General features: G+C 57.6%; 47 protein-coding genes and 5 pseudogenes (2 of these 52 only partly in view). 17 read left to right on the top strand and 35 right to left on the bottom strand.

Annotated features, from left to right (window positions below; genetic code table 11):
* A protein-coding gene (gene nolG, locus PZL22_RS30850; protein ID WP_127627105.1) for a nodulation protein NolG crosses the window boundary here: on the top strand, positions 1 to 2,869 show its 3' portion. 329 nt of this gene lie to the left of the window's left edge; only the last 2,869 of its 3,198 coding nucleotides appear in the window; the start codon falls outside the window, past its left edge; its stop codon occupies positions 2,867 to 2,869.
* A 6-nt stretch (positions 2,870 to 2,875) separates the two neighbouring features.
* Entirely contained in the window at positions 2,876 to 3,361 is a 486-nt protein-coding gene (nodN, locus tag PZL22_RS30845) for a nodulation protein NodN (protein ID WP_013845736.1), read from the top strand.
* A gap of 87 nt (positions 3,362 to 3,448) precedes the next feature.
* Here the strand turns inward: nodN and nifN are convergent, their stop codons facing one another.
* A complete protein-coding gene (gene nifN, locus PZL22_RS30840) occupies positions 3,449 to 4,774 on the bottom strand; it encodes a nitrogenase iron-molybdenum cofactor biosynthesis protein NifN (protein WP_010967458.1) in 1,326 nt (441 codons plus the stop codon).
* Positions 4,775 to 5,804: 1,030 nt separating this feature from the next.
* Complete coding sequence (gene nodD1 / locus PZL22_RS30835) at positions 5,805 to 6,731, bottom strand: transcriptional regulator NodD1 (protein WP_013845739.1); 927 nt, start codon at positions 6,729 to 6,731, stop codon at positions 5,805 to 5,807.
* A gap of 265 nt (positions 6,732 to 6,996) precedes the next feature.
* Here nodD1 and nodA point away from each other — a divergent pair, with 265 nt between their 5' ends.
* The 5 genes from nodA to PZL22_RS30810 all read left to right on the top strand — a co-directional run bounded on the left by nodA (position 6,997) and on the right by PZL22_RS30810 (position 11,399).
* Entirely contained in the window at positions 6,997 to 7,587 is a 591-nt protein-coding gene (gene nodA, locus PZL22_RS30830) for a nodulation N-acyltransferase NodA (protein ID WP_010967455.1), read from the top strand.
* A complete protein-coding gene (gene nodB / locus PZL22_RS30825; protein ID WP_003532851.1) occupies positions 7,584 to 8,237 on the top strand; it encodes a chitooligosaccharide deacetylase NodB in 654 nt (217 codons plus the stop codon). Before nodA ends, nodB begins: the two co-directional genes overlap by 4 nt.
* Positions 8,238 to 8,251: 14 nt before the next feature.
* On the top strand, positions 8,252 to 9,532 hold the full coding sequence (nodC, locus tag PZL22_RS30820; protein ID WP_013845740.1) for a chitooligosaccharide synthase NodC: 1,281 nt from the start codon (positions 8,252 to 8,254) through the stop codon (positions 9,530 to 9,532).
* Positions 9,533 to 9,599: 67 nt separating this feature from the next.
* A complete protein-coding gene (nodI, locus tag PZL22_RS30815) occupies positions 9,600 to 10,607 on the top strand; it encodes a nodulation factor ABC transporter ATP-binding protein NodI (protein WP_020479951.1) in 1,008 nt (335 codons plus the stop codon).
* A gap of 3 nt (positions 10,608 to 10,610) precedes the next feature.
* Complete coding sequence (locus PZL22_RS30810; protein WP_010967452.1) at positions 10,611 to 11,399, top strand: nodulation factor ABC transporter permease subunit NodJ; 789 nt, start codon at positions 10,611 to 10,613, stop codon at positions 11,397 to 11,399.
* On the opposite strand, the gene PZL22_RS30805 is transcribed toward PZL22_RS30810, so the two are convergent.
* The 7 genes and pseudogenes from PZL22_RS30805 to hsnA all read right to left on the bottom strand — a co-directional run bounded on the left by PZL22_RS30805 (position 11,396) and on the right by hsnA (position 18,920).
* On the bottom strand, positions 11,396 to 11,710 hold the full coding sequence (locus PZL22_RS30805; protein ID WP_234709297.1) for a hypothetical protein: 315 nt from the start codon (positions 11,708 to 11,710) through the stop codon (positions 11,396 to 11,398). The genes PZL22_RS30810 and PZL22_RS30805 overlap by 4 nt on opposite strands.
* A 235-nt stretch (positions 11,711 to 11,945) precedes the next feature.
* A pseudogene (locus tag PZL22_RS30800) lies at positions 11,946 to 12,728 on the bottom strand (transposase); the annotation flags it as partial.
* Positions 12,729 to 12,961: 233 nt separating this feature from the next.
* A complete protein-coding gene (gene nodQ / locus PZL22_RS30795) occupies positions 12,962 to 14,887 on the bottom strand; it encodes a bifunctional sulfate adenylyltransferase/adenylyl-sulfate kinase NodQ (RefSeq protein ID WP_013845741.1) in 1,926 nt (641 codons plus the stop codon).
* The gene (gene cysD, locus PZL22_RS30790; RefSeq protein WP_127701173.1) at positions 14,887 to 15,786 is read right to left on the bottom strand and encodes a sulfate adenylyltransferase subunit CysD; all 900 of its coding nucleotides are present in this window, start codon (positions 15,784 to 15,786) and stop codon (positions 14,887 to 14,889) included. The genes nodQ and cysD overlap by 1 nt, the downstream gene beginning before the upstream one ends.
* A gap of 412 nt (positions 15,787 to 16,198) precedes the next feature.
* Positions 16,199 to 16,936 carry a host-specificity nodulation protein HsnC gene (hsnC, locus tag PZL22_RS30785; RefSeq protein WP_013845742.1) on the bottom strand — a complete coding sequence of 246 codons (738 nt, stop codon included), beginning with the start codon at positions 16,934 to 16,936 and terminating at the stop codon, positions 16,199 to 16,201.
* 493 nt (positions 16,937 to 17,429) lie between these two features.
* The gene (hsnB, locus tag PZL22_RS30780; protein ID WP_013845744.1) at positions 17,430 to 18,638 is read right to left on the bottom strand and encodes a host-specificity nodulation protein HsnB; all 1,209 of its coding nucleotides are present in this window, start codon (positions 18,636 to 18,638) and stop codon (positions 17,430 to 17,432) included.
* Positions 18,639 to 18,920, bottom strand: coding sequence for a host-specificity nodulation protein HsnA (gene hsnA / locus PZL22_RS30775; RefSeq protein WP_003532819.1), 282 nt, complete (start codon positions 18,918 to 18,920; stop codon positions 18,639 to 18,641). It abuts the gene before it with no gap.
* A 677-nt stretch (positions 18,921 to 19,597) separates the two neighbouring features.
* On the opposite strand from hsnA, the gene hsnD reads away from it, so the two are divergent.
* On the top strand, positions 19,598 to 20,341 hold the full coding sequence (gene hsnD / locus PZL22_RS30770; protein WP_013845745.1) for a host-specificity nodulation protein HsnD: 744 nt from the start codon (positions 19,598 to 19,600) through the stop codon (positions 20,339 to 20,341).
* Positions 20,342 to 21,143: 802 nt separating this feature from the next.
* On the opposite strand, the gene syrM is transcribed toward hsnD, so the two are convergent.
* Positions 21,144 to 22,124: a nod/exo genes transcriptional regulator SyrM gene (syrM, locus tag PZL22_RS30765; RefSeq protein ID WP_013845747.1), complete on the bottom strand. Its 981-nt coding sequence runs from the start codon at positions 22,122 to 22,124 to the stop codon at positions 21,144 to 21,146.
* Between the two features lie 783 nt (positions 22,125 to 22,907).
* Positions 22,908 to 24,008, bottom strand: a pseudogene (locus PZL22_RS30760) (IS3 family transposase).
* An 845-nt stretch (positions 24,009 to 24,853) separates the two neighbouring features.
* On the opposite strand from PZL22_RS30760, the gene nodD3 reads away from it, so the two are divergent.
* On the top strand, positions 24,854 to 25,795 hold the full coding sequence (gene nodD3, locus PZL22_RS30755; RefSeq protein WP_026029798.1) for a transcriptional regulator NodD3: 942 nt from the start codon (positions 24,854 to 24,856) through the stop codon (positions 25,793 to 25,795).
* A gap of 294 nt (positions 25,796 to 26,089) precedes the next feature.
* On the opposite strand, the gene syrA is transcribed toward nodD3, so the two are convergent.
* The 11 genes and pseudogenes from syrA to PZL22_RS30700 all read right to left on the bottom strand — a co-directional run bounded on the left by syrA (position 26,090) and on the right by PZL22_RS30700 (position 36,469).
* Complete coding sequence (syrA, locus tag PZL22_RS30750) at positions 26,090 to 26,335, bottom strand: exopolysaccharide biosynthesis transcriptional regulator SyrA (protein ID WP_003532793.1); 246 nt, start codon at positions 26,333 to 26,335, stop codon at positions 26,090 to 26,092.
* A 557-nt stretch (positions 26,336 to 26,892) separates the two neighbouring features.
* Positions 26,893 to 27,243: pseudogene (locus PZL22_RS30745) on the bottom strand (SRPBCC family protein); the annotation flags it as partial.
* A 142-nt stretch (positions 27,244 to 27,385) separates the two neighbouring features.
* Positions 27,386 to 27,703: a ferredoxin III, nif-specific gene (gene fdxB, locus PZL22_RS30740; protein ID WP_011970912.1), complete on the bottom strand. Its 318-nt coding sequence runs from the start codon at positions 27,701 to 27,703 to the stop codon at positions 27,386 to 27,388.
* Positions 27,700 to 27,874, bottom strand: a pseudogene (locus PZL22_RS30735) (CCE_0567 family metalloprotein). Before PZL22_RS30735 ends, fdxB begins: the two are co-directional and overlap by 4 nt.
* A gap of 503 nt (positions 27,875 to 28,377) precedes the next feature.
* Positions 28,378 to 28,875 (bottom strand): nitrogen fixation protein NifX, encoded by a 498-nt coding sequence (gene nifX / locus PZL22_RS30730; protein WP_013845750.1) that lies wholly within the window; start codon positions 28,873 to 28,875, stop codon positions 28,378 to 28,380.
* Positions 28,876 to 29,304: 429 nt separating this feature from the next.
* Positions 29,305 to 30,732 (bottom strand): nitrogenase iron-molybdenum cofactor biosynthesis protein NifE, encoded by a 1,428-nt coding sequence (nifE, locus tag PZL22_RS30725; protein WP_013845751.1) that lies wholly within the window; start codon positions 30,730 to 30,732, stop codon positions 29,305 to 29,307.
* 53 nt (positions 30,733 to 30,785) lie between these two features.
* Complete coding sequence (gene nifK, locus PZL22_RS30720; protein WP_013845752.1) at positions 30,786 to 32,327, bottom strand: nitrogenase molybdenum-iron protein subunit beta; 1,542 nt, start codon at positions 32,325 to 32,327, stop codon at positions 30,786 to 30,788.
* Positions 32,328 to 32,417: 90 nt separating this feature from the next.
* Complete coding sequence (gene nifD, locus PZL22_RS30715; RefSeq protein WP_013845753.1) at positions 32,418 to 33,920, bottom strand: nitrogenase molybdenum-iron protein alpha chain; 1,503 nt, start codon at positions 33,918 to 33,920, stop codon at positions 32,418 to 32,420.
* Positions 33,921 to 34,019: 99 nt separating this feature from the next.
* Positions 34,020 to 34,913: a nitrogenase iron protein gene (gene nifH / locus PZL22_RS30710; RefSeq protein ID WP_003532770.1), complete on the bottom strand. Its 894-nt coding sequence runs from the start codon at positions 34,911 to 34,913 to the stop codon at positions 34,020 to 34,022.
* A gap of 558 nt (positions 34,914 to 35,471) precedes the next feature.
* Positions 35,472 to 35,623, bottom strand: a pseudogene (locus tag PZL22_RS30705) (RNA polymerase factor sigma-54); the annotation flags it as partial.
* 378 nt (positions 35,624 to 36,001) lie between these two features.
* Positions 36,002 to 36,469 (bottom strand): hypothetical protein, encoded by a 468-nt coding sequence (locus PZL22_RS30700; RefSeq protein WP_164819954.1) that lies wholly within the window; start codon positions 36,467 to 36,469, stop codon positions 36,002 to 36,004.
* 650 nt (positions 36,470 to 37,119) lie between these two features.
* Here PZL22_RS30700 and PZL22_RS30695 point away from each other — a divergent pair.
* From PZL22_RS30695 to nifT, 8 genes are all read left to right on the top strand, one after another.
* On the top strand, positions 37,120 to 38,007 hold the full coding sequence (locus PZL22_RS30695; RefSeq protein ID WP_013845755.1) for an electron transfer flavoprotein subunit beta/FixA family protein: 888 nt from the start codon (positions 37,120 to 37,122) through the stop codon (positions 38,005 to 38,007).
* Positions 37,988 to 39,100 carry an electron transfer flavoprotein subunit alpha/FixB family protein gene (locus PZL22_RS30690; protein WP_013845756.1) on the top strand — a complete coding sequence of 371 codons (1,113 nt, stop codon included), beginning with the start codon at positions 37,988 to 37,990 and terminating at the stop codon, positions 39,098 to 39,100. The genes PZL22_RS30695 and PZL22_RS30690 overlap by 20 nt, the downstream gene beginning before the upstream one ends.
* Positions 39,101 to 39,111: 11 nt before the next feature.
* Positions 39,112 to 40,419: an FAD-dependent oxidoreductase gene (locus tag PZL22_RS30685; protein ID WP_013845757.1), complete on the top strand. Its 1,308-nt coding sequence runs from the start codon at positions 39,112 to 39,114 to the stop codon at positions 40,417 to 40,419.
* A gap of 12 nt (positions 40,420 to 40,431) precedes the next feature.
* Positions 40,432 to 40,728: a ferredoxin family protein gene (locus tag PZL22_RS30680; RefSeq protein WP_127701167.1), complete on the top strand. Its 297-nt coding sequence runs from the start codon at positions 40,432 to 40,434 to the stop codon at positions 40,726 to 40,728.
* 221 nt (positions 40,729 to 40,949) lie between these two features.
* A complete protein-coding gene (gene nifA / locus PZL22_RS30675; RefSeq protein WP_127701165.1) occupies positions 40,950 to 42,575 on the top strand; it encodes a nif-specific transcriptional activator NifA in 1,626 nt (541 codons plus the stop codon).
* A 216-nt stretch (positions 42,576 to 42,791) separates the two neighbouring features.
* The gene (nifB, locus tag PZL22_RS30670) at positions 42,792 to 44,264 is read left to right on the top strand and encodes a nitrogenase cofactor biosynthesis protein NifB (protein ID WP_127701163.1); all 1,473 of its coding nucleotides are present in this window, start codon (positions 42,792 to 42,794) and stop codon (positions 44,262 to 44,264) included.
* A 31-nt stretch (positions 44,265 to 44,295) separates the two neighbouring features.
* A complete protein-coding gene (locus tag PZL22_RS30665) occupies positions 44,296 to 44,490 on the top strand; it encodes a 4Fe-4S binding protein (RefSeq protein WP_010967429.1) in 195 nt (64 codons plus the stop codon).
* A gap of 187 nt (positions 44,491 to 44,677) precedes the next feature.
* Complete coding sequence (gene nifT, locus PZL22_RS30660; RefSeq protein ID WP_003532756.1) at positions 44,678 to 44,884, top strand: putative nitrogen fixation protein NifT; 207 nt, start codon at positions 44,678 to 44,680, stop codon at positions 44,882 to 44,884.
* Between the two features lie 624 nt (positions 44,885 to 45,508).
* Here nifT and PZL22_RS30655 read toward each other — a convergent pair.
* From PZL22_RS30655 to PZL22_RS30595, 13 genes are all read right to left on the bottom strand, one after another.
* On the bottom strand, positions 45,509 to 46,150 hold the full coding sequence (locus tag PZL22_RS30655; RefSeq protein WP_127701161.1) for a hypothetical protein: 642 nt from the start codon (positions 46,148 to 46,150) through the stop codon (positions 45,509 to 45,511).
* Between the two features lie 242 nt (positions 46,151 to 46,392).
* Positions 46,393 to 46,848, bottom strand: coding sequence for a transposase (locus PZL22_RS30650; protein ID WP_013845762.1), 456 nt, complete (start codon positions 46,846 to 46,848; stop codon positions 46,393 to 46,395).
* A gap of 359 nt (positions 46,849 to 47,207) precedes the next feature.
* Positions 47,208 to 48,680, bottom strand: coding sequence for an NAD-dependent succinate-semialdehyde dehydrogenase (locus PZL22_RS30645; RefSeq protein WP_127584816.1), 1,473 nt, complete (start codon positions 48,678 to 48,680; stop codon positions 47,208 to 47,210).
* A gap of 81 nt (positions 48,681 to 48,761) precedes the next feature.
* Entirely contained in the window at positions 48,762 to 49,841 is a 1,080-nt protein-coding gene (locus PZL22_RS30640) for an ABC transporter ATP-binding protein (protein WP_017268374.1), read from the bottom strand.
* Positions 49,838 to 50,638, bottom strand: coding sequence for an ABC transporter permease (locus PZL22_RS30635; RefSeq protein ID WP_014528554.1), 801 nt, complete (start codon positions 50,636 to 50,638; stop codon positions 49,838 to 49,840). The genes PZL22_RS30640 and PZL22_RS30635 overlap by 4 nt, the downstream gene beginning before the upstream one ends.
* A gap of 1 nt (position 50,639) precedes the next feature.
* Positions 50,640 to 51,515: an ABC transporter permease gene (locus PZL22_RS30630; protein WP_088196081.1), complete on the bottom strand. Its 876-nt coding sequence runs from the start codon at positions 51,513 to 51,515 to the stop codon at positions 50,640 to 50,642.
* A 92-nt stretch (positions 51,516 to 51,607) separates the two neighbouring features.
* Positions 51,608 to 52,618: an ABC transporter substrate-binding protein gene (locus tag PZL22_RS30625; RefSeq protein ID WP_088196080.1), complete on the bottom strand. Its 1,011-nt coding sequence runs from the start codon at positions 52,616 to 52,618 to the stop codon at positions 51,608 to 51,610.
* Positions 52,619 to 52,655: 37 nt separating this feature from the next.
* Entirely contained in the window at positions 52,656 to 52,982 is a 327-nt protein-coding gene (locus PZL22_RS30620; protein WP_003536940.1) for an NIPSNAP family protein, read from the bottom strand.
* A gap of 5 nt (positions 52,983 to 52,987) precedes the next feature.
* Positions 52,988 to 54,451, bottom strand: coding sequence for an aldehyde dehydrogenase (locus PZL22_RS30615; protein ID WP_028005178.1), 1,464 nt, complete (start codon positions 54,449 to 54,451; stop codon positions 52,988 to 52,990).
* Positions 54,452 to 54,456: 5 nt separating this feature from the next.
* Positions 54,457 to 55,497, bottom strand: a complete 1,041-nt coding sequence (locus tag PZL22_RS30610; RefSeq protein ID WP_003536944.1) for an LLM class flavin-dependent oxidoreductase — start codon at positions 55,495 to 55,497, stop codon at positions 54,457 to 54,459.
* Positions 55,494 to 56,429 carry a flavin reductase family protein gene (locus PZL22_RS30605; protein WP_088196076.1) on the bottom strand — a complete coding sequence of 312 codons (936 nt, stop codon included), beginning with the start codon at positions 56,427 to 56,429 and terminating at the stop codon, positions 55,494 to 55,496. The genes PZL22_RS30610 and PZL22_RS30605 overlap by 4 nt, the downstream gene beginning before the upstream one ends.
* Positions 56,426 to 57,259 (bottom strand): alpha/beta fold hydrolase, encoded by an 834-nt coding sequence (locus tag PZL22_RS30600; RefSeq protein ID WP_046067001.1) that lies wholly within the window; start codon positions 57,257 to 57,259, stop codon positions 56,426 to 56,428. The genes PZL22_RS30605 and PZL22_RS30600 overlap by 4 nt, the downstream gene beginning before the upstream one ends.
* Before the next feature lie 18 nt (positions 57,260 to 57,277).
* A protein-coding gene (locus tag PZL22_RS30595; RefSeq protein WP_014528548.1) for an amino acid synthesis family protein crosses the window boundary here: on the bottom strand, positions 57,278 to 57,671 show its 3' portion. Its footprint extends 209 nt past the window's final position; only the last 394 of its 603 coding nucleotides appear in the window; the start codon falls outside the window, past its right edge; its stop codon occupies positions 57,278 to 57,280.

Here is a 57,671-nt window from a genome sequence, read left to right as displayed (position 1 = left end):
CAGGGTTGCGCGTCTTGAAACTAAGTTTCCCGACGGAGTGGCGACCCCTCAGGTCACGCGATACAAGCCGGAAGGCCAGGCAATCCTCTCTGTTGCAGTGTCCTCGACGAGCCGGACGCTGCCCGAAATCACCACGCTTGCCACTCGCGTGATCAACAATCGCCTGAGCGTTATATCGGGCGTCGGCCAAGTTTCACTGATTGGCAGCAGCGAGCGGCAAGTTCTCGTTGTTGTGGACCCTGATCGTCTCGGGGCCTACGGCCTCGCTGTCTCCACCGTCATCGAAGCAATCCGAGGCGAAAACCAGGATCGGGCGGCGGGAACGCTTATATCCGGCATCAATCAGCGAATCGTAACGGTCGAGGGACGCATTGCGAATACTTCAGGCTTCAACCGCATCATCGTCGCTCAAAGAAACGGCTATCCCGTCTACCTTTCGGAAGTGGCAACCATTCTCGACACAGGCGCCGAAGTTACCAGCCTTGCAAACTACCAAGGCCAGACAACTCTCGGTTTGCACATCGTTAAGGTCCAAGGCGCCAACACGGTCGAGGTTGCGTCCGCAGTTCGCAGGGAAGTTTCCGCGCTGAACGCAGAACTGACAAAGGACAACGTCCAACTCACCATCACACGTGACAACTCCCGCCCCATTGCCTCCCAGGTTTCCCAAGTACAGCGAACGCTGGTCGAAGGAGGTGTTCTGTCAGTGCTGATCGTGTTCATATTTTTGAACTCCTGGCGATCCACGGTTATCACCGGCCTTACCCTCCCCATTTCAGTTATTGGCACATTCGCGGCAATTTACGCTCTCGGCTTCACGCTGAACATCATGACGCTTATGGCACTCTCCTTGTCCATCGGCATTCTGATTGACGATGCGATAGTCGTACGTGAAAACATCACTCGCCATCTACAAATGGGCAAGGATCCTGTAAGGGCGGCCCTGGATGGAACCAACGAGATTGGCCTTGCAGTGCTGTCGACAACACTGTGCATCGTCGCTGTGTTTCTGCCGGTTGCCTTCATGGGCGGGCTGATCGGTCGCTTTTTCCTTCAGTTTGGCGTTACCGTAGCCGTGGCCGTGGTCATTTCGCTCTTTGTGTCCTTTACTCTTGATCCGATGCTGTCGAGCATTTGGTGCGATCCCCAATCTCAAAAAACTGCCAAGCGAGGTTTCTTCGGGCAACTGATTGAGCGGTTCGATCAATGGTTCGAGGGACTTGCAAGCCGCTATCGCTCGGTTATCTACTTCACATTCGACTACCGGAAAACGACAATTGCTATTGTCCTAGGCATGTTTGTCGTCAGCCTGCTGCTTGTTCCGCGCATCGGAACTGAGTTTTTGCCGCCACCCGACCAGGGAGAAGTGAGCATATCGCTGGAAGCCAACGAAGGCGCTTCCCTCGATTACATGGCCGCGAAAGTCGGTCAGATCGAACGAGCACTGCGAGAATTCAATTATGTCTCCTCGACGTATTCCACTATCAATTCCGGGGAAATGCGTGGCTTCAACAAGGCCCTGGTGGCCGTGCAACTTGTGCACAGCAGTCAAAGGAGGCTGAAGACGGCGGAAACCCTCGGTCCTATCCGCCGGCGGCTTTCCAGGATCGCCGGCCTCGAAATCTCAGTCGGACAGCGTTCGGAAGTGGTCGGATCGATAAAGCCGTTACAATTGTCGATCCTCGGGGATGGTGACGAGGAGTTGCGACGGATCTCCGATCACATCACCTCGGTGCTTGCGGCCATTCCGGGCGCTACGGAGATCGAATCTTCAATCGAAAAGCTTCGACCAACGCTGGCTGTTCGGGTACGCCGCGAGGCGGCGAGCGATCTCGGCGTGTCGATCGCAACGATAGGCGATACACTCAGGTCACTAGTCGCGGGTGATGCAATATCTGTATGGAACAGCCCTGACGGAGAAACCCACGATGTCGTGGTGCGCCTCCCCGCCGCCGGCCGAGAGAACGCCGCACAGCTCCGTAATCTTCCAATCGCCACCGCTCGTATGGACGACAATGGCAAGCCGATAATGGTCTTACTGGATCAGGTAGCCGATGTCGTCGAGAGCACCGCGCCTGCTCAGATCACCCGCAAGGATCTGTCCCGGGACATTCGCATATCCAGCAACATTGAAGGAAGGACGTTGGGCGACGTTGTGGCCGATCTGAAGGCCGCGATGACAAAGATGGATATCCCAGTGGGGTTTCGAATTTCATTCGGCGGCGATGCGGAGAACCTGACCGAGAGCACCGCCTATGCACTCCAGTCGCTGGCGATGGCCGTCATCTTCATCTACATTATCTTGGCTTCTCAGTTCGGCTCCTTCATCCAGCCAATCGCCATCATCATGACAATGCCGCTATCCTTGATGGGTGTCCTGCTTGGCCTTCTGTTTACGGGCTCCACACTCAATATGTTCTCGATGATCGGCATCATGATGCTGATGGGTTTGGTGACAAAGAACGCGATCCTTCTGGTCGACTACTCCAATCTAGGCGTTCGCGAAGGCAAAAGCCTGCGTCAGAGCCTTGCAGATGCCGGAGCGGTAAGACTCCGGCCGATCGTGATGACGACCCTCGCCATGATTTTCGGTATGCTCCCAACAGCCCTGGGCTTGGGCGAAGGCGGCGCGCAGCGCGCGCCAATGGCCCATGCAATCATCGGCGGGTTGATATCCTCCACCCTCCTCAGTTTGGTCTTTGTGCCTGTCGTGCTGACTTATCTTGATGCCTTCGCCGGGCGCGTAAGGCGCTGGGTGCCTTCTCCTACTGGATCGAATGCTTCGGCTCAGCACGACGGGTCCGATAAGACTAAAACTCCTGCTTGCGCTCTCACAAGCCAGGATCAGTTAGGGACAACAATTATGTGAGGTCGCGTGCATGAGATTTCCCTTTCGGACGTGTCGAGCTTGGTTGGGCAGGAACTCGGCACATCCAAATGGATCACCATCGATCAGGCGATGATCAACCTCTTCGCCGATGCGACCCATGACCATCAATTCATCCACGTAGATCCGAACCGCGCAGCGGCAGAGAGTCCGTTTGGCGGCACGATCGCTCATGGATTCTTGACGCTGGCGCTTCTGTCGGTGATGAACTTCAGCGGTATGCCGAAGTTTCGCGAGCAAACCATGGGCATCAATTACGGTTTCGACCGCGTCCGCTTCATCTCACCGGTCAGGACCGGCAGCCGTGTGCATGGTCGCTTCGTGCTTTCGGATTGCCGCTTACGCCGCGCCAGCATACTAATGACAGCCTACAACGTGACGGTTGAGATCGAGAACGAGAATAAACCTGCACTCACTGCCAATTGGATCGCTATCGCCCAGTTCAATCCCAAGGACCGGCCAAAAGCCGGTTGAGTATCGCTGGCAGCTTGATGCAGGTGCATGCATCCCGATGTTCTGGATGCACCCGCCATCGGAGCGCGAATACTCCTAGGAAACAGATCACGTCCCCCGGTGCGTCGGCGCAAGGGAATGGGATTGGAAGATGTTGGAAACTTCGAAGATCAAGTCGCGCGTTCCGTGATACAGAATTGTGAGCTTGTGCTGACTGCCCAGTTGGTCGAAGACAGGAAACCCGACGCGCATTAGCGGAGTGCCGAGACGTGCTGAAGCGTGCTGGCCGTGCGAATGCGTGACGAGAAGATCAGCATGGGTGGCAAGACTTTCCAAGTCGCCGAGATCACCGACCTGAATTATTTCCACCGGGACTTTGTGGAGGATTTTCGACGCACCTTTCGTGGTAACGGCTGCCACAATCTCGGCACCCAGGCAAATGAAGAACGTAGCGAGTTGATAGAGCTGGTCCGGCTCGGCTGCGATCGCAATCTTCTTGCCAGCCGAGTGGAAATGTCCGTCCAGGAGGGCATCCTGCAGCTGTGCGCGGCGCCGGCGGACTTTCGCTGGCGCGGGCCGACCGGAAATAGAGGAAAGTAGCGAGACAAACCGGTCGACTGCATTTAATCCTGTCAGCGACTGAAACAGCACGTAAGGAACTCCGGTCAGCGTCTTCATCTCCTCTGCTGGACCGCGCATATGCTCACCAATCGCTATGCACTGCGCTGCTGTGCCAAGCTCGCGTATCTCCTCGACGCTGATGCCGCCGTATGTCGTCGGCACCCAGCGGTCATCGGGCACTATACCATCAAGCGAGCCAGAGAGGTCCGGCAGGATGATCGGCTTGAGCCCGAAGCTTTCTACTATATCGCGCAACTGCTCGATGTCAGCTATAGTGAGATTCCACCCCGGGAGGATTGCTATAGTTCTCGACTGCCGCTCCTGCTCGCCGATTCGTGTAATCGCTTTGATCATTGCTGTGACAGCCTTGGCCCAACCCTCCTCCATAGCGCCGTCAAAATCCGGTGTATTGGCCAGCACGACGTCGGTACCTGTGAGTTCTTCCGCGCGCTCCAGCTTGATACTGGCGAGATCACCCGCCAGATCTTCGCCACGAGTTTCCACCAGCGCCGTGGTGCATATACCGATCAGCTTTGGCTTTGCGCGAATTTTGAGATTGAGGATCGCCTGCTCCAAATGACCCGCCCCGCCGAGGACTATTGCCACGTCGTCCATCGCGGTGGTTTGCAAGGGAATCGCTTCCTTGAAGTGCCTAACAAGAAGCACCAGTGCAAAGCTGGTGCAACCTTGACTGCCATGGAATAGCGGTATCGCACCACCGACACCAAGGAAGGCCAAGGCGCCACCCAGCGGCTGCGACGATTTCAGCGGGTTGATCGTTGCCCATTTAGTCTGAGAAAGGATGCGGACCATCAGCTTTCTTCGGTCTCACGACCTTCATGATCTGCCTGATGGCCTAACTCTGGGTTAGCCCCGATTTCTTGACCGTCATGCCAACGACGTTCGTGCCGATCTACATCTAGGCCGACCAGAACTTTGTGCCGTCGGTGATGAGAAGTGTTGGCTTGCCGTTTAGAAGCGGTCGCTACGCCTCCATTCTGATCCACACCGTTGCATTTCCTATCGAGAGCGTTACCTCGGTGAGAACCCTTGGGTCGGCACGCAGTGAGGCGGTGTGTACTTTGGGAGAAGAACTCCCCGAAGCGTCTTCTCCCGCAAAATGCGGTCTCACCCAAACGTGACATGGTTCTTTTAGTCCCTGGTTGATACGCTGACTACGACATGCATCGGCAGTTGTCGCCGTTTTATGACCGGGAATCTCAAAACTCGTGCCAATTTTGTTAACTTCAGCTAAAGACCACTTTGTTGTTTGTTTCAGCTACTTATCCTCAGACGAGCTAAAGAACTTAGCCAATCAAGCTCTGTCGCGGACCTCACAAACCCTACACCGGTTAGGGTTCCCCGACCCATTGCGGCCAACGATTCCGGGAATTAATGCCGCGAAGATCGCGTTTGCGGGTGGCTGATGCGAAGTTCCTCTCTTCAGTGTCGTTGCGTGGTTGCGTCTGTAGTTCAGTAGTTCACTGAGGCTCTATAAGCTCAAAGAGAGTACTTCATACGCTGACGAGTGTAACATGGATTGAGTTGCGTTGAGACGAATGCCGAGAAACAAAGTGCCTGAAGGAAGCGGCGGGGCGTCGCCACGACCCGAAAAGGCGGCTGGCTGAACAGGTTCATGATTCGAAGGGTGCGGCTGCTATTAGGAGCAGGACGTACGGCAATCAGTACGCGAGTGGGGAGCGCAAGAGTATACCCAAAGGCGCTATCAAGAGCGGCGGGTATGTCGCACCAATTTGGTTGATTGGACGGTTCGAACCGCAGGAGCTCCGGAGAAAAGCGAGGAGTTCTTGATCAACATGCAAGTTAATGCTCTTTGCAACGTTTAACAGGTGTCCGACTGAGGATCAATGCGCGACGCCTCTTGCAACAGTATCTCCCGCAACCAAATGTTTCCGGGATCAGTGTTGTGAAGGGCGGGCCACTGGACAGCTTCAGTGAAAAAGAGGGGTGGCAGCGGACATGTGACAATGCGCAGTGGTACTGTTTTTTCGAAATATTTAACCAAGCGCAATGGTATAGTTGCTATGCGGTTAGTACCCGACAACAGGCGTGGAATTAAGGTAAAACCTGGCACAACAAGCTCGATACGTCTATTGAAGCCGTGCTCAAGCAATAGCCATTGCTCGACGGAGGGCTTCATTTCTCGTCCGAACTGGGCTGCAACATGCCCCATCGACATATAGGTCTCGAACGAGATGTTCCCCAGTAGCTTCTTGTTGGTGGGGCAGCCGACGCACACGAGTGCCTCGTCGAACAATTTCGCTTTGGGATGCGCGCTCGACATGAACACGTCTGGAAAAATCAGAAAATCAACATCCCCCCGCCGGAGAAGCTCATGGGGATCATCATCGAGAGGGAGCAACTCGAAGCTGACACCGGGGGCCTCGCGAGCCACGCGTTCCACGATCCTCGCAAAGAATACAAGTATCATGAAATCGGAAAGGATGATTCTGAAACGGCGATCCGACTGGGCCGGGTTTAGTGGATCCCAGGCAATGACGGAAAGCTGAATTTGCAGCAGGGCGTCGCGGACCGCGGGGGCGAGCGCCTCCGCACGGGGTGTAGGGACAAGTTCGCGGCCCTGCATCGAAAACAGCTCGTCGCCAAAATACGTGCGCAGGCGCGCGATAGCCGCACTCATGGCCGGTTGACTGAGGTTGATCCGGCGTGCGGCGGCCGTGAGCTTGCGCTCGGTCATCAGTGCGTCGAGCGCGACGAGGAGGTTTAGATCTAGGCCCCTAAAACGCATGTGCGGCATCCATATCGCAGATGATCGTTATCCAAACAATCAATTTTACCAATCTTGCAGAGTCCTATTAGAGAACCCTGAACTTAATGAAATCAAGGTGCGGCGCGAGAAAAGTTTCACAAGTACAGGATGGGTCGGAATTTAGAGCCGTCATCTAAGCGCTCGACCAACGGTCCAGCGCTACGGTTGGCGTCCCCGGTGTAACTTGCCGGGTACACACCACTCTCGATCGTGCTTTGAAGAAACAACACACTGGAGTTCTTACATGTCCTTAAAAGTGCAGTGGAAGCTATGCTGGGAAAATCAGCTGGAACGTGCAGACCACCAGGAGCTCTCAGAATTTTTTCGAAAATCCTATGGGCCCACAGGAGCGTTCCACGCGAAACCATTTGAGGGTGGCCGCAGTTGGGCCGGCGCGAGACCGGAACGCCGCGCAATTGCTTACGACTCGGTCGGGATAGCAAGCCACATGGGCGTGTTGCGCCGTTTCATTAAGGTTGGTGAGACTGATCTCCTTGTGGCTGAACTGGGCTTATACGCGGTGCGGCCCGATCTGGAGCGAATGGGCATCGCTCACTCGGTCGGTGCTTTGACTCCAACTTTGCGGGAGCTTGGTGTCCCATTCGCCTTTGGGACAGTTCGGCACGCCATGCGGAACCACGTTGAGAGATATTGCCAAAACGGTATGGCTAGCATTTTGACGGGGGTTCGAGTGCGGTCGAGCATCGCAGAGGTGAACGCCGATCTCCCTTCCACGCGCACCGAGGACCCACTCGTCGTGATATTCCCGGTTGGACGTCCGTTGAACGAATGGCCGCCAGGTACATTGATTGAACGGAACGGATCGGAGCTATGAAGCACCTCGATTACATACACGAGGTGCCGAGCAACTGCGATTACGGGACCGAAGATCGTAGTATATACCTGACGTTTGACGACGGCCCGAATCCACATTGCACACCGGAAATCCTCGATGTGCTGGCTGAATACGGCGTGCCGGCGACTTTCTTCGTCATCGGCACCTATGCGAAAAGCCAGCCGGAACTCATTCGACGTATCGTCGCGGAAGGTCACGAAGTGGCTAACCACACGATGACCCACCCGGACCTGTCAACATGCGGACCTCACGAAGTCGAACGTGAGATTGTCGAGGCAAGTGAGGCCATTATCGCCGCTTGTCCTCAGGCCGCGGTCCGACACATACGAGCACCTTATGGTGTCTGGAGCGAGGAAGCTCTGACAAGATCGGCAAGCGCTGGGCTGACGGCCATACATTGGTCGGCAGATCCGCGAGATTGGTCTCGGCCAGGCGCCAACGCGATTGTTGATGCAGTGCTGGACTCGGTTCGGCCCGGTGCAATCGTGCTGTTGCACGATGGGTGCCCTCCCGACGAATCGGGAGCGCTTACGGGTCTGCGTGACCAAACGCTTATGGCGCTTTCCCGTATCGTCCCGGCGCTGCATGAGCGTGGTTTTGCAATTCGCCCACTTCCTCCGCATCACTGAACAGACGAGAACCCATGTACCTGCTTGACACAACCAGCACCGCCGCTATCTCAATCTACGCGCTGCTCTTGACCGCCTACAGGAGCATGCAAGTCCTATATGCTCGGCCGATAGACGGTCCAGCAGTGTCGGCAGAACCGGTCGAGACCCGCCCTCTGCCAGCCGTGGATGTTATCGTCCCCAGCTTCAATGAGGACCCAGGCATCCTCTCGGCGTGCCTCGCGTCCATTGCAGACCAGGATTATCCTGGAGAATTGCGAGTCTATGTCGTTGATGATGGTTCTCGGAACCGCGAGGCCATTGTGCGTGTACGCGCCTTCTATTCGCGCGATCCGAGGTTCAGCTTCATTCTGCTCCCAGAGAACGTCGGAAAGCGGAAAGCGCAGATTGCCGCGATAGGCCAATCCTCTGGGGATTTGGTGCTGAATGTCGACTCGGACAGCACGATCGCTTTCGATGTGGTCTCCAAGCTTGCCTCGAAGATGCGAGATCCAGAGGTCGGTGCGGTTATGGGTCAACTCACGGCTAGCAATTCGGGTGACACTTGGCTGACTAAATTGATCGACATGGAGTATTGGCTTGCCTGTAACGAAGAACGCGCGGCACAGTCTCGCTTCGGTGCTGTTATGTGTTGCTGCGGCCCTTGTGCTATGTACCGTCGGTCGGCGCTCGCTTCGCTGCTTGACCAGTACGAAACGCAACTGTTTCGCGGTAAGCCAAGCGACTTCGGTGAGGACCGCCATCTGACGATTCTCATGTTGAAGGCAGGCTTTCGAACTGAGTACGTTCCAGACGCCATAGTGGCAACCGTCGTCCCGGATACGCTGAAACCATATCTGCGCCAACAACTGCGTTGGGCACGCAGCACGTTCCGTGACACGTTTCTAGCGCTCCCTCTGTTGCGCGGCCTCAGCCCTTTTCTCGCATTTGACGCGGTCGGACAGAATATCGGGCAACTGTTGCTCGCCCTGTCGGTGGTGACGGGTCTTGCGCATCTCATAATGACCGCCACAGTGCCATGGTGGACAATTTTGATTATTGCGTGCATGACCATTATACGCTGCAGCGTCGTAGCATTGCATGCTCGCCAACTTAGATTTCTTGGCTTCGTTCTGCACACACCCATCAACCTCTTTCTCATACTTCCGCTGAAAGCTTATGCGTTGTGTACATTGTCCAATAGCGACTGGCTGTCACGCTACTCCGCGCCAGAAGTACCAGTCAGCGGGGGAAAGCAGACCCCAATTCAAACCTCCGGTCGAGTGACACCTGACTGCACTTGCAGCGGCGAGTGACAGTAGCATGACTGGAAACGGGCGAGTTTTGAGACAGGAAGCGGAAAATCAATTGTCAGATCGTGAGATGGCCCAAGAGGCTCCGCGGTGGCTTGAGCCGAGTCCGTTCGAGTGGAAGGACCAAACAGGTCTAGCCGTGAAGACCGCAATACCCGGCGCCAAACCAACCGTGGCAATCGATGTTGCCAGCGTAACAAAGTCATACGGTGACAAACCTGTAATCAACGGACTGTCGTTCACTGTTGCAGCGGGTGAGTGCTTCGGTTTGTTAGGCCCCAACGGTGCGGGCAAAAGTACGATCACCCGTATGATCCTCGGCATGACGACGCCTGGTACGGGTGAGATCACCGTGCTCGGCGTGCCGGTTCCGTCACGTGCTCGATTGGCACGCATGAGGATTGGCGTAGTTCCGCAGTTCGACAACCTAGACTTGGAATTCACTGTACGCGAAAACCTGTTGGTCTTCGGGCGCTACTTCCGGATGAGCACGCGCGAGATAGAAGCAGTAATCCCATCGCTGCTTGAGTTTGCGCGCCTCGAAAACAAGGCGGACGCTCGTGTTTCGGACCTGTCTGGCGGCATGAAGCGGCGCCTGACACTGGCACGTGCCCTCATCAACGATCCCCAACTACTGATACTGGATGAGCCTACCACTGGACTTGACCCGCACGCCCGTCACTTGATTTGGGAACGGCTGCGGTCGCTGTTGGCACGCGGCAAGACGATTCTCCTGACCACCCATATTATGGAAGAGGCAGAGCGGTTGTGCGACCGGTTGTGCGTGCTCGAAGCAGGGCACAAGATCGCCGAAGGCCGACCTCACATGCTAATAGACGAGAAGATCGGTTGCCAGGTGATAGAGATCTACGGGGGCGATCCACACGAGCTAAGTGCGTTGGTAAGCCCGCACGCCCGCCACATCGAGGTGAGCGGCGAGACCGTCTTCTGTTATGCGTCCGACCCGGAGCAAGTACGAGTCCAACTGGATGGGCGCGCGGGTGTGCGCTTTCTGCAGCGTCCACCAAATCTCGAGGACGTTTTCTTACGGTTGACCGGGCGGGAGCTGAAGGACTGAACCATGTGGAAGCTTTATGTGGCGGCTCTGCCCGCCAACGGGTGGAACTGGATTGCCGTGTGGCGCCGCAATTATCTCGCGTGGAAAAAGGTCGCGCTGGCGTCGATCCTCGGTAACCTGGCCGACCCCTTAATATATCTGTTCGGTCTGGGTGCCGGCTTAGGAATGATGGTCGGGCGCGTTGACGGTGTGTCGTACATTGCATTTTTGTCTGCCGGGATGGTCGCGACAAGCGCAATGACCGCGTCGACTTTCGAAACGATCTACGCGACTTTCGCCCGCATGCGCGCTCAGCGCACCTGGGAAGCGATCCTGCACACACAGGTCACGATCGGCGACATCGTGCTCGGAGAATTGGCGTGGGCAGCTACCAAGGCTTCCCTTGCGGGTACAGGAATTGGTGTCGTCGCCGCTACGCTGGGCTACACGGAATGGGTGTCACTCCTTTATGCACTGCCGGTCATCGCCCTGACGGGCTTAGCGTTTGCGAGTCTAGCCATGATCGTCACGGCGCTTGCACCCAGCTACGAATATTTCATATTTTATCAGACGCTCGTCATCACACCGATGCTGTTCCTGTCCGGCGCTGTCTTTCCAGTCAACCAGCTGCCGGGCGCTTTTCAACATGTCACACGAATCTTGCCGCTGGCTCATTCGATTGATGTCATCCGTCCGATAATGCTCGGCAGCCCGCTGGTCCACGTGGGTCTGCATATCGGGGCTCTTTGCTGCTATGCAGTAGTCCCGTTTTTCTTGTCGACTGCATTGCTCCGCCGACGCCTGATGCCTTAATTGGAAATGCGGCGCCACGTTACGGGGTCATCAATCGGAAACATCGATCGATCGGGCATGGCCGAGGCAAGCCAGCATTGCTCGAATATCTCACGCTTGGAAACAGCGATGAGAAGGCCCTCGCGCCACGGCGATCGTAACCAGCCAAGTGTTACGGCGTTACGGTTGAGATTCGCCTTTACGCGCGCGACGAGTTCTTCGCCATCTGCGAAGCAGTGAAGAAAGTCCATCCAGGCTTTTAAGCGAACGGCGCGCATTTGAGAGTATGTCGCTAAGCTCATCGATGCCATGGCCGGTAGTGCGGTGATCATCGGCACTGGTTACGACGCTGATGATACTTCCATTGGCCCGATTGTTGGAGTTTCGGACGAACGCCTCGAGGAATTCCAGGTCTTCGCTGAGCATTCGGCCCCATCGTTGATGGTGAAGACGTTGATGACGGCGGCCATCAGGCTGACTCAGCCTCAGTGCAGGTTGTGGTCGCGGGGACCAATGCCAAGGAAGGTAGCCATCCGAGCAGGGCGGCGGGATTTTGGGCGCCGCGCGTGGCAGGAGCGCGGCCGTTCCATACCCGACCCGGTCGGCCAGCGTCGAGGTCGAAAGCTCGAGGCCCTCGCATTTGAACCGGGTGCTCTGGCGGGTGAGCGGCATATGCATTCCATACTTGTCGAAGAGGGATGGTCGCGAGCAGATGAGGACCGATGAAGCCGCGCGGCGTTGCATGGAACGGCGCCGGCGGCTGGCTGATCGCCTCGCAGTCACGGCAAGTAAATTTCTCCCGCACCGTCTCGATCACTTTGAACCGACGCGGAATCTCTTTCAGCGTCTCGGTGACGTCTTCGCCCAGCTTGGAAAGCCGCGATCCGCCGCAGCATGCACAGGTGACGGGGGGATCGATCACCACGCGCTCGCGCTCAATATCCTCCGGCCACGGCTTTCGGACCGGCCGTTTTCGCGTGAACGAACGTACGCTCGAGGTCTTGGCGGCGGCCGCTTGCGCTGCGACTTCATCCTCCGTCGCCGCCATCACCAGTTCTTCGAGCTGCAATTCCATCTGGTCGATCAGGAGCGCCGTGCGCTCGGATCGAAGGCCGCGCAGCTCGCGCTTCAGCTTTTCGATCGCCAGCTCCAGACTGGCAATCAAGGCCTCACTGTCCGACAGCATGGCCTGCGCATTGGCGGCTTGCGCCACCGCAATGTCCCGCTCGGCGACGACGGTATCGCGCTCGGCAACAACGACATCACGTTCAGCCTGTAACATCTCACGCTCGGAAGCGCCAGATAGGCGCTCGCAAGGTCCGCAGGAAGATCCACAGGCTTCGAAGTCATGAAGCTATTCGATCAGATTTACCCAATATGTTCAATGCAACCGTCGACATCGCGTCCCACGATCACACGGGCGACCATTGGCGCTGACAACCTCCATAAGCCCACTTTTTGGCGTTAAAGAATTGGTCGGCGCAACAAGCGGAATGGCTAGCTCCGGGACCATATAGACAGAACATCCAGTTCGCCTCACTTCTCAGCAAGGCGGCCCTCCTCGGATGCGTACCCGTCCGTCTCTATGTTGGGCGTTGAAGCGGCGTCATTTGTCCTCCAATCCTGCAGTCAAGGAATTCCTCGATCGCGAGCGCCAGGTCGGTCGGTTGATGGCCGACGGTGCGTATATGGAGTTCCGGATTTTCCGGGGCCTCATAGCACGAGGATACGCCGGTGAAGTTCGCGATCTTGCCGGCGAGCGCCTTCTCGTAGAGACCCTTCGGATCGCGGCGCGCACACTCGTCGAGCGGCGTGTCGACGAATATCTCGATGAACTCGCCCTCCTCCATCAGTTCCCGCGCCATCCGCCGCTCGTCGCGGAACGGCGAGATGAATGAGACGAGAACGATCAGACCGGCATCGGCCATGAGCTTGGCCACCTCCGCCACGCGGCGGATGTTCTCTACCCGGTCCTCCTCGGTAAAGCCGAGGTCCCGGTTGAGACCGTGACGCACATTGTCGCCGTCGAGCAGGTAGGTATGCTTGCCCTGAGCGTGGAGGATCCTGTCGAGCTCGTTAGCGATGGTCGATTTTCCGGAGCCGGAAAGCCCGGTGAACCAGAGAACGGCAGGGAGCTGATTTTTCATGGCGCTGCGCGCGCTCTTGTTCACCTCGAGCGCATGCCAGTGGACGTTGTCTGCGCGCCGGAGCGGAAAATCGATCAACCCCGCACCAACCGTGGCATTCGTCACCCGGTCGACGATGATGAAATTTCCCGTCGTCCGGTTGTCCTTGTAGGCGTCGAAGGCGATCGGCGCCTGTGTCGAGATGTTGCAGACACCCACTTCGTTCATCTGCAGCGACTTCGCCGCCTCACGGATGAAGCTGTTGATGTTGACCTGGTGCTTGAGCGTGGTGACCGTCGCGCTGACGCTGTCGGTCTCCGTGCGCAGGATGTAGCTTCGTCCCGGCATCATCGGGTTCGCATCGAACCAGATCACATGCGCCTGGAACTGGTCCGCCACGAAGGGCCGGGCACCTGGGGCGACGAGCATATTGCCGCGAGACGCATCCACCTCGTCGGAGAGGACCAGCGTCACCGCTTCGCCTTCCCCTGCCGTCGCAAGCTCCCCGTCATAGGTCACAATCGCCTTGACCGATGTCCGCTGCCCAGTCTTCGCGACGACGACCGGATCGCCCACGGAAATCCTCCCGCAGGAGATCTGCCCGGCATAGCCGCGAAAATCCGCGTTCGGCCGCATGACCATCTGAACCGGGAAGCGGAAAGGCTTTGCCTGGTCCGTCGGATCGAGTTCGACCGTTTCCAGATATTCGAGCAGCGCCGCCCCTCTGTACCAGGGGGTATTGGCGGAAGCCGAGATGACGTTGTCGCCATCTCGCGCCGAGATCGGGATTGGCCGTATGCTGGCGAAACCGAGCTCTTTGGCGAAAGCCATGTAGTCGGCGACGATTTCCTCGTACACCTGTTGTTGAAAATCGACGAGATCGATCTTGTTGACGGCCAGCACGACATGGCGGATGCCGAGGAGTGAGGCTATATAGGAGTGGCGCCGGGTCTGCTGGAGAATGCCCTGCCGGCTGTCGATGAGGATGATGGCGAGATCCGCCGTCGAAGCGCCGGTCACCATGTTGCGCGTATATTCCTCGTGGCCAGGCGTATCGGCGACGATGAACTTGCGTTTGGACGTGGCGAAATAGCGATAGGCGACGTCGATGGTGATGCCCTGCTCGCGCTCGGCCTCAAGCCCGTCGAGAAGCAAGGCGAGATCGATCTCCTTGCCGTTGGCGGCGCCGGGAGAGCCGACACGCCCGAGGTTTGCGAGCTGGTCTTCGAAGACCAGCTTCGCATCGTAAAGCAGTCGCCCGATCAGGGTCGATTTGCCGTCGTCGACCGAGCCGCAAGTGATGAATCTCAGGATCGACTTGTTGTCGTGCTCGGCCAGATGCGCTTCAATGTCATGCGGCGGTATAGATTGAACATACGACATCAGAAGTAGCCCTCCCGCTTCTTTTTCTCCATCGCCCCGACTTCATCCGTGTCGATCAGCCGGCTCTGCCGTTCGGACGTGCGCACCGTCAGCATTTCCCGCAATATCTCGGGAACGGTGACAGCGTCGGACTCGACCGCCCCGGTCAGCGGATAGCAGCCAAGCGTGCGGAAACGCACGAGCTGTTCGGTAACCTCCTCTTCGGGTTGGATGGGCATGCGGTCGTCGTCGACCATGATCAGCATACCCTCTCGCTTGACGACCGGGCGCCTGGCCGCGAAATAAAGCGGCACGATCGGAATTTCCTCGCGCAGGATGTACTGCCAGATGTCGAATTCGGTCCAGTTGGAAAGCGGGAAGACTCGCATCGTCTCGCCTTGTCCGACCCGCGTATTGTAAGTCTTCCACATCTCGGGCCGCTGGCGCTGCGGATCCCAGCCGTGCTGGGCGCTGCGAATCGAGAAGATGCGTTCCTTGGCGCGCGACTTCTCCTCGTCGCGCCGCGCGCCTGCGAGCGCCGCGTCGAAACCGTATTTCTCGAGCGCCTGCCGGAGCCCCATCGTCTTCATGACATGGGTGTGCACGTTGGAGCCATGCGTGAAAGGGCCGATGCCCTGATCGATCCCGTCCTGATTGACGTGGACGAGGAGATCGAAGCCGAGCTCTCGCGCCATCCGGTCGCGAAACTCGATCATCTCCCGGAACTTCCATCTGGTATCTACATGCAGGAATGGAAATGGCCGCTTGGCGGGGTAGAACGCCTTCATCGCCAGATGCAGCAGTACCGAGGAGTCCTTGCCGATCGAGTAAAGCGCGACCGGGTTGGAGAATGTTGCAACAACTTCTCGAATGACATGGATCGCTTCGGCTTCAAGCCGCCGAAGATGGGGAAGAGACATTTGTGGCCTTGTTCTATGTTCAGGAAACCTATCCGGGTTACGCCTCGGCAGCTCAGCTCGCTCAAGGCATCCCCAATGCGTGGGATCACCGCAGCAAGACGGTGGCGCGACGTAATGGCGCTAAGCAACGCCGCACTAAAGCGTTTGCGCTATCTGACGTTCCGCGCTGATGCGCCGGCGCCGAGCGAGATAGCGTCTTCATATGGGGCCGAGCTATTGCTGCTGGGACCGGAGCGCTCAATCGCAGGCTATTCCGTTGAGACCGTTCAGTATTGCTGACAGGTGCACTATCCATAATGGTTTCCTTCCTCAGCTTTCGGAAAGTGCAATGGCCATTATGCCGTTATCATCATTGCGCTGATAGGCTGGCGTATGCAAATGCAAGCCCACTCATCCGTAGGCCCGACCGCCCTCAAATCATTGCCATACCGCCGTTCACGTGAATGGTCTGTCCGGTGACATAGGCGGCGTGATCGGAAGCGAGATACGCAACGGCGGACGCGACTTCGGTACCGGTGCCCATGCGGTGGATCGGGATCGCCACCATGATTTTCTCCTTCTGTTTGTGATTGAGCTTATCGGTCATTGCCGATTCGATGAAGCCCGGGGCGACGCAGTTGACAGTGATGTTTCGCGTAGCGATCTCTTGCGCCAGCGACTTGGAAAAGCCGATCATACCGGCCTTGGAGGCGCAGTAATTGGTCTGGCCTGGATTGCCGATGGCGCCGGCGACCGAAGTGACATTGATGATGCGGCCATTTCGACGGCGTATCATCTGCTGGGTGATCTCGCGGGTCAGTCGGAACATGGCGGTGAGGTTGACCTCCAGCACAATGTCCCAGTCGGGGTCTGCCATGTGCAAGAACAATCCATCCTTGGTGATGCCAGCATTGTTGACCAGGATGTCGACGCCTTCAAGATCGGATTCCGCTCTCTGACCAAGCGCCTTGACTTCGTCTCGATTGGCCAGATTAGCCGGGAACAGCTTGACCCGGTCTCCAAGCTCAGTTGCCAGTGTCTCCAGTTTTTCAATTTGGGTGCCGTGCAGTCCGACGATAGCGCCCTGAGCATGCAGCAAGCGGGCGATAGCCCCTCCTATGGCTCCTGATGCGCCCGTGACGAGCGCCTTGCGCCCGGTCAATTCGAACATTGTCTTAACCTCTTCTCATATCGTGTAGGCTGGTGATGGTGTCTTTTAACGTCACCGCGCCAGCCGTCTTCGTGTTCATCGTGGCTTCCTTGCCGCGGCTGATCGTCGCCTTGCGCCGCAGCTCCGCCTTAATATTGCACAGCGGCGAGCCCGGCTTCGCGGCTGATACACGGCGCTAGGTCAGACAGCACCTTGCAAGCTCCGACTTGCTTGCTGCGATCCATTCACGCTGATGCCGGTACACGCCGGCAATGCCGCAAGAACAACCAGCATTACTTCATCGCGCCACCAGAAAAACTGCCTTACATGAACGCCGGCCAATCACGCGATCTCGTAGCGCTGGCCTAGGGTCAAACGCTGCCCAGACCAGTCGCTCCTTCTCCTGACGAGAGCCATGCCCGATCCCGCTTGACGGACTTCATTGATGCAACGGCACAGGGGGCGTCTCATGCCGCCCTGCAAGTGGTGATCATCGAGGAAGCAACTGACAGGCTCATACCTGCTTGAATGCCAGAACTGCGTTCGTGCCACCCATGGCGAAGGCGTTGCTCATGGCAACGCGCACCTTACGCTCACGCGGTACGTTTGGCGTCACGTCTAGATCGCAATCGGGATCTGGCTCACGATAGTTGGCGGTCGGCGGCACGACTCCTTCTTGGATCGCCATCACACAGGCGATCATTTCAAGCGCACTCGCTGCGCCGATACAGTGCGCGTGGGTGGACTTGGTGGAAGATATGGACATCGAATAAGCATGGTCTCCGAAGACGCGCTTGATAGCCGTAGTTTCGTTTTGATCGTTGGCCTTGGTGCCGGTGCCGTGCGCGTTGAGGTAGTCGACGTCCTCGGCATTCAGTCCTGCATCGGCAAGGCAAGCGCGCATCGCCGACTCCGGCCCATGGACAGCCGGCGCTGTGATATGGAACGCATCGGCGGAAAGGCCGACGCCGGCGACCTCCGCGAGTATTGTTGCACCGCGAGCGGTGGCATGTTCATAGCTTTCCAGCACGGCCATGCCTGCACCCTCGCCCAGTACCACGCCTTTCCTGCCGGCGGAGAAGGGTCGGCAAGTATCCGGAGCGAGTGCGCGCATAGCTTCCCATGCCTTCAGCACAATCCAGACTAGTGGCGCGTCGCTGCCCCCCGCGAGCATGACGTCGGCCCGGCCGCACTTGATCTGGTCTACCGCCGAAGCGATCGCATGGTTGGCCGAGGAACAGGCGGAGGTGACGCCGAAGACCGGGCCCCGCAGGCCGAGGCTCATGCTGACCTGGCAGGCGGCGGCACTCGGCATAGCCTTTACACCAGTGAAGATTTCAGTACGGGTCCCCCCGTCGACAAGGAGGGTACGGTATGCTTTTTCGGTAGCGTCCCATCCTCCCAAGCCGACGCCCACGGTCGCGCCGAACCGAAGGGCATTTCCTTCATTGCAGGAAAGCCCGGCCTGGCGCATGGCTTCGTGCGCTGCAATCACGGCAAGCACGCTAATGCGATCCATCGATACGAGCTGCTTGCGGTCGATGTTGTGGTCAGGCAGCGCCTTGATCTCAGCGCCCACTATGCCCTTCATGCCGTGAAGCTCTGTATTGAGAAGCGGCCCGATGGCGGAGCGGCCTTCGCGCATCCATTTCCAGATGGAGGTGGTGTCGGTGCCCAGTCCGCATAGGCCGCCCATTCCGGTGATGACAACGCGCCTGTCCATTCAAGCCCCCTTAGTGAGCAAGCCTCGGATGGCTCCCACTATGTCGCCGACGTTCTGGAGATCCGACCACGCCTCGGCCGTGTTCATCTCGATCCTGATACCGTAGGCCTGTTCCACGTCCCAGATGATGTCTGCCAATCCGAGAGAATCGACACCAAGCGCGGTCAATTCAGTGGCAGCCGTTAAATCGCCGACTATTAACGCGGTCTCTCCATCGCCGCCCTCCGATTCGACACGGTTCTTGATGATGCCAATGATTTCGCTTTCGAGTTGATCTACCATTCTGTTCCCTTTAGCTTGTGTTCGACGCACGGCGGCTCAAATTCCTGAGGCGGCCCGATACGAAAATTATCATCAGGCGTGCGCGACTGGCTTAGCCTAATGCCCGCAGAGCCGGACATCCGGCTGGTCTGTGCAGAAGCCTCCGATGACGAAGAACATCATTGGCCTCCCAATCGTGGGCAGCTTGTGCTACATATCAGTGGGATTGGTAAAATCGATTGTTTGGATGTCGGCCATCCGTGAAATGGATGTCTGTGACTAGTGGACGGCTATCCAGTGCACCAAGCACAACGACACATCTCTGCCGTAGATCACAACAATCAAATCGTCTGCCGGCGCGAGTATGTTTCTCCCTGCTACATTGCGCTCATCCCCTCTGCGGCTCGGCGTTCTCATATTCACAGGCTGGATCCCTCTCATAAAAACAATCGATTTTACCAATCTGGGCGACTGCGATTAAAACGCTAAGCAGTCCGGATTGCGAGTGAGCAGCGCTGAGGTGTCGGCCGATAGAAGCACGAAACTAGCAAACGTCGAGCTCTGATCGAGTCATGAATGGAAGCTAACCATAGGTGATCAACGCTTAAGAGCAGCGCGCTCCCCAGACTAAGCAAGACGGCGGGCGAACATAATCCTCCGCTGAAACCACCACAACTGCTAAATGGAAACACGCCTGAATGACCCATTCCACGCTGCCGCCTCAGCCATTTGCAATCCTTGCAATGCCAAGGACCGGTACACACTACTTGGAAGAATTGGTGAACGAGCATCCGAATGTATTGAGTAACGGTGAATTGCTCAATACGTACGACACGAACTGGCCTGATAAAGAACGCCTGCTACTCAGCGATCGAGAGCTTCTTGAGCGTGCCTTCTTGCGCTATCCCCCACAAAGCGACAAGAAGGTGACCCATGTGGGTTGCAAGATCAACGAGCCTCAGTTTCAGGAGCGTCCGAGCTTTTTTGCCGAGCTGACCGCTTGGCCTGGACTTAAGGTTATCCTTGTGATTCGCAGAAACACATTAGAGTCGCTAAGATCGTTTGTGCAGGCAAGGCAAACCCGCCAGTGGCTCAAGTTCAAGTCGGACAGTTCAGCTCCTCCACCTCCGGTGATGTTGCCATTCGCCACCTGCGAAGCCTACTTCAAAGCTGCCGACGATTTCCACGCTCGAGTGGTGAACGCCTTTGATTCAAGCAGGATACGTTTAATCGAGTACGAGAGGCTCCTTCGCGATCCCCTCCCTTGCGTGGCAAAGGCCTTAGATTTCCTCGGCGCTCCTGCCCTACAGCTTGCTGATCGCGGTATTCTTCGGCGTCAAGAGACGCGTCCGTTGGACCAAACGGTACGGAACTTTCATGAGTTGCGGGTTCACTTCGCGAATGGACCTTACGCGAGGTTCTTTGAGCTTGCTAACAACTGATTTGACAGCACAAATTCTCGGCATATTCCAATTCAGCATGCCGATGCTGCCATTCGGAATTGCGTACGCCTAGGAATTTGCACCAAATAAACGCGATGGACGGAAAGGGACCGATGCCTGAAGTCACTAGGGCATGCAACTTGCGACGATGGGTACGCTAAGCTCATGTCGATTCACGCCGGGTCGGACCGTATCGTTAGGCAGAAGCCAGGGAGCGTTATTGCGTTCTCGACGGTGCAGATCGTCCAAAGTATGGATGGCGCGCAGCAGAGAGAGCACCTCTGAAAAGACCGGTGCCTCCTAGGGCTCCTCATGGTTTTAGCATCGTCAAGACTCTGCTGCGCGTGCAATTTCCCACACCGCGACGGAATGCGGCGGCTAAGCATAGTTCCGTCTCAGCGGATCGCAGTCCGCGCTGGCGACGTGGGGCGACTGACGGAACACCTACGTTCGGAGCAGGGTCGCGTATTGTCATCGGTAGTGAGGTAGTGATGAGAGGAGCATTTGACACAACGCCGCGAACCCGCCGGGATTGGGGCGTGCACAGCCGCTATGACCGCTCGCTCATCGTTGCAACTCGATCCTCGCTCGTGCCCCCTTGCGACTTCGGCCGGTTGACGAAAACGGCGGTGTCTGGACCCAGCCGCATGTGGTAGGCGCGCTCGGACTCACCCCCTCCCGGGTGTGAGTCATAGGGTAAATCGCGCATCGACCGGGTCCTCCACCGCCCTGGGATAGTTCAATCGTCAAACCGTCGTCATTCATTATGCTCACCCATCCTCGCCTATTCGCTAGTCTTCGTCTAACCGGCCGTGGACGCTGCGGCGGCGATTTCGCCACGCAGCCAGCGATGCTCTGGGTCTCGATGGCACCGCTCGTGCCAGATCAGCGCGACTTCGTATGGTCTCAGTTCCACAGGCGGGGGAATCACCGCGAGCGACAGCATGGCGGCGACACGGGTCGCCACGCGGCTTGGTACAACCAGCACTGAGTCAGTCGCCGCGATCAAGACCGCCGCGGTCAGTACGGTGGAAACCACCATCGGATCACCACGCTGCAGTCCGAGTTTGGTTAACCTGTCATAGATCTGCCCGAAAAGCTCGCCAGGTTCCGAGGCAATGGCGACGTGGCGCAAGGCCGCGAAAGCCTCGATCGTCCACTCCTGCGCCAAGGCCGGGTGATTGTGGCGTAGCACGCAGGTGAAGCTGTCGGCGTAGAGTCTGCGCCGCAAGTAGCCGAGCGGAGCGGCGCCCATCTGCCCGACGACTACGTCGATCTCACCTTGCTCAAGTAACCCCAGCGCGCCGCCCAAAAGCGGATCGGTCACAATGTCGAGATGAGGGGCGCGCTCGTGTAACCGCGGCAACAGATGTGGCAGCAGAACCACCGCTTGGTGATCGGGCATAGCCATTGTCACCTTCCATCGCCGTTGCGCCGGAGCCAAGCTGAGGTTCATCATCTGGCGAATCGCGTCTAGTACTGAAGGCAGCATCTGGGTCAAGCATTCAGCCAGAGGCGTCAGGACCAAGCCTCTAGAGCCGGCAACCAGAAGATCGTCCTTTAACATGCCGCGCAGCCTTGACAAGGCTCTGCTCATCGCCGGTTGGCTACGGCCCACGTGCTGGGCCGCTTGAGTAATGTGCCGATACTGCAGCAGAGCCTCAAGATCCACCAGTAGGTTTAGGTCGATGGACGCAAGGTTCGGCATTTGCCGTTGTTGTGCGGCGTCACTGACACCGGTAAATTTGGCCCTATGCGGCCGCTTCCAAGTGGGCTGATCCATGGATCTATTCTCCTCGGCAGGTAATGTTCCCGCGCCACATCCCGGAGATCCAGGTCGTCACAATATGGGTGTGCGTGCCAAAGACTTTCCTGGCCCGCCGACAAATGGGAAGCGTCGTGATTTTCCGTTAATCAGAAGTACTTGGCTGTGACGCCCCCCGGGCCTCGCAGGCCTAGCCTGATGCGTGTCGAAGACCCGCTGGTCCAGAATGCTTTCGAGGAACTGCCGGCTCACATCATATTTCAGTGCCAACGAGCAAGCCGCAAAATGATCTCGCCAAAGTGGCCCCGCCTGAAACTTACTGAAGAAAACTGCCTCAACACATCTGAGGCCCTGGTCGCAAATCATGCTTTCATTGCAAAGGAGTCTGTCGGAATTGATCTCGCTGCCCACTTCTGCCCTCCGGTTATATCTAACGTTCTTGTAATGGCATTCGGCGAGACAGGAGAAATCGCGTTTTCGCATGACTGTCATCCACGTTTTGGATACATAGCCTCACTCAACGGCCGGTAAGCAGCCGCCCCTGCACTTCACTATCCATCATACAGGGTCTTCACCCGGCGCGAGCTCTGTTAAGGAGACTCTTGAAACGGTTTCAAATGCCCATTGCCTGCAGCGCTGATGGAAGACCGTCGAGACCGGCTTGCTGTCGAGGCCGCCGTCGGGCACGCGCCCGCCTCGGCAAGGCGGTCGGGGGACGCCCTGTCAAGTTTTCAGGAGAGAGCGATCGCTAGAGGAGGTTGGCTCCGAATACGTGGCCTTTCGGACCTGCCACTGAACTTTTCATCCAGCGGCGATTAGAGCCTCGACCGTTTTCGATACACCAACTGGCTCGGTTGCGGCGATGATCCCAGGATAGGCTGCCGGGGTGCGGTATCCGAGCGACGAGTGCGGCCGGAACGTATTGCAGTCGTCGACCATTTGGAAATGGCCCTGCTGGCATGGCTGAGACCGAAGAACAGACTCTCGTTCAGCAGCTCGTCGCGCATGCGGCCGTTGCACCTCTCGACATAGCCGTGTCTCACATCGGCTTTCCCGGTGCGATGTAGTGCCACTCGACCTTGTGCGCCTTCGATCAGGCAAGGATGGCTTCCGAGGTGAACTCCATGCCATGATCGGAGACGATCATGCCAGGTTTCCCGCCCGCGCCGTTCAAGGAGCGCCGTCACCTCCCGTGCTACACGACGCCGGGCGATCGAGGTGTCTGGGATCGCTGCCAGACATTCGCGCGTCACGTCATCGACGATGTAGAGCACACGGAACCTCCTTCCGCAGGCGAACTGGTCGTGTACGAAATCCAGCGACCAGCGGGCATTGGTTTTAGCCTTGACGAGGATCGGCGCACGCGTGCCGCCGGCACGCCGTCTGGCTTCCGTTTGCGAACCGAAAGCGCTTCCTTGCGGTACAGCCGATAGACGCGGTTGACCCCGGACGGCTCTTCTCCCGCCTGAGCAGGACGAACAGCCGCCGATAGCCGAAGCGCCGTCGCTCGTTGGCGAGCTCTCGCAGTCTCGCTCGCAGTTCGACCTCCGGCGGTCGGCAAGACCGATAGCGCACCATCTTCCGATCAGCGGATATGATCTGGCAGGCCCGCCGCTCCGAGAGGCCCATGACGGTCTTCAGATGGGCGACGGCTTCACGCCTGGCGGCAGGCCGTAACATTGAAGAAGCTCGCGGAGTGCGGCGGCACCCAGCATCTGCCCGGACAGCATCTTCTTCAGCTTGGCGTTCTCCTCTTCGAGCGCTTTCAGGCGCTTCGCCTCGGAAACCTCCATGCCGCCGTGTTTGGCTTTCCAGTTGTAAAAGGTCGCTTCCGAAACCCCGTGCTTGCGGCAGAGCTCAGCCACCTTCGCACGGCCTCCTGCTCCTTCAGCATGCAATAATCTGCTCTTCCGTAGATCTCTGCTTCTTCGATGCGTCCGTCCTGAGAAAATTACCCGTGGCAGATCACGTCTTCCATGCGGTCGATTTGCATCTCGGGGCAATGAGTCTTCAACCATACCCAGCGCGCATGATGGGATACGCACTTTGCATGGCGTGGGCTGACCGGTGGCCACTAATATGGCCATCCTTTATCTGACTATCGGAGCGACGCGATTGATGTACTCAGGAAACTCCCGGAGAGAAGGCGCTGCCACGGCAGATGGTCTCGCTCCGAACGCCGCGCACAGGTTGACCGGGGCGTCCTCGTCCTCGGCCATGCCGTCGAAATTCGAGTGGTGCGCACCAGTGACATCTGACTGGTATGCCCAAGAGGCTGCTGACCTTTAACGACAGGGAAAGGGCCAAGCGGGTCTGCATGAGGCGGCTCGGGCTGACTCATCGATGATTCGCAGCCGGTGGCCGCCTGGCACCCCTGGCGGAAGAAATGGGGCACTAGAAGGTGCGCTCTGCCCACCGCGCTCGCACGACAATTCCGTTCGCACGTGGAAGGCGATTGTAGGTAAATGTCAGGAATGCTCCACGCAACGAAGTGACGCTTCGCTGGGTTTCGGCGGCCTTGAGCTCGGCCAGCTCTTCAGAAGGTCGTGTGCATTCGTCCGTCGGCCGACAAGCGTATGTGTTCCTTCGGTGCCTGACGCCTGAGACTAGCATGTCCGAGCGCTAGTTGGTCTTGCATCGAGTGCATTGAACAGAGCTGTCCTGCCGTGCTGACGACGTCCGGCGAAATGTTCGCCTTTACTGATTGGTCGGATGGTGACCTTTCAACTATGGATACAAACGAAGACATGCGTTTCAAAGGTCTTGATCTAAATCTCCTCGTCGCACTCGATGCACTGATGACCAAACGAAGCGTTACCGCAGCGGCACGCAGCATCAACCTCAGTCAACCGGCAATGAGCTCGGCCATCGCTCGCCTACGCTCCTATTTCCAGGACGAGCTTTTTAGGATGCAAGGCCGCGAACTTATCACAACACCGCGTGCGGAGGCGCTCGCCCCTGCGATCCGGGACGCCCTGCTGCACATACAGTTCTCCATCATTTCCTGGGACATGTTCAACCCAGCCCAATCGGATCGATGTTTCAGGATCATTCTTTCCGACTTCATGACACTCGTATTCTTTGAGAAGGTCGTGGAGCGCGTGGCTCGGGAGGCTCCCGGCGTCAGCTTCGAGTTGCTGCCTCCCGACGACAATCCCGACGAGCTTCTCCGGCGCGGTGAAGTCGATTTTCTGATTTTCCCGGACGTGTTCATGTCGAGCGTACATCCCAAAGCGAAACTGTTTGACCAGACACTGGTTTCCGTCGGCTGCCTCACGAACGAACAGCTGCTAGGGGATCTCTCGTTCGAGAGATATATGTCGATGGGGCATGTTGCAGCCCAGTTCGGACGTGCGCTGAAACCTTCCGTCGAACAATGGCTATTACTTGAACACGGATACAAGAGACGTATCGAACTCGTCGTGCCCGGTTTCAATTTAATTCCGCCGCTGCTTTCGGGAACCAAACGTATAGCCATTATCCCATTGCGGCTGGCCAACCACTTTGCGAAAAACATACCCTTGCGGATCGTCAAGCATCCGCTGCCACTCCTCTCGTTCACGGAGGCTGTCCAGTGGCCGGCTCTCCACAACAAGGATCAGGCAAGCATCTGGATGCGGGAAATTCTCTTGGATGAGGCCGCCCGAATTGCTGCTTCGCGCGAGACCGCAGGGTGTCTTGGGCGTTAGACATTGACGGATGCGGCATTGTTTCTCTTCGCTCTTTTCAGCAGATCGAGATAGACTAGGCCTTTCACGCCGACTTTCCGACTGGTGTCGCCGGAGCTACGCACCGGAGGCATAACCGGCTGGTCGGTGCGAAGCAGCGAACGCCAATGGCATCCACTCGAACTGGTGAAACGCCGCCTGCACCCGCCTCCTCAGCCAGTTGACGTTCGAGTTGTGAGACGGACAGTTCAGAGTGGGAGTGGTACTCCGCCGTGCTGGGCCTCCTGATGCGCAGATCTGTCGACATTGAAGTCTTTACTTGGAGCTGTGATTGCGGTTCTCGCTGAAAATACCAAAAATGCGCAGCCGCGCGGATAGCTGCGCTATTGCAGCTAGACAGACCAGCAAGAGCACACTTCCGAAATAAGCTAGTTGGAAGAGCAGCAAGCAAGCCAGCGTCGTAACGATGAAGCCGGGGCAGGGCTGCAGGGCAAAGTAGATTGCGAGAGAACTGGCGCACAGGAGCAGCCATAGGATTAGACAAACGAATCTGAAGGACAATGACGTTCTCCTTGGTTTGCCATCGGATCATGCGGCAACCTCGGCAGCGTCCAACTGAGCAATAGTGTCCAACATTTTTAGATAACTGCCGTGACCCAGGTATAACTTAGCGGATCTTCGGCGGATCATTTGAAGCTGAGCCGGTAATCGTCATACAGTCGTTTGGGCGTAAGTAGCATTCGCCCGAGTCCTACGGCTGATCGCGATCGGAGGTTAACAGAAGGCTCGCGCGCTCCCTGGCTAGGAGGCCCGCCCTCCGCGTAGAGATATTGTGTCTCCACAGCAGAATCGATTCGGCGTCGCCGGCGGCGGGGTCAGAGCGGCGTCACGGCGAAGTTGGCTCATAAGCTCGGCGGGGCCTCCCCGCTTCCACGATCCGCAGAAATCTTGAGCTCGGGTCAGCGGCGATGCAGTTGATGAATGGCTCGTCATCACTGTCATCGGGGTCATCGGTCGGAACACTTAACGATATCATCAGTCACTCCTCGTCTACGAACCGGTCATGCTTTTCGCCGATGCGCTCCGGTGTACTGATAGTGGCTATCGGCCCGCCCCCATCATGCAAAGCCGACATCCCGGTATGCTCCCGGTGTATAGTCATAAGCATGAGTTTTCAGCCCGCCCTGAAGACCCTCCAGCATGAAGTTCGAATACCACTCCCCGAAATTGCATGACGCCGCCCTCGTCTTTAGTCGAATAAGGGCCCGATTCGTAGGCCGGAGAGTGGATGCCAAAGGCACTTTCCTCGACGATCTGCCGGTCCCGGTCATTGGTTTCCGTCCAGACATGCGTGAGATCCTCGATCGTATAGTCGAGCAACCCTCGACCGGATCCTTGTTGATGAGCCACTTGGTCGTAACCTCAGTCAATTCGGGTAGCGCGCGGATCGCGTGATCGCCGAGGATATGGATTTGCTCCAAATCTATGGTGGTAGTCAGGGTCGACATAGAAGGATCGCCGTCAACGCAATTCGGCCGTAGGGTGCACAGGAACGCCCATCGGTTCGAGAGTTTCGAATGACATCGCCGTTCTACCGGTTCTTCTGTCCGATCACGCGGCAAGTATGTCAGCCGCGACATGAGTCTGGCAGTCCCTGGGGCAGACGCGGGCGCATGCTCCGCAGCCGATGCAACGGCCACGGAAGTCGACGACCATGATCATACGATTGAGCTCACCACCGAAATCGTCCTCTTCGCCATCGAATGGGCCGAGAATTTCACCTACATCATCTATGCCGTGAAGGTGCATAACCTCGCGCGAGCAGACTTTAAAGCAGCGACCGCAGCCGATGCAGGTCGCACCGTCGATGGCGGATAGATATTTTGGCATCCATCTGGATCCGTCGCGCGTCACGAATGAGCTTATCATTGTGCATTCTCCGACTGAGCAAGTTCTCTTTTCACAGCGTCCAACTCAGCAAAAGCGCGAAACGCTTTTTCCGCGACTGCCATGATTTCGGTCCACTTACTTGGAAGATCCTCGGCGAGGTCGTGCAATTCCATCATTGCAGTTCCGGGCCCGCGACTGCAGTTTCCGCATCCGTTTCCTCAGTTCTTCAGATCTGACATGATCTCTTCCCCTTCATCCCAAATATGGATGAGTTCGCGCACTGCGACCGCATCGTTGACCAGCTCCGTACTGCCTTGGCCGACCTTCAAAGCGTGTTAAAGGTGAATCGGTGCACGTCACAAAGGGCCTTCAGCACTCGACGAGCCGTTTGGTCGTAAATAGCACTCGCCCTAAACTCTCACTGGCGGAACTCTCCGCCGGCGAGATCATTGAGATCGTTCCCTCCTCGATAGAGCGGTCGACGGGCCCTCCACAGCCAGCCGGATCAGGAACCCTCGATTACCGGGATGGCGCGGCGCTGTTCTTCATGACGGGAAGTTGACCAGTAGCTCGGCACCGCACTTGCGCTCCGACGATGCTTAGGGATCCTGAGCATGGATCGGCCCAGGAGGCCGCCAGATGAGCGGAGCGGAAAGGGCCTTGCTATCATTGGCGGCAGGGGCGACCCGCCGGATCAGTAACGGGCTCATCATTCAGTCCTCGTCCTCAAAGTCGGCTCTCTTTTTAGCTGCACCTGCATCCGCCAACATTTTGCGCAGCCAAGGTGGAGGAGCCGTCTGGAGCATTGTCTGGACGCTCGACAATACTTGCCTCATGGAGACAGCCTGCTGTGCTTTGATCGGATGAATCTTTGCGGAAATTACCTTGGCGGCCGAAGGACCGCCGATGGCGAGACAAAATAAAAGCTGGCAGCCCTTCAACGCGGACACCCTCGACCGGATGCGGCCGTCACCTTCAGTGCGATGCCTTCCGCTCTCGTCCGAAGCGTCACCGAACTCAATGGCTTCCATGAACTGCGACTTGTGAGCTGTCACGTCGTAGATGGCAAAACGCTTGGCCGACCCGAAATGTGCGTTCAGCCCTTTCATATCTTCAGTAGCAATCGCAATGCGCAATGCGCCTACCGGCCGGTCCGAAATCTCTCTCTGGGACTGATCGCTGACGAGCGAGAGACGACGAATGGAGATCATTTGGCAATTCCCCGACTACAGAGTGCATTTAGTGGGTGTCGCGAGAGGAGTGCAAGAAGTTGGAAAGTTCGGAGTGAAGCCGGATGTATCGCGCAGAAAACACGCGCAGCGGGCAAACCTCTAACAAACCAGAAAAATAGGCGTTTATGGACGGGCACTAACGTAGTTCACGTCGCTTTATTTCCTAGATTGCTTCAAGTGCTTCCGCGACTGTCCAGCCTGGAGATACCGCCGCGCCCAGAAGCTTGGCCTCCTTTTCCTGCTCAAGTTTCATGCACAAAAACTCTAGTGCCTCCTGGACCGTTGAATGTGATTCCCCGGACCTACGATATGGACGGATGAAAATCGATGGCGATATGGCACAGACCTTCCTCCTTCAGGCGACGACAAGCTCACCGAAGTTGCGGGGGATCTTGCCGCTAAGCTAAATCACAGTAGCGCTTCCTCCTCGGACATCTCCTCTCCTCGCGCAGGAGCCATCTCCCATGGCGCCGGTTCGCGCACCTGCGCCCAGATCGGGTTGTGGATTGATAGGTCGATCTGGCGCGCGAGTTCCACTACGCCGTGGTAGCCGGCGTAGGAGTGCTGGCGCTCCTGGTTGATATCGAGCCAGGGCATTTTGGCCTTGAGCGCTATAAATTGGGTGCGTCCGCCCGACAGCATGATATCAGCCTTATGATCCGATAGAGCCGAGTAAAGCTCGCGCGGCGTCGTCGCCCCACTCATACTATCGTTCGTGAGCATCTGCTTAAGACGCTCCTTATCATTGTCTGTCGATTTCTTAATTGACGTACCCGCGATTTCCAATCCGATCTCCATCAGCGCATGTGCGACGGACCAGGATTTTACCCCCCCGGTATTGAGAAGCACGCGCTTGCCTTGCAGCCGAGGTCGATAGACCTCAAGTCTCCTCCACGCCCTTGCCTCTTCTTCTACGATCAGTGCTTCGGTGCGACTGATTAGGTCCGGACCGGCTCCTTGCTTTACAAGCAGTCCAGCGATCTGCCTGAGTGCTTCCGAAGTGTCGGTGATGCCATAGAAAGAGCCCTCGAAAAAGGGAATGTCCCAGCGCTCCTGCATCTTGCGTGCGAGATTGATGAGCGCCGTTGAGCACACCATCATAGCTGCGCGTGCTCGGTGCGCTGTGGCAATATCGAGATAGCGCGAGTCGCCTGGAATACAGGCGCGGACGCGAACACCAAGCTTGTCCAACAGCGGCCTTACCTGCCAGAATTCGCCGGAGAGGTTGAATTCGCCAAGGATATTGATGTCGCTAGACCGGGCATCATCGGGCTCTACGGTCCCGATGACATGATCGAGCAAGGCTTCCCCCGCCAGTTTGTTGCCCAGGTTCTTTGAGCCGACGAAGCCCGGCGCATTGACCGGCACGACCGGCAAGCCGAACTTTTCCGCCGCACGCCTGCACACCGCGTCTATGTCGTCGCCAATCAGTGCCGTAACGCAGGTCGCATAGACGAAGACCGCCGCCGGGGCATACGCCTCGTTGATCTCGCGGATTGCTTTGAAGAGCTTTCGCTCGCTATGCCCCATCACCACGTCGAATTCGGTAACATCAGTGGTAAAGCTTGTGCGCCACAGCATGTGACTCGAAGAAGCCGTGCCGCGATTGTCCCAGGAGTTGCCCTCACAGGCGAGCGGTGCATGGATCAGATGTGCGACGTTGGTGATCGGCTGCAGTGCCACCTTTGCCCCGTCAAATGCGCAGCCGCCGGCTGCCGCGCCCGGCATCGGCGGCTGCGAACAACCCTTCTTTCGCACCTTAAAGTCCTTGCTGCGGTTTCTTTCGCAGGCAGGTTCGTTGAAGAAGTCCTGATTTTTAGCACTGAGCGAGGGCATGGCGCTGGCCTCCGTGGCAATCAGAAGGTCGCCGGCTTTGGCCGTCCGCTGCTCTAGCGAGTAAGGTCATAAGAATAGTCCGTCACTCCCACCTGCATCGTCTCACGATCGAGTCGGTCGAAGATCTTATCGAGGATCGTCGTCAACACACGCAGTCCACCTTGATAGCCCATCAGGGGAAAACGGTGATGGTGGTGCCGGTCGAAAATCGGAAACATCAGCCGGATCAGCGGCGTGCCGGTATCGCGCTCCAGATACTTGCCATAGGAATTGCCGATCAGCAGGTCCACCGGCTCGGTGAAAAGGAGTGAGCGCATTGCCCAGAGATCCTTGCTCGCCCAAACCTGTGCATCATTGCCCAGGGGCGAGGATGCGAGCAGCTTTTTCATCTCAGCTTCCCAGGCTGGGGTGCCGTTGGTTGCGAGGCAGTGGGTTGGCTCCCCTCCAGTCTCCATGATGAATCGCGCTACGGCGTATACGAAGTCGGGGTCGCCGTAGATCGCGTATTTCTTACCGTGCAGCCAAGACTGGCTGTCCGCCATCGCGTCGACGAGCCGGCCGCGCTCCAGGCGGATTGCCTCGGGGATTTCCCTGCCGGAGATCTCCGATACTTTCACCAGGAACTCGTCTGTCGCCTTGACACCGAGAGGATAGTGAAAGGACACCGTCGACTGTCCGGCCGCTTTGCAATATTCCAGGGTTCTGCGAGTATTGTATTGCTGCAGTGACACTGTCGCCTCGGCATTCAATGCCGCTCTCACGTCCTCGATCTTGGTGCCTCCGTCATACATGCGGAACTCACCATCCGAGGGCGTATCAAATTGGTCGGAGGCATCTTGGATGAACGTATAGGAAACTCCCATCAAATTGAGCAGGCGCTTCAACTCGCGATTGTTCCCGACGCAGAATCCATCGAAACCCGGGATGATGTTGATCGAGCCAGGGTTTACAGTGCGCTGCTCGCCCTTCCAGAAATTCTCCAGCACGCCTTTAACCATGCTGTCATAGCCATCGACATGGCTGCCGACGAATGCCGGCGTGTGCGCAAAAGGGACATCGAAATCATGGGGGACGGCGCCTTCGTCCTTGGCATTTTCAATGAAGCCGTGCAAGTCGTCACCAATGACCTCCGCCATGCACGTGGTCGACACGGCGATCATCTTCGGATCGTAGAGCTTATAAGTATTGGCTAAGCCATCGACCATGTTCTTCAAGCCGCCAAATACCGCAGCGTCTTCTGTCATCGAAGATGAGACCGCCGACGACGGCTCCTTGAAATGGCGCGACAGGTGCGAACGGTAATAGGCAACGCACCCTTGACTGCCATGCACAAACGACATTGTTCGCTCAAACCCGGCCGCCGCAAAAACCGCGCCAAGCGGCTGACAGGCCTTGGCCGGGTTCACGACGAGCGCTTCGCGGGCAAGATTTATTTCGCGATAATGCCAGGTTTTAGTGAATTCGCGTTGATCAGTGACGGTCCGATCCGGGTATGGTCGTTCGAAGTTTCGCTTCTTTTCGGCCAACATTTTCCTATATTCCGGCTCGCGGAAAAGGGGAGCATGGTCGAGCACTTTCTCGGCGGATTGCGGCATGTGGTAACCTCTTCCATATCGGCATCGTCTTGCGGCGGCACAGAGACGTTCGAGACGTTGCTGATCTCTCGCGGGGGAGAGATCAGACTCTCATTCAGCGGCACCTGATGCCGCAGGCATTGTCACCTTCTGCCAGGGCGCGTCGTAGAGGTCCCAGACCGGATTATTGACCGCAAGGTCCATGTCGCGGGCGAAGATCGCGAAGCCGTCATAGCCGTGATACGGTCCGGAATAATCCCAGGAGTGCATCTGGCGGAATGGGATGCCCATCTTTTGCACCGAGTATTTTTCTTTGATGCCGGAGCCGACGAGATCGGGGCGAATCCTCTCGATGAACTTTTCGAGTTCATAGCCGGTGACATCGTCATAGATCAGCGTGCCCTCCTTCACGTAGTGGCCAGTGCGCTGATAATCGTCGTTGTGGGCGAATTCGTAACCGGTCCCTACGATCTCCATGCCGAGGTCCTCATAGGCAGTAATAACGTGACGTGGTCGCAAGCCGCCGACGTAAAGCATTACCCTTTTGCCGTGAAGGCGCGGCCAGTACTTGTCGATCACAGCATCGGTCAAGCCACTGTACTTCGCGATTACCCTCTCAGCCCTTTCCTCGATTTCCGGCCCGAAATGTTTCGCTATCTGGCGCAACGAGGCTTCGATCTGGGATGGACCGAAAAAATTGTACTCCATCCAAGGAACACCATACTTTTCCTCCATGTGCCGGCAGATGTAATTCATCGACCGGTAGCAGTGGATAAGATTTAGCTTTGCGGTCGGCGCGCGCTCTATCTCCGCGAGTGTGGCGTCCCCCGACCAGTTGCCGACCACGTGCAGCCCGATCTCCTCTAGCAGGATGCGCGATGCCCAGGCGTCACCGCCGATATTGTAGTCACCGATCACGTTAACGTCGTATCGACCAGCTTCGTACGCGACCTCGGTCGTGTCGAAAACCCAATCACGTATCGCGTCGTTAGCAATGTGATGTCCGAGGGACTGCGATACACCGCGGAAGCCTTCGCAACGCACCGGCACGATTGTTGTGTTGTACTCCTCAGCCTTCTTTCGCGAAACCGCCTCGATGTCGTCACCAATCAAGCCGATGGGACATTCCGACTGCACGGTAACACCGTTGTTCAGCGGAAACAGTTCCTCGATCTCGTCGATGATCTTTTCTAGCTTCTTGTCACCACCGAAGACGATATCCTTCTCCTGAAAGTCGGAGGTAAACTGCATCGTCACGAAGGCGTCGATGCCCGTCGTACCGACGTAATAGTTGCGGCGCTGTGACCAGGAATATTGGCCGCAACCGACCGGGCCGTGCGAAATGTGCACCATGTCCTTTATCGGACCCCAAACAACGCCTTTGGAACCGGCATAGGCGCAGCCGCGGATCGTCATTACGCCCGGGATCGACTTGATGTTCGACTTTACGTCGCACTCGGAAACCACCTGTCCTTCCTCGGCGGTCTCCTGCTTGTTCCTTGCGACACTCAGGTGCTTTTTACGGCGCTTCGCCGCCTTGTCAGGATAGTGCGATAGCACTTCTTCGATAAGCTTCTCGTGCAAAGCATCGTCATTCTCATAGTCGAGGCTCATTTGGGCCTGCCCATTTCACGATCTAGGTGACACCTCATCAATGGCGCCGTTTGTGGAATGGCACGCCGCGTCCAGCTGCGCCACCCTCTCGGCGGCGATTCAGTGGGGGGCTATTACCTTGGCTTCCTTGGCGTGGAGTTCGGCAAGCATCTGCTCGTCGCTCTTCATGATTCCAAAGTCGAGCAGCATGTCCTCCAGTTCCTCCATAGTGATCGGTGTAGGGACGGTGCCTCGGCCGGAATTTGCATGGATCTTTTCAGCCAGGGCGCGATATTCCCCGGCTTGCTTAGAGTTCGGCGCATATTGGATCACTGTCATCTTTCTGAGCTCTGCGTGCTGAACGATATTGTCGCGCGGCACGAAGTGGATGAGCTTGGAATTGAGGCGGGCGGCAAGTGCCTCGGCGAGGTCGAGCTCCCGATCGGTCTGGCGCTCGTTGCAAATCAAACCCCCCAGGCGCACGCCGCCGGCATGGGCGTACTTCAGGATACCCTTCGCGATGTTGTTGGCGGCATAGAGCGCCATCATCTCACCGGACATGACGATGTAGATTTCCTGAGCCTTGTTTTCGCGAATAGGCATCGCAAAGCCGCCGCATACTACGTCCCCTAGCACGTCGTATGAGACGTAATCGACATCGTTGTAAGCGCCGTTCTCTTCCAGGAAGTTGATCGAGGTGATAACGCCGCGTCCGGCGCAGCCGACGCCCGGCTCTGGGCCACCGGACTCCACGCACTTGATGCCTCTGTAACCCACTTTGAGCACGTCCTCGAGCTCGAGGTCTTCGACCGAACCTTCGGTTGCCGCAAGATGCAGTACGGTGTCCTGTGCCTTTGCGTTCAGGATGAGGCGCGTGGAGTCCGCTTTCGGATCGCAGCCGACAATAAGGATCTTTTGCCCCAGGTCGACAAGCGCGGCGAGTGTATTTTGGGAGGTCGTGGACTTGCCGATACCTCCCTTACCATAGAACGCGATCTGACGCAGAGCTGCCATCTTGCTTCCTTTGTTGTTTAAACTATTTCGGTTGTTCGGACACATGAATGCGCAACAGCATGCGCGCCCAGGGCTGATCGTGCAAAAGTCGTGCCAGCCGCAGGAGTGTCTGAAATAAACTACTCGGCTTTCTTTCAGATAGTTAGATCTGGAAATTGACCATATGGTTGAGCGAACAACTCTTGTCGCTAAGCCGACAAGGGCTACGGATAGTGTCGTATGGGCGGTTGTCACGCGTCAGAAATCGCTCAACGAATTGCCGCCGTGCGTGGAAGCCCTTGTGACCGGGCGACGACACGCCGAGTGGCCGCTGGAGAGGCGATGACGCTGTACGGGCTGCTCTGGGTAGCGGCTTCTTTTTGCGCCTTCCTCGCGATCGGGAACGACAGAATTTCTGCCGCATACGCTTAGCTGCTGTGAACGCGAGTGCATTCCCGCCGCGGGGGGAACAAAAGAGAGCGGCCCAAAAAACCGGGCGGCTGATGTCGCAATCTCGCTCCAGGAGCCACCGGACCCGCCTGCTCGAGCGTACTTGCGGGTTGCCGGCATCCCTCCGAGTCCGGTGGCCCTCGCCAGTGCACGCTTCTCGCGGCGGCCTTGGACAGAGGATGGATGTTCATCGTTTCGCGATATTTTGCGACCGTGCGCCTGGCGATATCGACACCTGTCTTCTTGAGGACGTCGACGATGTCGTCGTCCGAGAGCACCGCTGAGTTCCAGATGATCTATCTGAAGCAGCTGGATTGCCTGCATCAGCTGCGGCGTCATAGTCAGCGAATGCGACTGCGACTGTCTTAAATGAAGGCTGGGGGAAAGGCCATGCTAACGCGATGCTCCCGTCAATGTTGCCGAAGCCGTGCCCGGTTTTACGGCGAGTGCATTTTGGAGATTGTGGACTTGCGGATATCCCCCTTACCGTCGAACGCGATCTGACGCAGAGCTGCCATCTTTCCTTTGTTGTTTAAACTAGTTCGGTTGTTCGGGACAAATGAATGCGCACAGCAGGGGCACCACACTGGGTGATCTTGCAAAAGTCGTGCCAGGCCGCAGGAGTGACCAAATAAAGCTTAGAGCCTTTTTTCAGATAGTTAGGTCTGGAAATTGACGATATGGTCGAACGTACAACTTGTGTCGTTAAGCCGACAAAGGTGACGAACATTGTCGTATGCGTGGTCGTCACGCGTCCGGTCGGTAAAGGTCCAAACGATCGAAGGGGCCTGCAATAAGGCCATGCTCGTGCATTCGCACCAACCACACCCGCGGCAAATATAAGACGCCCCATCACCAAAGTCTCTCTCCAAGCGATCAACACCTGCTGCGACAGAGCCGTGCAGCGGGTTGGCTATTCCGATGGTCTTCAGCCAGCGATAATGAGGAGCGACTTGCCCGTCTGGACGACGGCGTTGAGGATCGGGAGGAAGCATCGCCTGCAGGTTGGAGAGCTTCTTCTTGAGCAGGCGCGCATGATGCATGTCCGAACAGACGCAGGGGTGTCCCCGAACATAGCAGCCGCAGACAAAATGTCCGGTTCCACGGGACGTGTTGGGATACAACACGTGGGAATCTCCAAGGAAACACCTCGATCACATCAATGCTTTGTGATGACGTCAGTGGTTGGCACGGTTGATGCTGGAAGAGACAGAAACGCTGGCACACATATGATTGGAGCCCGGAGAGATAGCATGCACCTCGTAGTCTGTATCAAGCAGGTGCCGGATTTCTGCGCGAATTCACGTCGCTTCAGTGACGAGCACGATCATGCGCCTTGGGAAGGCGCCGCACGCGCCTTCCCTTCCGATCGCGCAGACAATCCCCGTGCGAGTTGACATGCGCCGCCCTCTCAAAAAATGCCCGCCATTGCAACTGCGGCATTCATCACCTCCGCGTCCTATACGCAAAGAAACCCGCCGTCGAGCGGATGATTGCCGCAGCCATATGACATTGTCCGTCGCCTTTGTCGGCTCCTCGACACAGATTGTTCCTTCAAGCATGCGGCCAATTTCCCGCTCTAACTATTTGAAAGAAAGCAATTAGCATTATTTCAGTCACGTCTGCGACCTGGCACGACTTTTGCACGATCATCCCCCTAGGAAGCGGTAAGAAGACACAATATCGAGCAAGACAGTGAGGACCATTCCGGTTGCTGCTAACGCTTGCCAGCAACGGAAACGCTGGCACACATGTGATTGGAGCCTGGAGAGACACCATGCACCTTGTAGTCTGCATCAAGCAGGTGCCGGATTCCGCGCAAATACGCGTCCATCCGGTGACCAACACGATCATGCGACAGGGCGTGCCGACCATTATCAACCCCCATGATCTGGCCGCCCTAGAAGAAGCACTGAAGTTGTGCGACACGTATGGAGGCGAGGTTACCGTGGTGACCATGGGCCCTAAGATGGCCGAGGACGCACTGCGCAAGGCACTCACGTTTGGCGCACACCGCGCCGTTCTCTTAACCGACCGCCATTTTGCAGGCTCGGATACGCTCGCGACCTCCTTCGCCCTTGCTCAAGCAATCGCGGAGATCGGCGAGACCTTCGGCACGCCTGATGTTGTGTTCACCGGCAAGCAGACGATCGACGGCGACACTGCCCAAGTTGGACCTGGAATTGCCAAGCGCCTCGACCTACAGCAGCTCACTTACGTGGCGAAGATTCTCTCCATTGATGCCGCTTCGCGCGAGATCACTGTTGAGCGGCGCGCGGAAGGCGGCTCGCAGATCCTGAGAACCGGACTACCATGCCTTGTCACTATGCTGGACGGCGCCGACGCCATCCGTCGCGGGCGTCTCGACGACGCCCTTCGCGCCGCGCGCACCAAGGTCGTCAAGTGGAGTGCGGCGGACGCCGGCATTGCAGAACCCGCCAACTGTGGCTTGCGAGGATCTCCGACGGTCGTAAAGCGCGTGTTTGCCCCAACTTCCCGCGAACAAAAGGCAAGGCAGATCGACACCACAAATAAGCCACTGCGTGAGATCGCGGACGGTCTGATCGCGGCAATCTTTGCCGACCAGCCGGCCTTGAAACACGATCTCGGCTTCCCAGGCAGCACGGGACAGCAAGGAGCACCAGATGTCGACCGAGAATCGTGAAGCCAGTTCCCAACCCTCCGGACGCGCCGCCATGAAGAAGGAGCTACCCAAGCAATTCCAGGACTATCGGAACGTATGGGTCTTCATCGAACTGGAGCACGGTCAGGTGCATCCCGTCTCCATCGAACTACTCGGTGAAGGCCGCAAGCTCGCCGACAAGCTGGGTGTCCATCTTGCGGGCGTGGTCATTGGGCCGCCGGGAGGACAGGGCACGGCAAATGCTATTGCGGACGCCTTCTCTTACGGCGCCGACCTCAGCTACCTCGTCGAGTCGCCGCTACTCGCCCACTATCGCAACGAGCCTTTTACCAAAGCCCTGACGGATCTCGTCTTGGCAAACAAGCCGGAAATCCTGCTTCTCGGCGCGACTACGCTCGGCCGCGATCTCGCCGGATCGGTGGCAACGACATTGAAGACAGGACTCACGGCCGACTGCACTGAGCTAAATGTTGATTCAGATGGTTCCCTCGCTGCGACCAGGCCAACCTTCGGAGGTTCCTTGCTCTGCACGATCTATACACTCAAGTGTCGACCGCAGATGGCAACCGTACGGCCGAATGTAATGGCCACGCCGCAACGCGTGAATAGACCAACTGGAAGCATCATCCGGCACGATCTGAAAATGCTTGAGGAGGAGATCGCGACCAAAGTCCTTGCCTTTTTTTCCGATTGCGACTCGACCATAGCCAATCTCGCCTACGCCGACGTCGTGGTTGCCGCGGGACTCGGTCTTGGAGCAGTGCAGAACCTTCAGCTCTTGAAGGATCTCGCACGAACGCTCGGCGGGGATTTTGGGTGTTCGCGGCCGCTAGTCCAAAAGGGGTGGATGCCGTTTGACCGGCAGATCGGCCAAACGGGCAACACGATCCGGCCAAAGCTCTATATAGCGGCTGGGATCTCGGGCGCCGTTCAGCACCGCGTTGGCGTCGAAGGATCTGACCTCATTGTTGCTATCAACACCGATCCGAACGCGCCCATCTTCGATTTCGCCCACCTCGGCGTTGTGGCCGATGCGATCAGTTTTCTGCCTGCCCTGACGGAAGTCTTCACTAAACGGTTGGAGCCACGCAATCTTGAGAAGTTTGTGCAGTGAGACAAGGACCAATGACAAAGGAAAAATTTGACGCCATCGTCGTTGGTGCCGGTATGTCCGGGAATGCGGCGGCTTACGCGATGGCTAGCCGTGGGCTAAAGGTGCTGCAGTTGGAGCGCGGAGAGTATCCGGGTTCAAAGAACGTCCAAGGCGCTATAATGTACGCCAACATGCTGGAGGCAATCATTCCAGATTTCCGGAATGACGCACCGCTCGAGCGGCATCTCGTCGAGCAGCGATTCTGGATAATGGACGATACGTCTCACACCGGGATGCACTACCGGTCAGACGACTTCAATGAGGTGACGCCAAACCGCTACACGATCATTCGCGCTCAATTCGATAAATGGTTATCGCGCAAGGTGTGCGAGGCTGGCGGCACGGTCCTGTGTGAAACAACGGCTACAGGACTGGAATGGGACAGTGCCGGGAAGGCGATAGGCGTCCGCACTGACCGCGCTGGCGACGTCGTTCTTGCAGATGTGGTCGTGCTCGCTGAAGGGGTCAACGGACTCCTTGGCACGCGCGCCGGCTTACGTGAGATGCCGAAGTCGAAAAACGTAGCCCTCGCGGTAAAGGAATTGCATTTCCTCCCCGAAGAGGTGATCGCAGAGCGCTTCGGACTGACAGGCGATGAAGGATGCGTGATTGAGGCGGGCGGTACAATTTCGCGCGGAATGGCAGGATTGGGCTTCCTCTACACCAATAAGGAGTCAATCTCACTCGGCATCGGCTGCCTCATCTCCAACTTCGCCGAGACCATGGAGAGACCTTACGCGCTTCTCGACGCCTTTAAACGCCACCCTTCAATCCAGCCGCTAATAGCAGGGTCGGAAGTAAAGGAATATGCGGCCCATCTCATTCCGGAGGGCGGTTTCAACGCAATACCGCGGCTCTGCGGTAACGGCTGGGTCGTCGTTGGAGACGCGGCGCAACTTAACAATGCCGTGCACCGCGAAGGGTCTAACCTTGCCATGGCATCTGGGAGGATGGCGGGAGAGGCGATTTCAGTCATAAAGAGCCGCGGGGGGGTGATGGATAAGGCGAGCCTCTCTCTCTACAAAACGATGCTAGACAAGTCCTTCGTTGTTGAGGACCTGAGCAAACAAAAGGACATGCCTTCCCTGCTCCATACCAATTCCCCAAACTTCTTCACGACGTACCCGCAGCTGATATCGCATGCCGCGCAGAACTTCGTGCGCGTGGACGGCACGCCTAAGATTGAGAGGGAAATTGCGACCACCGCCGCCTTTCTCAGGGCACGATCCCGATGGGGTCTCGTCAGTGACGCGGTTCGCCTTGCCTCCGCCTGGCGCTAAAGGAGAAATGAGATGAAGACGGCAATCGCGGAGCGTATCGAAGACAAGCTTTACCAGAACCGCTATCTGGTCGACGCAGGGCGTCCACACATTACAGTGCGGCCACACCGGTCGCCAAGCTTAAACCTGCTCGCGCTCACGCGAGTCTGCCCGGCCAAATGCTACGAATTGAATGAAACTGGGCAAGTGGACGTCACTGCCGATGGCTGCATGGAGTGCGGCACATGCAGAGTGTTGTGCGAGGTAAACGGTGACGTCGAGTGGAGCTATCCACGAGGTGGCTTCGGTGTCCTCTTCAAGTTCGGATGAGCCACTCTAAGGTCGATTTACAAGCTAGATCGGCGTTCAATAGGGGGACGAAGTGCCAGGGATCCTTACAAGGAAACCAACTTACTTTCCGTAACTTGATCGCTCTCCGACTGTCAATACGCATACCTCCTAATATTAAGTGGGCGAGAAAATGACTAAGGTGCTCGCATCGCAATTCGTTCAGGGGAGTTAGTGCCCTGTCTGTACCTTCACAAAGAGACATGCGCAAACAGGACAAGCGGTCCGCCGAAATTTACAGCATATCAAAGGCTCTGTTTGCCCCCACTCGTCTTGAGATCACGCTGAACAATTTCGTGAATACCCTCTCTTTGGTTCTGCGCATGCGCCGCGGCGGACTCGAGATTCCGGCGTCGGAAGGAGAGAAAAAGATCACAGCGGCTACCCGCAACAGCGGGTCTCCTTCTGCCGCTGACTATACTGTACCAAAGGCCGCAATAGACCAAATCATGACTGCCGGGCGGCTGGTCGTACCAGACGTTTGCAACTCGGAGCTGTTCAAGGATCAGATAAAATGGCACGGAATTGGTCCGACGGCCTTTATCGCTGCGGCGGTGGAGGTCGATCATGAAACGGGCGGAATGCTGTGGTTCGAGCGCGCCAAAGAGTCCGGTTATGACTATGAGGAGGATGTGCACTTTCTTTCGGTGGCCGCCGCTCTTGCGGGCAGGGCCATTCGGCTTCATCGCACTATCAGCGGGCGTGGGCGGACATTTGCCGAAGAGCAGGAAGAACAGCAAAATTCACGTGATGAGCAGAGCCAGAGTTCCGCCCGCCAGCGGCTGCTCAAGAATGACGGGATCATCGGGGAAAGTACCGCCCTCATGGCGGCGGTAGATACCGCCAAAGTCATGGCAGAGACCAATTCAATCGTTCTCCTTAGGGGAGAAACAGGAACTGGCAAGGAATGCTTTGCGAAGCTAATCCACCAGCATTCGACTCGGCAAAAAAAGCCCTTCATCAAGTTCAATTGCCCCGCGCTGTCTGAAAGCCTTCTCGAATCAGAGCTGTTTGGACATGAGAAAGGTGCGTTCACCGGGGCTATTGCTCAACGAGTAGGCCGTTTCGAATCGGCGAATGGCGGAACGTTGCTGCTCGATGAAATCGGCGAGATTCCCCCGGCGTTCCAAGCAAAACTGCTACGCGTGATACAGGAAGGTGAATTTGAGCGAGTCGGCGGCACAAAGACGCTGAAAGTCGACGTCCGGCTCATATTCGCCACAAATAAGGATCTCGAAATGGCGGTCCAGAATGGGGAGTTCAGGGAAGACCTTTACTACCGCATCAGCGGGGTGCCCCTCATTTTGCCGCCACTTAGGCACCGCGACGGTGACATTCCGCTCCTTGCAAGAGCATTCCTTCAGCGGTTCAACGAAGAGAACGGTCGTGATCTCCATTTCGCGCCGTCTGCGCTTGACCACTTGTCGAAGTGCAAGTTCCCTGGAAACGTTCGCGAGCTGGAAAACTGTGTGCGGAGGACTGCAACTCTCGCCAGGTCAAAGACGATCACTTCGTCAGATTTCGCCTGCCAAACGGACCAGTGTTTTTCTTCTCGCCTCTGGAAAGGCGTTCACTGTTCGCATGGCCACATTGAGATCGATGCGCCCGCGGGTACAACACCGTTGCTCGGAGCGCCAGCCAATGATGTTCCGCCGAAAGAGCCCGGATCCGCAGGAGTGGCATCCAATCTGATCGAGCGCGACCGGTTGATCAGTGCGCTGGAGGAGGCCGGTTGGAATCAGGCAAAGGCAGCTCGCATCCTCAAAAAAACGCCCCGGCAGGTCGGGTATGCTTTACGTCGGCATGGTGTGGACGTGAGAAAGCTCTAAGCTGCCGGTGAGATAAAGGCGTCGCGAGCGTCGCCTCTTTTCTCCGTCCTTTCGAAACACGACCGGATGCAATTCAACTTTGCCCTTGTCGGACGTCCGCCAAGCCTGTGAGCAAAGAGACAGGACCGAATCCAAAGACGCCAATCCATTGACGAAAAGGATTTGGCATAGCTGTTGCTGGTTGAATTGCAAAATCACCCTCCACCGGAGTTGTTCATGTCCACACCCATGATTTTGCGTGAGAGCCGGACCAGCACTACATTCTCTGACCAGTTGCTGGAGAACGCTAAATCGGTTGGCTGCTCACCCCCATCGACGACGCCGGGCGACATAGATCCTGGAACTTGGGACAAGATTAAGAATCACCCCTGTTTTTCAGAGGAGGCGCATCACTATTTCGCGCGCATGCACGTGGCGGTCGCGCCTGCCTGCAACATCCAATGTAACTATTGCAATCGCAAATACGATTGCGCCAACGAAAGTCGGCCCGGTGTTGCCTCGGAAAAGCTCACACCTGACCAGGCGGTGCGAAAGGTGATTGCCGTTGCCAACGAAGTGCCTCAGCTGTCAGTGCTTGGCATCGCTGGGCCTGGCGATGCCTGTTACGACTGGAAAAAAACAAGGGCGACGTTCGAACGAGTGGCTAGGGAAATTCCCGACATAAGACTCTGCATCTCCACGAATGGGCTCTCGCTGCCGGACCATGTCGATGAGCTTGCCGAAATGAACGTCGATCACGTGACGATCACCATCAACATGGTCGATCCGCGTGTCGGCGTAAAGATCTACCCCTGGATTTACTATGGTCAGCGCCGCCACACTGGTATCGACGCTGCGAGAATCCTGCACGAACGGCAGATGTTGGGCCTGGAGATGCTGGCCGAACGCGGCATCCTCACCAAGGTCAACTCGGTAATGATCCCCGGCGTCAATGATGAGCACCTGATCGAAGTCAACAAAGTTGTGAAAGGAAGAGGCGCGTTGCTGCACAACGTAATGCCGCTAATTTCAAACCGCGTACACGGGACCTATTACGGACTGACAGGGCAGCGCGGCCCGGAGGCCTTCGAACTGCAGTCCCTTCAGGACCGTCTAGAAGGAACCAAACTGATGCGTCATTGTCGACATTGCCGGGCCGATGCCATAGGCTTGCTCGGCGATGATCGTGGTCACGAGTTCACGCTCGCTGAAATCCCCGACGAGATAACCTACGATGCCAGCAAGCGACAGGCCTATCGCCAGTTGGTCGCGCGCGAACGCGGGGACCACCTAGTGGCCAAGAACGAGGCGAACAGAACGGTAATGTCGGTGGAATATGGCGGATCGCTTCTCATTGCCGTGGCGACCAAAGGCGGGGGCCGGATCAACGAACATTTTGGACACGCGAAAGAATTTCACGTTTATACCGTCTCCCAGAGAGGGATCAAGCTGGCAGGCCGCCGCATGGTTGAGCAGTATTGCCTCGGCGGCTGGGGCGAGGTCGCCACCCTCGATCACATCGTCGTTGCGCTTGAAGGAATAGACATCCTGCTCTGCGTCAAAATCGGAGATTACCCAAGGAAACAGCTGACACAGGCCGGGCTTCGAGCGACGGAAGCTTATGGCCATGACTACATCGAGAGTGCGCTCGGCGCGCTCTACGCCGCCGAGTTTGGCATCGAACCACCGGTAAAGACGGCGACAGCTTGAGCTGCCCTCCGACTGAATAAGGAGTTTTAAAATGGCCTTCAAGATTATTGCATCTCAATGCACTCAGTGCGGCGCCTGCGAGTTTGAATGTCCGCGGGGGGCGGTCAATTTCAAAGGCGAGAAATACGTGATTGACCCGACCAAATGCAACGAATGCAAGGGAGGATTCGACACACAGCAATGCGCATCGGTCTGTCCGGTGTCGAACACCTGCGTCCCTGCCTGAGCTCCTACCAATATGTTCCGACAGAACTTCGATTTTAAGGTCCTGCAGCACAAAGAAAGTGAGGAACCGCAAGAGGTTGTAGGAGAACAGGGGCGAAATTTGCGAGGCTCCACCAAACTATGTGTAGAAATAGCCTCCACTCGCGGGATGACTGAAACTGCCACCAGTCTTGCAGAACGGACAGATCATGAAAGTCACAATCCGCATAACCGGCGACGCCTTGTCGGCGTATATCCCTAAGAAGGACCTCGAGGAGCCGATCATTTCGGTGGCGAATGAAGACCTATGGGGCGGCTCGATACTGCTGAGGAACGGGTGGCGCCTGGCCCTGCCCCACCTTCCGCAGGACACTCGCCTGCCGGTTACAGTCGAGGCAAATATCCGGCGACACTGACCGGACATGAGTTGCGACATGGATGAGATTATTTGCCTGAGCGGGATCAGGGGTTCCCATCATCGAGCGACCGCGCTCAGGTTCCTCACGCGGTTGCATTTGCCGAGTTTTTTGATTGTTGATATTGATGAGTTCCCAAGGATCCCCCGGGTGCAGCGCGTTCGTGACGCTGGTGCGATCGCGATGATACACATCGCCGCCGACACCAGTAGCCCTTACGCGGGCCTAGTATCGATCCGATTGCAGCAGGGTCGAAGCAAGTGGAACGCTAGTATTGAAATGTATGCCGGGGCCTTCCGGCGCTTGAGCTATTCGACGGGCCGACCCAGTCGCCGATAATCAGAACGGTAGCGTGGCAACAGCGCGCTCCTGACCGAGCTGCCCGAGCATCCACTCAAGCGGCCGAACTCGATCTGCGCGAAGGCTGACTCCGCGCAACAATCGCCACAACGTTGCTCGATTGCAAGCATCCGCACGATCAGCTTGAAGTGGCAGAGAATTTCGAGAGCGCTGCATCCCCCGCAGGTAGTCCTCGCCAACTTAGCAATGTCGGATTCTCATTTCCATCAGACACGTCGTCGAGATCCGAAAGGCGACATCAAGGTAGGGCAGCCTCTCCCGGGGCTATCCGCGAAACTCGGGCTCACGGGCTTTCCTGCCCGACGCTAGTGGTGCCACATCGCGTTCGGCATCAAATCGTTCGAGCATCTTCTTGAGCCAGAGGTTCTGTGCAAGAAGCAGTTCAGCTAGCAACCTCTTGAGGAGCTTGTTGTCCGCACCCAGAGCGGCAAGCTCGTCGAGGGAGATCGGATCGTCGACAGTCCTGGTCTGCGCTTTTCGACCCTCGTGCCCGATCTTCAAGTCGTGCAGGCGCTTCGTGCGATTTCGAGCAGTGCCGGTCGACGTCGATAGACGCTGCGATGGCGTGTGGCGCTCCTTTGTCTGCGCAACCGCCTCGGTCGGAGTGTCGGCGACGCGATGCTGCGAGATCTCAACCTTCGTGCCGTTGGCACGTTGTATCTCTGGCAGCGCAACCTCGACACGGCCGTTAAGCGGCTCTGCATTGATCGGATCGACCAGCCTGGTTTCACGCGAGCCAAAGGTTCCACGTCCCTCATTTGAATTGAACGGATGCGACGCCAAATCTTCCACTTCGCGTGCCAAAGCCTTAAGATCCGTATCTCCCCAGATTGACTTCGTCTGTGCGTTTGGCTGTCGCCGCTTTGTCTTCTTTTCGACAACAAATGTCTGTTGTGGCCTCTTCATCTCTTTCGACCCCGAGCAAAGTGAAAACGGACGCGACACTGATGGCCCCGCGGGATTTCTGCTGGCGCACCAATATAGCCCTTCCTCGCGTGTTTCAATTGCTTCGCAACGCGCCACCGGCCCTGGACCCGGCAAGATTTGGGACAGCAGGGCTTCGTCTGGGCGAAAATGCCAAATCGGGAGCCCCTCGCGTAGCGCGGAGAACGACAAAGCAACGTCTTCCCGGGCCTTCCCGCTTCTCGTCAGTCCAAACCGAGCCTCTTGCGCAGTTCAGTATTTTCCGTTCGCAGCTTCTCCGCCAGTTGCTTGCGGAGCCTCTGATTTTCCTCTTCAAGCTGGACAAGCTCCGCGAACTCATCGCCAGCCGATAAGGGTCTAGTTCTCTCAATGTCCTCTCGCGCGGCTGACTTAGCAGCACCTTTCCAATGATAGTAGGTTTGCTCTGATATACCGGCGCTCTTGATAGCGTCCTTGAGAGTATTGCCTTCGCTGACTTTTGTCTCAATCAGCCTGAGCTTCTCGCTCCTCTCTTGCTCGCTATATCCCCTGCGATTAGCGGCCGGCATCTTTGGTTGAGCTGGTTCGGGGGACGCTTTCTGGGGCCGTGACGAGCTACGCTTCTTACCCCTTGGTGCTTTCACTTCTGCATCCGCCACTACAGCCGGAGCAACTGGCCCTGCATTACTTTCGTCAACCATCAGAAATTCCCTCCTTTAGCATCCGAATGTTCTCGGCTGAGTGTTCCACAGAGTCAACCCAACTATTAGAATCCTGCTTTACGGATAATTGATGTTTGGGTGTTTGATCCAGGCTTTGATGATGCCTTATCATCGCCGCTTGGAGCAGAGGCACTATCGGACACGTCTACATGGCAGACCACGCGGACAGAGGCAGCCCTTCGAGCGATACAAAGCAGTCAAGACAGCCTGAGGCTGCTTTAAGCGTTCTGGCGCTGTCATCCCTCCAATAGATGCGATACGCGACATTCGAAGCATACACCGGGAACATCGCCAGTACGTTGTACCGGACCCTCACCAGCAATTCGCTCGTCGCGCGCTCAAATACTGAGGCAAAGATACTTGGTTTCCACATAGTCATCGATGCCGTATTTGGAGCCTTCGCGGCCTTGCCCCGACTGCTTGACACCGCCGAAGGGAGCTACTTCCGTAGAGATCAGGCCTGTATTGATGCCCACTATGCCGTATTCTAGCGCTTCCGCCACGCGGAATACCCTACTCACATCCTTGGAGTAAAAATAGGATGCTAAGCCGAACTCGGTCTTGTTGGCCATATTGACAACTTCATTCTCGGTCTCGAACTTGAAGAGCGGCGCGACGGGGCCGAACGTCTCCTCGCCAGCAATCTTCATGTCCATGGTGGCTCCGGTCAGGACGGTCGGCTCGAAAAACAAACCGCCCCGCGCATTGCCGCCCAGAACCAGATCGGCACCCTTCGTCACCGCGTCCCGGATATGTTCCTCGACCTTGGCGAGAGCCTTTTCCGAGATCAGCGGGCCAGCGTCGACGTTCGGCTCAAACCCGTCGCCGATCGTCATCTCGCTAACCTTGGCAGTCAGCCTCGCGGCAAAGGCGTCGTAAATTCCGGCCTGCACGAAAAGCCTATTGGCGCAGACGCAGGTCTGCCCGTTGTTGCGGTACTTGGCGACCATGGCGCCTTCGACAGCGGCGTCGAGATCGGCGTCGTCAAAGACGATGAACGGCGCGTTGCCTCCGAGTTCCAGACCCAGCTTCATGATCTGGTCGGCGCCCTGGCGCATCAATATTTTGCCGACGTTGGTGGAGCCGGTGAAGGTCAGCTTGCGAACCTTGTCATTGGCACACATTTCCTTGCCAACTTCCGCGGAATCGGTCGACAGGATAACGTTGAAGACTCCGGCAGGCAGGCCGGCGCGTTCTGCGAGCAAGGCTAGCGCCAGCGCCGACAGCGGCGTCTCCGCGGCAGGCTTCGAAACCACTGCGCAGCCTGCGGCAGCGGCAGGCGCCAGTTTTCGGGCGAGCATCGCATTTGGAAAATTCCACGGCGTGATCGCCGCCACGACCCCGATCGGCTGTTTGAGGACGATGATGCGCTTGTCCGGCTGGTGGCCCGGAATCGTGTCGCCGTAGACGCGCTTCGCCTCCTCGCCAAACCACTCGACGTAAGACGCGCCGTAGAGAATCTCGCCCTTCGCCTCCGTAAGCGGCTTACCCATTTCCATCGTCAGGATGGTGGCGAGGTCGTCGGCATTGGCAACCACGAGGTCGTAGAGGTTGCGCAGCACCGCGGCGCGTTCCTTGCCCGTCTTCTCCGCCCATGCCCTTTGCGCCGCGTGGGCCGCATCGATCGCACGTGCGGTTTCGGACCGACTCATGTCGGGCAAGATGGCGATGACCTCGCCGGTCGCCGGATTGCTGACATCGAACGTCTTGCCGCTGTCGCTTCTGTCAAGCCATTCGGCGCCGATCAAACCCTTGTCGACAGCGAGGCTGGGATCCTTCAGTTTGACGAGAAGTGTTTCCGAAATCGTCATGCGTAGGTCTCCTGGTGCGTCGCCTTGTTTCCGGGCCGCTACTGTTCCATCGCCCGGCGTCTCACCGAAATAGCGGCTATTTCACTGACCGAAGACGTGCGCCGACCCGGCATCGAATCTGAGCCAAACGGCATCTCCCCGATTGAGTCCCGAGATCGCTTCATGACCGAAGGGAAGGCGGACGGACAGGTCGTTGCCTTTGCGGGTTTTCGTGGCCACATGGACGTTGTTGCCGAGGAAGGTGATATCGCTGACCGTGACCGGCAACCCGATGTCTGACTTCGTCTTTGACAACAGTAGCCGCTCCGGCCTCAGCATAAGCGCCGCTTTGCTCCCCGAAGAGGCAGTCCCATGAAGCGGAATGTTCGAAAAGGTCATGGAACCGCACACAGCAATCTCGGCTCGGCCATTGACCGTAGAGACCACGTCGCAAGGGAGAAAATCGCTGTCGCCGATAAACTCGGCCACGAACCGAGTGGCCGGGTTGGCGTATAGTTCCGGCCCTGTGCCGATCTGATCGATCACGCCCTTTGAGAAAACGGCGATGCGATCGGAAAGACGAAGTGCCTCCTCCTGGTCATGCGTGACATACAGGATTGTGACTTCCGTCTGCTGGTGGATCCGGCGGATTTCGTGCTGGATCTCCTCGCGCAGCTTTTTGTCGAGGGCAGAAAGCGGCTCATCCATCAGCAGCACTGGCGGGTCATAGGCGAGTGCGCGGGCCAAGGCCACACGCTGCTGCTGGCCGCCGGACATCTGAGCGGGCTTACGGTCCTCAAAGCCTTCCAACCGGACGAGCTTCAGCATCGCGCGCACCTTGGCGTCGATCTCCGCCTTCGGAAGACGCCTGACCTTTAGCGGAAAGGCGATATTCTCGCCGACGGAAAGATGCGGAAACAGCGTGTAGCGCTGGAACACCATGCCGATATTGCGTTTGTGCGAAGGCGTCGCCAGCAGCGTTTCGCCATTTAGCAAGATGTCGCCGCGCGTCGGGTTCTCAAAGCCGGCCAGGATGTAAAGCGTCGTGCTTTTTCCGGATCCCGAAGGGCCAAGAAAGGTCAGGAATTCCCCCTGTGCAACATCGAGAGTAACATCTTGCACGGCCGTCACCGGGCCATACTCCTTGCGGATGCCGCGGATCTGTAGGAAGGGTCTATTCATGATTTTAATCCTTTACGGACGATGGCGACGAGCACCATCAAAAGTACTGTCAAGAGGATGAGAAGCGTGGAGGCGGCGGCAACGACCGGCGTTAAATCCTGCCGCAAGGTCGACCAAACCTTGACGGGAAGCGTCTGAAGCGTCGGGCTCGCCATGAAAATTGCGACGACCACTTCGTCCCAAGAGGTGAGGAAGGAAAATATTGCCGCGGAGAAAACGCCGTGGCTGATGGCCGGCAGCGTCACACGGATTTTGGCTTCGAAAGGCGAAGCGCCGCACAGAACGGCGGCATCCTCAATCGATTTATCAAAGCCCTCGAGCGCATTTGTGATCGACAGGATTGAGAACGGCAGTGCCAGCACCAGATGGGAAATGACGAAGCCGGTGAGGGTTCCATTGAGACCTATCTGCAGGAAGAAGGCGTATAGCGCCACGGCTAGCACGACGACGGGCAGGATCATCGGCGTCAGGAATAGCGCCTTCAACGCTTCCCGAAACAAGAACCGCCCGCGGTTCAGACCAAAAGAAGTGACTAGACCGAGAAGGACCGACAGCACCGTAACGATGAGTGCGATGCGGAAGCTCGTCCAGGCGGAGTCCAGCCAACGGGGATCTTCGAGTAGCTCCTGGTACCACCTGAGCGTCCAACCGGGCGGCGGGAATATCAGCCATTGCGACGAACCGAAGGAGAGTGCCGCTATGAATAGGATGGGGAGGAGCAGGAAGGCAGTTGTCAGCAACGTGATGCCGATGAGAACGAGCTTCCACCAGCCCAGACGGTCGAAATTCAGGAGCATGTCAGCGCCCTCCCATCCGGTTTGTGCCGAAGAAACGAAGCTGCACGGCGTACAGCGCCAGGGTGACGACCAGAAGCACCAGGGCCGCCGCGCCGCCCATGCCCCAGTTGACGAGAGACTGCACGAACTGTGCGATGAGCTCCGCGAGCATCATGTTCGAAGTACCGCCGAGCAGCGCCGGCGTAACGAAGTAGCCGAGCGACATCACGAAGACCATAAGCGCACCTGCCGCCATGCCCGGCATTGCGAGCGGCAGCAGCACGCGCACGAGCGACTGCCAGCGATTGGCGCCACAAAGAGCAGCCGCCTGCAGGATGGCAGGATCGATCTTCCGGATGACGCCATAGAGCGGCAGGATGATGAAGGGCAACATGATGTAGGTCATGCCGATCGTCACTCCCGTCAGGTTGTTGACGAGCGGAAGCGGCGTATCGATGAGCCCCATTCCAAGCAGCATCTTGTTGATGACACCTGTGCGCTGAAGCAACACCATCCACGCGTAAGTACGCGCAAGAAGGTTCGTCCACATGGACAGAAGCAGAATGGCGAACACAATGGATGCCGCGCGGCTGGGCATGATGGCCAGTGCCCAGGCGACAGGAAAGCCGATCAGCAACGAGACAAGTGTGACGAGGCTAGAAACGATGAAGGTGTTTGCGAATACTCGCAGGTAGGTTGATGAGCCCAGCAATTCGGCATAGTTGCCGAGACCCGGCACCGGCTCTGTGACGCTGCGCGTTAACAGCATGGCGACCGGCAGGACGAAGAACAGGATCAGCAGTCCTAGGGCTGGCAATGTCAGGTCAAAGTCGGTCAGCCGCCGGACCTGTGCAGGCGAATACGGTCTCCCACTCCCGGTTTCGGTCTGCGATACCATTGTTTCTCCTCCCTAAACGCAAGGCGCGCCGCTTTCCGGCTGCCGGAGCGACCGGAAGAACGCCACAACGTCCTTCCAGCCGTTCCCAATGATTACTTCGCCTGCCAGGCGTACCAGCGCTCGCCGATGGCATCGCGATTCTCGGCCCAGTAGTTCATGTCCGCATTCACTTGGCTTGCCGTCTGCGCGTCCGGCAGGGTCTTCGCCAATTCCGGATCCATCATCTTAGGCGACTCCAAGTTGATCGGCGCGTATCCTGTGATCTTTGCAAGGTCGGCCTGAGCTTCTGGCGATGTGGCGAGCGCTATGAACTGCATGGCCGCTTCCTTGTTCTTCGAGCCCTTGGGGACTACGAGAGCGTCGGCGGCGGTGATGTTCTGTTCCCAGGAAGTCTCGACATTGATGCCGCTTTGCGCGAGCGCCGTCATTCGGCCATTCCAGACGCTACCGAAAGGCGCTTCGGCGGAGGCGAGGAGCTGTTGCGACTGCGCGCCGCCTGACCACCAGATGATGTCGGACTTAATCGTGTCGAGCTTCTTGAAAGCGCGATCCAGATCGAGCGGATAGAGTTTATCGGGCGATACACCGTCGGCAAGCAGGGCGGCCTCGATGACACCCGGCGCGGACCACTTGTAGAAGGCGCGCATCCCTGGGAATTTCTGGGCGTCGAAGAGGTCCGCCCAGGTCTTGGGGCAGGCATCGACCGCATCCTTGTTGCAGCCGATGACGAAGGAATAATAGAAGCTGCCAACCGAATAGTCGGTGACGAAGCGCGGATCGAGCTTGGACTTGTCGATGACAGAGAAGTCGAGTCTCTCGAGGAGGCCCTTCTTGCCGGCCTGAGCGGCGTAATCGCCCTCGACGTCGACGACGTCCCAGGTGACGGCATTCGCCTCGACCATAGCCTTCAGCTTGCCGTAATCGGTCGGCCCGTCCTGCAGCACGTTAATGCCCGTCTTTTCGGTAAATTTCTCGGCCCAGGCGATCTTCTGCGCGTCCTGCGTGGTCCCTCCCCAACTCGTGAAAACGAGATCGGCAGCCGTCGCCGGCATCGCTGTAGCAATCGTCGCGGCAGTGGCCGCCAAAACAAATATCCTATTCATGTTCCCTTGCTCCGTGTTCCGGTTTTGCTTGGTTGTTCTAAGACGCGACGGCACCTGTCGGCGAAAATCGCGCCGCCTTCATGATCTTATTTTCAGCGACTTCTATCAGGTCGCGTATCTTGGGAAGAAAATCCCGCCAGGCCGCATCGTTCATGAGTGCGGCTCGCCGACGCTCGCGCTCATCGAGGCTCGGATAAGCCCAGATATGGACGATCTCGTTGATCGGCCCGATTTCGGAGAAGAAGTAGCCGACAAGTTCGCCGAGATGCTTCCTCTGGATGGCTATCCCTTCTTCCTCGACCACCTTCAGGTAGGTAGGGATCGCGCCATTCCTCAGCCGATAGGTGCGGATCTCGTAAAACATCGCTCTCACCGCATCACGAAGGGATCAGGAATTGGATCGTCCGACGTCCTGAGCCAAACGGTCTTGCTCCGGGTATAGTCGAGCGCCGCCTCCAGGCCGCCCTCACGCCCGTGACCCGAGAGCCCGAAGCCGCCGAAGGGCGCGACCGGGGAGACCGCCCGATAGGTATTGACCCAGACGATTCCCGCGCGAATTCCCTTCATGAGGCGGTGCGCTCGGGTGAGATTCTGGGTGAAGACCCCGGCTGCAAGGCCGAAGCGGGAGTCGTTGGCGAGATGGAGAGCTTCAGCTTCTGTCTCGAAAGACAGAACCGAGAGCACAGGACCGAAGAATTCGTTCTCGAGGGACGGCGATGCGCTGCCGTCGCAATCGAGAATGGTCGGCCGATAATAGAACCCGGCGCCCTCCGGCGCTGTGCCTCCGGTCACCAGCTTCGCGCCAGCAGCCAGCGAGCGTGCGACAAGGGCCTTGACGTGGTTGCACTGGCGCTCCGTCGCGAGTGGTCCCACCTCCGTCGACATCTCGAGCGGGCTGCCGATGCGAATCGTCTCTGCCTTGGACTTCAGGATCTGCAAGAAGCGGTCCTTGACACTTTTCTCGACGATCAGCCGTGAGCCGGCCACGCAGCTCTGCCCGGTCGCGGCAAAGATCCCAGCGATCTGGGCATTGGCCGCACTTTCAAGATCAGCGTCGGCAAAGACGATGAAGGGCGATTTGCCGCCGAGCTCGAGCGAGGTCGAGGCGAGATTTTCCGCTGAATTGCGTACTATATGGCGCGCCGTCTCCGGCCCGCCAGTGAAGGCTATGTGATCGACCTGCGGATGGCGGCTGAGCGCCGCGCCGCATGATGGGCCGAAGCCGGTGACGATGTTGACGACACCGGCGGGAAAACCCGCCGCATGCACCAGCCGGGCAAATTCGAGAAGCGGCGCCGGCCCGTCCTCCGAGGCCTTCACCACCATGGTGCAGCCGGCCGCCAGTGCCGGACCGATCTTCACGGCCGAAAGGAACAGCTGGCTATTCCACGGCACGACCATGGCCACGACGCCGATCGGCTCGCGGCGCAGCCAGACATCCATGTCGGGCTTGTCGATCGGCAGATAGGAGCCCTCAATCTTGTCGGCGATCCCGGCGTAGTAGCGATAGTAGTCGGCGACATAGGCGATCTGCGACGAGGTCTCGCGGATGATCTTGCCCGTGTCGCGGGTCTCCAGCTCGGCAAGTCTTCCGGCATTCTCAGCGACGAGATCGGCAAGCTTGTAGAGGAGCTTGCCTCTCTGCGTGGCCGTCAGTGTGGACCATGGCTGGTCGTGAAGGGCGATACGTGCAGCCTCGACGGCACGATTGACGTCCGCTTCCCGTGCCTCTGGCATCTCCGCCCAGGCACGGCCGGTGGTGGGATCGATGCTTTCGAAGCGGGCTTCGCCGTCTGCGAATTCACCGTTGATGTAACACTGGAAGCGCTGCATGTGCCCTACTCCGCAAATGCTGGCATGACATCGGCGATGAAGCGTTCGAGCGAAGCCTTCTTGCGCTCGAAGGTCATGCCTGTGTCGATCCAGAAGGAATATTCGTCATACCCCATTGCCTCGTAGCTCTTGATGCGGGCGATGACCTCGTCGGCTGCGCCGACGACGTTGTTGCGTCGCATTGCCTCGCCTGAGAGCATGGCATTGGCGGCAATTTCCTCTTCCGGAATCCGATCGATGAGGCCTTGTCTGATCGGTCTTTCGTTCTTGAACCAGGCAAAGAAATAATTGTAGTATACGCTCATCTCATGAGCTGCCTGCGCGATATCCGCCTCGTCGGAGCCGACATAGGTGTGCCGCAGCAGCATGATCTTCGGTCGCGGGACCTCTGGATCCTTGGCGCAGGCGTCGTTGAACCGTGCCATCAGGCTCCGAACCTCCTCGTCGTCCTGCCAGAGTGGCGTCACCTGCACATTGCAGCCGTTCGCAACGGCAAACTCGTGCGAGTTGGGATCGCGCGCAGCAACCCATATCGGCGGATGGGGCTTCTGCAGCGGCTTCGGTGACGAGGTCGTGGCCGGAAACTTGAAGAACTCGCCGTCGTGGGCGTAATCACCCGCCCAGATCCCCTTCACCGCCGGAATGAGTTCGCGCATGCGCTGCCCAGCGCTCCAGGCGTCGAGGCCCGGCAGCAGCCGCTCGTACTCGAAGGAATAGGCGCCGCGGGCAATTCCGATGTCAAGCCGACCCTCGCAGATCAGATCCGTCATTGCGGCTTCTCCCGCGAGCTTGATCGGATGCCAGAAGGGCGCGATCACCGTGCCGGTTCCAAGCCGCGCGGTCTTAGTGCGACGGGCAAGGTCGGCAATCGTTACGAAGGGATTCGGCGCAATGGTGAACTCCATTCCATGGTGTTCACCGGTCCAGATCGCGTGCATGCCGCCTTTGTCGGCGATTTCGCACAGCTTGATGAATTCTTCGTACAGCGTCTTGTGGTCTTGCGAAGCATCCAGGCGCTCCATGTGAACGAAGAGCGAGAATTTCATGAGTGTGCGTCCTTCTTCGCGATCGGATGGACCGTGCCGCCGGTCTCGTCGCCGAAATACATGCCGAAATTGCCGATAGAGCTTTCGAGTACGAAACGATTGATGATATCGGCGGTCGCACTGCTGCTGAACTTGGCCGCAGCGAGCTCCGCCGGCCTGAGAAACCGGCCTTGTCGTGGTGCACCGTCGCTGGCAAGCGCGTGGTAAACGATGTTTTGACGACCATCGCTCTTGTCCTCGTAAACCGAGTAGAGAAATCCGATGGTGACGTTCAGTCCGGTCAGTTGTTCGAGATAGGCGGCAAGCGTTCGCGCAGGATCGCCGCCTTCGACGGTGCAATTCGGAAGCGACAGGGTTTCATTGCCTGCCAGAAATACCGCGCCCTGCTGTTCGAGCACCGCACCGAGACGAATTTCTCCCTCAACGGCAGCGGAAACCGCCTTTCCTGCCAACCTCGGCGTGAAGTAGCCCCCCCGGGCGTAACCCAGGCCATTGAGGCCGCTGTTTTCGAAGGCGGTAACGCGACCAATTATGATGACATGATCGCCCGCCTCGATGATGTCCTGCATCGAACACTCGAACCAGGCCGCCACATCTGAGAATATTGGGCAGCTGTCCCGGCCAAGCCGCCAATCGACCGCTGCAAACCGATCCTCCACGGGGCGGGCAAATGTATTCGAGACGTCTTTTTGCGTTTCGGACAAGACGTTGATGGCGAAACGCCCTGCCGAAGTCATCGATTCATAATTGCGCGAGCTCTTGGCAAGGCAAACGAGCAGCAGCGGCGGATCCAATGAGACGGACGTAAAGGAATTGGCCGTAAAGCCGATTGGCTTGCCTGCCGCATCGCTCGCCGTCACCACCGTCACTCCGGTTGCGAATGCGCCGAACGCGTCTCGCAAGGCTCTCGGGTCGAAAACTTCCGCAGTCATCTCGGTTTCTCCCTGGAAGTCAGCCATTCGGACATCAACGCGTTGACGACCTCGGGGGCGGTTAGATTGACCATGTGTCTGTGACCATCGACAATGCGTGCCCATCCCTTTGGCGTCACAGACGCCATCTGTTTGGCCATTTCCGGTGTCGAATTCGGATCTCCCGAGCCCGTTAGGAAGAGAGCCGGGCATTCGACGGACGGCCAGCAGTCTGCATAGATCTCATCGCCCCCCGCAAAGGCGGCATAGGCAATCGCGTATCCTTCCGGATCGACCATCTCCAACCATGTTCGTGTTAGTTCTCGAGCACGTTGGCTCTCCGGATCCTCGCCGAACCACCGCTCCAAAGGCCCTTCCGCGTCGACCCCGTTTTTACGGATAGCTTCAGCGCGGGCCAGGACTGCAGCTTTCGCCGCGGCGTCGCGGCGATAAACGCCGTTGAGATAAGCGACACGAGTGATCCGGTCGGAAAATGTTGCCACCGCGCCTCCGGAAATAAGTGCACCCATCGAATGTCCGGCGATACTCGCCCGTGCGATGCTGAGGTCTTCCAGGAAGCAGCCAAACCAAGCAACGTAGTCCCGCACCGTGCTGCCCGCTGGGATTTTTTCGCTTGCGCCATGCCCCGGCATGTCTAATGCGAAAACCCGGTGGGTTTTTGCGAAAGCCTCGATTTGTGGCGCCCAAGCCTCTAGGCGCATACCGACGCCGTGAATGAGGATTAACGTCTCTCCATCGCCGGCTTCGAAATAGGCGGTTCCGCGCGCAGTGGTCTTGCGCGGAAGGGAGGCGCCGCCCTCCCCGGATGTGTGTGATGTAACCGTTTGCATCGAGGTGTCCACCGCCGCTCAGACGCCGGCCGGATTGGTGACATCTTGCCCAAGCTCCTTCAAATCCTCGTAACGGTCGCCGATCCGGTGATGAGGACGTCCGCCAGTCGAGGCGCCAAGAGCCACCACGATTTCATCGGCGGCTGGGGCATCGGGTACTGCGGTCTGGATCGTCAGGTAGTGCGAACGGCGCCCCTCGTCGTTCTTGTCCATCAGGGGGATCATGATGGGGGCATTGGCAGGGCCGCGCGTATTGCAGAAGGCCAGGTATGATTTGGCGCCAACCGCTTGGCGATAATGATTGCCGAAACGCAAGGTATGGATGAGCGCCGAGGCATGCTCGATTTCGCCATCAATCCCGACCACGGCGGCTTTCCCATAAGCTTCAACCGCCTCGGCGGAACCAACGGCA

Source organism: Ensifer meliloti (assembly GCF_030064585.1).
Taxonomy (GTDB): Bacteria; Pseudomonadota; Alphaproteobacteria; order Rhizobiales; family Rhizobiaceae; genus Sinorhizobium; species Sinorhizobium meliloti.
This window is presented reverse-complemented; position numbering and strand designations above follow the sequence as displayed.

Bases quoted from the DNA above. Each gene is read 5' to 3' on its own strand.
- nifN (WP_010967458.1), bottom strand. From the start codon at position 4,774: ATGGTCCGCATCCTTTCTCAGACTAAATGGGCAACGATCAACCCGCTG.
- nodD1 (WP_013845739.1), bottom strand. From the start codon at position 6,731: ATGCGTTTTAGGGGCCTAGATCTAAACCTCCTCGTCGCGCTCGACGCA.
- nodA (WP_010967455.1), top strand. From the start codon at position 6,997: ATGTCCTTAAAAGTGCAGTGGAAGCTATGCTGGGAAAATCAGCTGGAA.
- nodB (WP_003532851.1), top strand. From the start codon at position 7,584: ATGAAGCACCTCGATTACATACACGAGGTGCCGAGCAACTGCGATTAC.
- nodC (WP_013845740.1), top strand. From the start codon at position 8,252: ATGTACCTGCTTGACACAACCAGCACCGCCGCTATCTCAATCTACGCG.
- nodI (WP_020479951.1), top strand. From the start codon at position 9,600: ATGGCCCAAGAGGCTCCGCGGTGGCTTGAGCCGAGTCCGTTCGAGTGG.
- PZL22_RS30810 (WP_010967452.1), top strand. From the start codon at position 10,611: ATGTGGAAGCTTTATGTGGCGGCTCTGCCCGCCAACGGGTGGAACTGG.
- PZL22_RS30805 (WP_234709297.1), bottom strand. From the start codon at position 11,710: ATGATCACCGCACTACCGGCCATGGCATCGATGAGCTTAGCGACATAC.
- nodQ (WP_013845741.1), bottom strand. From the start codon at position 14,887: ATGTCGTATGTTCAATCTATACCGCCGCATGACATTGAAGCGCATCTG.
- cysD (WP_127701173.1), bottom strand. From the start codon at position 15,786: ATGTCTCTTCCCCATCTTCGGCGGCTTGAAGCCGAAGCGATCCATGTC.
- hsnC (WP_013845742.1), bottom strand. From the start codon at position 16,936: ATGTTCGAATTGACCGGGCGCAAGGCGCTCGTCACGGGCGCATCAGGA.
- hsnB (WP_013845744.1), bottom strand. From the start codon at position 18,638: ATGGACAGGCGCGTTGTCATCACCGGAATGGGCGGCCTATGCGGACTG.
- hsnA (WP_003532819.1), bottom strand. From the start codon at position 18,920: ATGGTAGATCAACTCGAAAGCGAAATCATTGGCATCATCAAGAACCGT.
- hsnD (WP_013845745.1), top strand. From the start codon at position 19,598: ATGACCCATTCCACGCTGCCGCCTCAGCCATTTGCAATCCTTGCAATG.
- syrM (WP_013845747.1), bottom strand. From the start codon at position 22,124: ATGGATCAGCCCACTTGGAAGCGGCCGCATAGGGCCAAATTTACCGGT.
- nodD3 (WP_026029798.1), top strand. From the start codon at position 24,854: ATGCGTTTCAAAGGTCTTGATCTAAATCTCCTCGTCGCACTCGATGCA.
- fdxB (WP_011970912.1), bottom strand. From the start codon at position 27,703: ATGATAAGCTCATTCGTGACGCGCGACGGATCCAGATGGATGCCAAAA.
- nifX (WP_013845750.1), bottom strand. From the start codon at position 28,875: ATGATCTCCATTCGTCGTCTCTCGCTCGTCAGCGATCAGTCCCAGAGA.
- nifE (WP_013845751.1), bottom strand. From the start codon at position 30,732: ATGCCCTCGCTCAGTGCTAAAAATCAGGACTTCTTCAACGAACCTGCC.
- nifK (WP_013845752.1), bottom strand. From the start codon at position 32,327: ATGCCGCAATCCGCCGAGAAAGTGCTCGACCATGCTCCCCTTTTCCGC.
- nifD (WP_013845753.1), bottom strand. From the start codon at position 33,920: ATGAGCCTCGACTATGAGAATGACGATGCTTTGCACGAGAAGCTTATC.
- nifH (WP_003532770.1), bottom strand. From the start codon at position 34,913: ATGGCAGCTCTGCGTCAGATCGCGTTCTATGGTAAGGGAGGTATCGGC.
- PZL22_RS30695 (WP_013845755.1), top strand. From the start codon at position 37,120: ATGCACCTTGTAGTCTGCATCAAGCAGGTGCCGGATTCCGCGCAAATA.
- PZL22_RS30690 (WP_013845756.1), top strand. From the start codon at position 37,988: ATGTCGACCGAGAATCGTGAAGCCAGTTCCCAACCCTCCGGACGCGCC.
- PZL22_RS30685 (WP_013845757.1), top strand. From the start codon at position 39,112: ATGACAAAGGAAAAATTTGACGCCATCGTCGTTGGTGCCGGTATGTCC.
- PZL22_RS30680 (WP_127701167.1), top strand. From the start codon at position 40,432: ATGAAGACGGCAATCGCGGAGCGTATCGAAGACAAGCTTTACCAGAAC.
- nifA (WP_127701165.1), top strand. From the start codon at position 40,950: ATGCGCAAACAGGACAAGCGGTCCGCCGAAATTTACAGCATATCAAAG.
- nifB (WP_127701163.1), top strand. From the start codon at position 42,792: ATGTCCACACCCATGATTTTGCGTGAGAGCCGGACCAGCACTACATTC.
- PZL22_RS30665 (WP_010967429.1), top strand. From the start codon at position 44,296: ATGGCCTTCAAGATTATTGCATCTCAATGCACTCAGTGCGGCGCCTGC.
- nifT (WP_003532756.1), top strand. From the start codon at position 44,678: ATGAAAGTCACAATCCGCATAACCGGCGACGCCTTGTCGGCGTATATC.
- PZL22_RS30655 (WP_127701161.1), bottom strand. From the start codon at position 46,150: ATGAAGAGGCCACAACAGACATTTGTTGTCGAAAAGAAGACAAAGCGG.
- PZL22_RS30650 (WP_013845762.1), bottom strand. From the start codon at position 46,848: ATGGTTGACGAAAGTAATGCAGGGCCAGTTGCTCCGGCTGTAGTGGCG.
- PZL22_RS30645 (WP_127584816.1), bottom strand. From the start codon at position 48,680: ATGACGATTTCGGAAACACTTCTCGTCAAACTGAAGGATCCCAGCCTC.
- PZL22_RS30640 (WP_017268374.1), bottom strand. From the start codon at position 49,841: ATGAATAGACCCTTCCTACAGATCCGCGGCATCCGCAAGGAGTATGGC.
- PZL22_RS30635 (WP_014528554.1), bottom strand. From the start codon at position 50,638: ATGCTCCTGAATTTCGACCGTCTGGGCTGGTGGAAGCTCGTTCTCATC.
- PZL22_RS30630 (WP_088196081.1), bottom strand. From the start codon at position 51,515: ATGGTATCGCAGACCGAAACCGGGAGTGGGAGACCGTATTCGCCTGCA.
- PZL22_RS30625 (WP_088196080.1), bottom strand. From the start codon at position 52,618: ATGAATAGGATATTTGTTTTGGCGGCCACTGCCGCGACGATTGCTACA.
- PZL22_RS30620 (WP_003536940.1), bottom strand. From the start codon at position 52,982: ATGTTTTACGAGATCCGCACCTATCGGCTGAGGAATGGCGCGATCCCT.
- PZL22_RS30615 (WP_028005178.1), bottom strand. From the start codon at position 54,451: ATGCAGCGCTTCCAGTGTTACATCAACGGTGAATTCGCAGACGGCGAA.
- PZL22_RS30610 (WP_003536944.1), bottom strand. From the start codon at position 55,497: ATGAAATTCTCGCTCTTCGTTCACATGGAGCGCCTGGATGCTTCGCAA.
- PZL22_RS30605 (WP_088196076.1), bottom strand. From the start codon at position 56,429: ATGACTGCGGAAGTTTTCGACCCGAGAGCCTTGCGAGACGCGTTCGGC.
- PZL22_RS30600 (WP_046067001.1), bottom strand. From the start codon at position 57,259: ATGCAAACGGTTACATCACACACATCCGGGGAGGGCGGCGCCTCCCTT.